General features: G+C 72.5%; 44 protein-coding genes, 1 tRNA gene and 1 pseudogene. 15 read left to right on the top strand and 31 right to left on the bottom strand.

What is annotated here, in order from left to right:
* The first annotated feature begins 297 nt into the window (after nt 1-297).
* Entirely contained in the window at nt 298-1,680 is a 1,383-nt protein-coding gene (locus AVW11_RS22825; protein ID WP_076045635.1) for an NAD(P)/FAD-dependent oxidoreductase, read from the top strand.
* A 54-nt stretch (nt 1,681-1,734) separates the two neighbouring features.
* Here AVW11_RS22825 and AVW11_RS22830 read toward each other — a convergent pair.
* A tRNA-Thr gene (locus AVW11_RS22830) sits at nt 1,735-1,812 on the bottom strand.
* A 266-nt stretch (nt 1,813-2,078) separates the two neighbouring features.
* Between AVW11_RS22830 and AVW11_RS22835 the strand changes: the two genes are divergently transcribed.
* The 3 genes from AVW11_RS22835 (at nt 2,079) to AVW11_RS22845 (ending at nt 4,573) form a co-directional block, all read left to right on the top strand.
* A complete protein-coding gene (locus AVW11_RS22835) occupies nt 2,079-3,167 on the top strand; it encodes an ABC transporter ATP-binding protein (RefSeq protein ID WP_030855385.1) in 1,089 nt (362 codons plus the stop codon).
* A gap of 205 nt (nt 3,168-3,372) precedes the next feature.
* Nucleotides 3,373-3,786 (top strand): hypothetical protein, encoded by a 414-nt coding sequence (locus AVW11_RS22840; RefSeq protein WP_030855386.1) that lies wholly within the window; start codon nt 3,373-3,375, stop codon nt 3,784-3,786.
* Between the two features lie 28 nt (nt 3,787-3,814).
* Nucleotides 3,815-4,573: a nucleotidyltransferase family protein gene (locus tag AVW11_RS22845; protein WP_030855387.1), complete on the top strand. Its 759-nt coding sequence runs from the start codon at nt 3,815-3,817 to the stop codon at nt 4,571-4,573.
* Nucleotides 4,574-4,748: 175 nt separating this feature from the next.
* On the opposite strand, the gene AVW11_RS22850 is transcribed toward AVW11_RS22845, so the two are convergent.
* From AVW11_RS22850 to AVW11_RS22875, 6 genes are all read right to left on the bottom strand, one after another.
* Nucleotides 4,749-6,260 (bottom strand): DoxX family protein, encoded by a 1,512-nt coding sequence (locus tag AVW11_RS22850; RefSeq protein WP_060181062.1) that lies wholly within the window; start codon nt 6,258-6,260, stop codon nt 4,749-4,751.
* 142 nt (nt 6,261-6,402) lie between these two features.
* Nucleotides 6,403-7,374 carry a 23S rRNA (guanosine(2251)-2'-O)-methyltransferase RlmB gene (rlmB, locus tag AVW11_RS22855; protein ID WP_030855389.1) on the bottom strand — a complete coding sequence of 324 codons (972 nt, stop codon included), beginning with the start codon at nt 7,372-7,374 and terminating at the stop codon, nt 6,403-6,405.
* Nucleotides 7,375-7,475: 101 nt separating this feature from the next.
* Nucleotides 7,476-8,876: a cysteine--tRNA ligase gene (gene cysS / locus AVW11_RS22860; RefSeq protein ID WP_060181061.1), complete on the bottom strand. Its 1,401-nt coding sequence runs from the start codon at nt 8,874-8,876 to the stop codon at nt 7,476-7,478.
* Between the two features lie 93 nt (nt 8,877-8,969).
* Nucleotides 8,970-9,476, bottom strand: a complete 507-nt coding sequence (ispF, locus tag AVW11_RS22865) for a 2-C-methyl-D-erythritol 2,4-cyclodiphosphate synthase (protein ID WP_060181060.1) — start codon at nt 9,474-9,476, stop codon at nt 8,970-8,972.
* Nucleotides 9,466-10,212: a 2-C-methyl-D-erythritol 4-phosphate cytidylyltransferase gene (gene ispD / locus AVW11_RS22870; protein ID WP_030855393.1), complete on the bottom strand. Its 747-nt coding sequence runs from the start codon at nt 10,210-10,212 to the stop codon at nt 9,466-9,468. Before ispD ends, ispF begins: the two co-directional genes overlap by 11 nt.
* Nucleotides 10,213-10,510: 298 nt before the next feature.
* Nucleotides 10,511-10,993: a CarD family transcriptional regulator gene (locus AVW11_RS22875; RefSeq protein ID WP_003953493.1), complete on the bottom strand. Its 483-nt coding sequence runs from the start codon at nt 10,991-10,993 to the stop codon at nt 10,511-10,513.
* A gap of 626 nt (nt 10,994-11,619) precedes the next feature.
* Here AVW11_RS22875 and AVW11_RS22885 point away from each other — a divergent pair.
* Nucleotides 11,620-12,300, top strand: a complete 681-nt coding sequence (locus AVW11_RS22885) for a hypothetical protein (RefSeq protein WP_030855394.1) — start codon at nt 11,620-11,622, stop codon at nt 12,298-12,300.
* Between the two features lie 109 nt (nt 12,301-12,409).
* Here AVW11_RS22885 and phoP read toward each other — a convergent pair whose 3' ends face one another.
* Together phoP and phoR are read right to left on the bottom strand one after the other, a co-directional pair.
* Nucleotides 12,410-13,081: a two-component system response regulator PhoP gene (phoP, locus tag AVW11_RS22890; RefSeq protein ID WP_465270294.1), complete on the bottom strand. Its 672-nt coding sequence runs from the start codon at nt 13,079-13,081 to the stop codon at nt 12,410-12,412.
* A 104-nt stretch (nt 13,082-13,185) separates the two neighbouring features.
* Nucleotides 13,186-14,331, bottom strand: a pseudogene (phoR, locus tag AVW11_RS22895) (two-component system sensor histidine kinase PhoR); the annotation flags it as partial.
* 223 nt (nt 14,332-14,554) lie between these two features.
* On the opposite strand from phoR, the gene phoU reads away from it, so the two are divergent.
* Together phoU and AVW11_RS37790 are read left to right on the top strand one after the other, a co-directional pair.
* The gene (gene phoU, locus AVW11_RS22900) at nt 14,555-15,232 is read left to right on the top strand and encodes a phosphate signaling complex protein PhoU (protein WP_030009600.1); all 678 of its coding nucleotides are present in this window, start codon (nt 14,555-14,557) and stop codon (nt 15,230-15,232) included.
* Nucleotides 15,233-15,383: 151 nt separating this feature from the next.
* A complete protein-coding gene (locus AVW11_RS37790; protein WP_167389241.1) occupies nt 15,384-15,533 on the top strand; it encodes a hypothetical protein in 150 nt (49 codons plus the stop codon).
* Between the two features lie 159 nt (nt 15,534-15,692).
* On the opposite strand, the gene AVW11_RS22905 is transcribed toward AVW11_RS37790, so the two are convergent.
* Nucleotides 15,693-16,253, bottom strand: coding sequence for a TetR/AcrR family transcriptional regulator (locus tag AVW11_RS22905; RefSeq protein WP_030855397.1), 561 nt, complete (start codon nt 16,251-16,253; stop codon nt 15,693-15,695).
* A 98-nt stretch (nt 16,254-16,351) separates the two neighbouring features.
* Between AVW11_RS22905 and AVW11_RS22910 the strand changes: the two genes are divergently transcribed.
* Nucleotides 16,352-16,948: a DUF2867 domain-containing protein gene (locus AVW11_RS22910; RefSeq protein ID WP_030855399.1), complete on the top strand. Its 597-nt coding sequence runs from the start codon at nt 16,352-16,354 to the stop codon at nt 16,946-16,948.
* Between the two features lie 79 nt (nt 16,949-17,027).
* Here the strand turns inward: AVW11_RS22910 and AVW11_RS22915 are convergent, their stop codons facing one another.
* Nucleotides 17,028-17,537: an allene oxide cyclase barrel-like domain-containing protein gene (locus AVW11_RS22915; protein ID WP_037834628.1), complete on the bottom strand. Its 510-nt coding sequence runs from the start codon at nt 17,535-17,537 to the stop codon at nt 17,028-17,030.
* A 225-nt stretch (nt 17,538-17,762) separates the two neighbouring features.
* Nucleotides 17,763-18,521, bottom strand: coding sequence for a phosphoglyceromutase (locus AVW11_RS22920; protein WP_030855401.1), 759 nt, complete (start codon nt 18,519-18,521; stop codon nt 17,763-17,765).
* 152 nt (nt 18,522-18,673) lie between these two features.
* On the opposite strand from AVW11_RS22920, the gene AVW11_RS22925 reads away from it, so the two are divergent.
* Complete coding sequence (locus tag AVW11_RS22925; RefSeq protein ID WP_030855402.1) at nt 18,674-20,044, top strand: MDR family MFS transporter; 1,371 nt, start codon at nt 18,674-18,676, stop codon at nt 20,042-20,044.
* A gap of 95 nt (nt 20,045-20,139) precedes the next feature.
* Here AVW11_RS22925 and AVW11_RS22930 read toward each other — a convergent pair whose 3' ends face one another.
* From AVW11_RS22930 to mshA, 3 genes are all read right to left on the bottom strand, one after another.
* On the bottom strand, nt 20,140-20,973 hold the full coding sequence (locus AVW11_RS22930; protein WP_060181058.1) for a DUF4396 domain-containing protein: 834 nt from the start codon (nt 20,971-20,973) through the stop codon (nt 20,140-20,142).
* Nucleotides 20,974-21,046: 73 nt separating this feature from the next.
* Nucleotides 21,047-21,574, bottom strand: a complete 528-nt coding sequence (locus tag AVW11_RS22935) for a type III secretion system chaperone family protein (protein ID WP_076045637.1) — start codon at nt 21,572-21,574, stop codon at nt 21,047-21,049.
* The gene (gene mshA / locus AVW11_RS22940; RefSeq protein WP_060181056.1) at nt 21,567-22,952 is read right to left on the bottom strand and encodes a D-inositol-3-phosphate glycosyltransferase; all 1,386 of its coding nucleotides are present in this window, start codon (nt 22,950-22,952) and stop codon (nt 21,567-21,569) included. The genes AVW11_RS22935 and mshA overlap by 8 nt, the downstream gene beginning before the upstream one ends.
* Nucleotides 22,953-23,181: 229 nt before the next feature.
* Between mshA and AVW11_RS22945 the strand changes: the two genes are divergently transcribed.
* Both AVW11_RS22945 and AVW11_RS22950 read left to right on the top strand, forming a co-directional pair.
* A complete protein-coding gene (locus tag AVW11_RS22945) occupies nt 23,182-24,003 on the top strand; it encodes a class I SAM-dependent methyltransferase (RefSeq protein ID WP_107277772.1) in 822 nt (273 codons plus the stop codon).
* Between the two features lie 263 nt (nt 24,004-24,266).
* Nucleotides 24,267-25,328, top strand: coding sequence for a C40 family peptidase (locus AVW11_RS22950; protein WP_240528237.1), 1,062 nt, complete (start codon nt 24,267-24,269; stop codon nt 25,326-25,328).
* Between the two features lie 1,069 nt (nt 25,329-26,397).
* Here AVW11_RS22950 and AVW11_RS22955 read toward each other — a convergent pair.
* The 16 genes from AVW11_RS22955 to rsmH all read right to left on the bottom strand — a co-directional run bounded on the left by AVW11_RS22955 (nt 26,398) and on the right by rsmH (nt 44,820).
* Complete coding sequence (locus AVW11_RS22955; protein WP_060178152.1) at nt 26,398-27,591, bottom strand: DivIVA domain-containing protein; 1,194 nt, start codon at nt 27,589-27,591, stop codon at nt 26,398-26,400.
* Between the two features lie 82 nt (nt 27,592-27,673).
* Entirely contained in the window at nt 27,674-27,970 is a 297-nt protein-coding gene (locus AVW11_RS22960; RefSeq protein WP_030664053.1) for a YggT family protein, read from the bottom strand.
* A gap of 60 nt (nt 27,971-28,030) precedes the next feature.
* Nucleotides 28,031-28,648, bottom strand: a complete 618-nt coding sequence (locus AVW11_RS22965; RefSeq protein ID WP_030774792.1) for a cell division protein SepF — start codon at nt 28,646-28,648, stop codon at nt 28,031-28,033.
* A 149-nt stretch (nt 28,649-28,797) separates the two neighbouring features.
* Nucleotides 28,798-29,517, bottom strand: coding sequence for a YggS family pyridoxal phosphate-dependent enzyme (locus AVW11_RS22970; protein WP_060178153.1), 720 nt, complete (start codon nt 29,515-29,517; stop codon nt 28,798-28,800).
* Nucleotides 29,504-30,289, bottom strand: coding sequence for a peptidoglycan editing factor PgeF (pgeF, locus tag AVW11_RS22975; RefSeq protein WP_234331066.1), 786 nt, complete (start codon nt 30,287-30,289; stop codon nt 29,504-29,506). Before pgeF ends, AVW11_RS22970 begins: the two co-directional genes overlap by 14 nt.
* On the bottom strand, nt 30,286-31,491 hold the full coding sequence (gene ftsZ / locus AVW11_RS22980) for a cell division protein FtsZ (protein WP_030850251.1): 1,206 nt from the start codon (nt 31,489-31,491) through the stop codon (nt 30,286-30,288). The genes pgeF and ftsZ overlap by 4 nt, the downstream gene beginning before the upstream one ends.
* A 279-nt stretch (nt 31,492-31,770) precedes the next feature.
* Nucleotides 31,771-32,652, bottom strand: coding sequence for a cell division protein FtsQ/DivIB (locus AVW11_RS22985; RefSeq protein ID WP_060178154.1), 882 nt, complete (start codon nt 32,650-32,652; stop codon nt 31,771-31,773).
* A gap of 30 nt (nt 32,653-32,682) precedes the next feature.
* Nucleotides 32,683-33,777, bottom strand: coding sequence for an undecaprenyldiphospho-muramoylpentapeptide beta-N-acetylglucosaminyltransferase (gene murG, locus AVW11_RS22990; RefSeq protein WP_030850245.1), 1,095 nt, complete (start codon nt 33,775-33,777; stop codon nt 32,683-32,685).
* Between the two features lie 6 nt (nt 33,778-33,783).
* A complete protein-coding gene (ftsW, locus tag AVW11_RS22995; RefSeq protein WP_030850242.1) occupies nt 33,784-35,154 on the bottom strand; it encodes a putative lipid II flippase FtsW in 1,371 nt (456 codons plus the stop codon).
* 70 nt (nt 35,155-35,224) lie between these two features.
* Nucleotides 35,225-36,802 carry a UDP-N-acetylmuramoyl-L-alanine--D-glutamate ligase gene (murD, locus tag AVW11_RS23000; protein WP_225884700.1) on the bottom strand — a complete coding sequence of 526 codons (1,578 nt, stop codon included), beginning with the start codon at nt 36,800-36,802 and terminating at the stop codon, nt 35,225-35,227.
* A complete protein-coding gene (gene mraY, locus AVW11_RS23005; protein ID WP_030850236.1) occupies nt 36,784-37,854 on the bottom strand; it encodes a phospho-N-acetylmuramoyl-pentapeptide-transferase in 1,071 nt (356 codons plus the stop codon). The genes murD and mraY overlap by 19 nt, the downstream gene beginning before the upstream one ends.
* Nucleotides 37,851-39,281, bottom strand: coding sequence for a UDP-N-acetylmuramoyl-tripeptide--D-alanyl-D-alanine ligase (locus AVW11_RS23010; RefSeq protein ID WP_076045639.1), 1,431 nt, complete (start codon nt 39,279-39,281; stop codon nt 37,851-37,853). The genes mraY and AVW11_RS23010 overlap by 4 nt, the downstream gene beginning before the upstream one ends.
* On the bottom strand, nt 39,278-40,987 hold the full coding sequence (locus AVW11_RS23015) for a UDP-N-acetylmuramoyl-L-alanyl-D-glutamate--2,6-diaminopimelate ligase (RefSeq protein ID WP_030850230.1): 1,710 nt from the start codon (nt 40,985-40,987) through the stop codon (nt 39,278-39,280). The genes AVW11_RS23010 and AVW11_RS23015 overlap by 4 nt, the downstream gene beginning before the upstream one ends.
* Before the next feature lie 45 nt (nt 40,988-41,032).
* Nucleotides 41,033-43,054: a peptidoglycan D,D-transpeptidase FtsI family protein gene (locus AVW11_RS23020; RefSeq protein WP_107423316.1), complete on the bottom strand. Its 2,022-nt coding sequence runs from the start codon at nt 43,052-43,054 to the stop codon at nt 41,033-41,035.
* A 261-nt stretch (nt 43,055-43,315) separates the two neighbouring features.
* Nucleotides 43,316-43,864, bottom strand: a complete 549-nt coding sequence (gene ftsL / locus AVW11_RS23025; RefSeq protein WP_234331065.1) for a cell division protein FtsL — start codon at nt 43,862-43,864, stop codon at nt 43,316-43,318.
* On the bottom strand, nt 43,861-44,820 hold the full coding sequence (rsmH, locus tag AVW11_RS23030) for a 16S rRNA (cytosine(1402)-N(4))-methyltransferase RsmH (RefSeq protein ID WP_076045643.1): 960 nt from the start codon (nt 44,818-44,820) through the stop codon (nt 43,861-43,863). Before rsmH ends, ftsL begins: the two co-directional genes overlap by 4 nt.
* A 361-nt stretch (nt 44,821-45,181) precedes the next feature.
* Between rsmH and AVW11_RS23035 the strand changes: the two genes are divergently transcribed.
* The 4 genes from AVW11_RS23035 to AVW11_RS23050 all read left to right on the top strand — a co-directional run bounded on the left by AVW11_RS23035 (nt 45,182) and on the right by AVW11_RS23050 (nt 50,658).
* The gene (locus tag AVW11_RS23035) at nt 45,182-45,733 is read left to right on the top strand and encodes a beta-class carbonic anhydrase (RefSeq protein WP_030850219.1); all 552 of its coding nucleotides are present in this window, start codon (nt 45,182-45,184) and stop codon (nt 45,731-45,733) included.
* A gap of 136 nt (nt 45,734-45,869) precedes the next feature.
* Nucleotides 45,870-46,880 (top strand): AAA family ATPase, encoded by a 1,011-nt coding sequence (locus AVW11_RS23040; RefSeq protein ID WP_060178159.1) that lies wholly within the window; start codon nt 45,870-45,872, stop codon nt 46,878-46,880.
* Nucleotides 46,880-48,247: a DUF58 domain-containing protein gene (locus AVW11_RS23045; RefSeq protein WP_076045647.1), complete on the top strand. Its 1,368-nt coding sequence runs from the start codon at nt 46,880-46,882 to the stop codon at nt 48,245-48,247. The genes AVW11_RS23040 and AVW11_RS23045 overlap by 1 nt, the downstream gene beginning before the upstream one ends.
* A complete protein-coding gene (locus AVW11_RS23050; protein WP_076045649.1) occupies nt 48,244-50,658 on the top strand; it encodes a transglutaminase TgpA family protein in 2,415 nt (804 codons plus the stop codon). The genes AVW11_RS23045 and AVW11_RS23050 overlap by 4 nt, the downstream gene beginning before the upstream one ends.
* Nucleotides 50,659-50,759 lie beyond the last annotated feature (101 nt).

A 50,759-nucleotide genomic window follows, 5' to 3' on the forward strand; every position in this document is an offset into this window, starting at 1 on the left:
GCCCCCCCACACCCCCGAGCAACCCCGCCCGGGCCACGCCCAACCCGCACCACGCTCACCCCGCCCGGGCCGCGCCCCCGCACCGCCGAGCAACCCCGCAGGCAGGCCCCGCCCAACCCGCACGGCACTGCGCCCCCGCCAGGGAAAACCGCCCCGGCCGCCGCCAACCCCCGCCGGAGCGACCCCCACACCGCCGAGCCGCCCGCAGGGCAACCGGCAGGGGGCCGCGCATCCGCCCGCGCCGCGCGACACCCCGTCCCTGGCACCCCGTGAGGAAAACGGGGTACCAACTCCCCCATGACGATCAACGGCGGCATTTCCTTCTGGTACGCGACCGACCACAGCGCCCCGGCCGCTCCGCCCCGCGCGCCCCTCACCGCCCACACCACGGCCGACGTCGTCATCGTCGGCGGCGGCTACACCGGCCTGTGGACCGCCTACTACCTCAAGCAGGCCGCGCCCGACCTGCGCGTCACCGTCCTGGAGCAGAGGTTCTGCGGCTACGGCGCCTCCGGGCGCAACGGGGGCTGGCTCTACAACGGCATCGCCGGCCGCGACCGCTACGCCGCCCTCCACGGCCCGCAGGCCGCCCGGCACCTCCAGCAGGCCATGAACGCGACCGTCGCCGAGGTCGTCGACGTCGCCGCCAAGGAGGGCATCGACGCCGACATCCACCGCGGCGGCGTCCTCGAAGTCGCCCGCACCCCCGCACAGCTCGGCCGCCTCAGGGCCTTCCACGCCGCCGAGCTCGCCTTCGGCGAGACCGACCGCGAGCTCCACGACGCCGCCGCCACCCGCGCACGCATCGACATCGCCGACGCCGTCGGCTCCAGCTGGAGCCCGCACGGCGCCCGCATCAACCCCCTCAAGCTGGTCAGAGGTCTGGCAGGGGCCTGTGAACGCCTCGGCGTGGTGATCCACGAATCCACCCCGGTCACGCAGATCTCCGCGGGGAAGGCGGTCACCCCCTACGGGACGGCCCGCGCCCCGTACGTCCTGCGCTGCACCGAGGGCTTCACCGCCGCCCTGAGGGGCCAGAAGCGGTCGTGGCTGCCGATGAACTCCTCGATGATCGCGACCGCCCCGCTGCCCGCGGAGACATGGGCGCAGCTCGGCTGGTCGGGCCGGGAGGTCCTGGGCGACATGGCCCACGCGTACATGTACGCGCAGCGGACCGCCGACGACCGGATCGCGATCGGCGGGCGCGGGGTCCCGTACCGCTTCGGCTCGCGGACCGACCACGACGGCCGCACCGGGCAGGCCACCGTGGATTCCCTCCGCGACCTCCTCTTCTCCTTCTTCCCGGTCCTCGCCGGTACGGAGATCACCCACGCCTGGTCGGGGGTCCTCGGCGTGCCGCGCGACTGGTGCGCCACCGTCACCCTGGACCGCGCCACGGGCGTGGGCTGGGCCGGCGGGTACGTCGGCTCGGGCGTCGCCACCTCCAACCTCGCCGGCCGCACCCTGCGCGACCTGGTCCTCGGCGAGTCCACCGCGCTGACCGGCCTGCCGTGGGTGAACCACCGCGTCCGCCGCTGGGAGCCGGAGCCCTTGCGCTGGCTCGGCGTGCAGGCCCTCTACGCCGCCTACCGTGCGGCGGACCGCCGGGAGGCGGCCACCCGCACCCCGAGGACGGCTCCCCTGGCCCGCCTGGCCGACCGCGTCTCGGGCCGCCACTGACGGAGCACGAAAACGGCGGAAGGCCCCGGGCGCTCGCCCGGGGCCTTCCGCCACTGGAGCCCCCTGTCGGATTCGAACCGACGACCTACGCATTACAAGTGCGTTGCTCTGGCCGGACTGAGCTAAGGAGGCACGGCGCACCCGCCGTGTACTGCGAGCGAAGCCGCCATCACTCTACACAGCGCGCGAATCCCCCTGCCATCGCATTGGCGGGCCCGCCGGACGGCGGCCACGGCCGGCCGGCGGGTCCGACAGATCGCACAGAGTTCGAAGTCACGGCGGCGCGGTGCTGACAGGAGCGGGTACGGCGGGTAGCGTCGGGCGGAGTCCGCATTCTGGACTAGACCTTCCACTCGGATCGTCCGGCACGTTCCTGCCGGTAGAAGGGATACACCACCATGGCTTCTGTCACTTTCGACAAGGCGACCCGCCTGTACCCGGGCGGCGACAAGCCCGCCGTCGACCAGCTGGAGCTGGAGATCGAAGACGGCGAGTTCCTCGTCCTCGTCGGCCCGTCCGGCTGCGGCAAGTCCACCTCGCTGCGCATGCTCGCCGGCCTGGAGGACGTCAACGGCGGCGCCATCCGCATCGGTGACCGCGACGTCACGCACCTGCCGCCGAAGGACCGGGACATCGCGATGGTGTTCCAGAACTACGCGCTCTACCCGCACATGTCCGTCGCCGACAACATGGGCTTCGCGCTCAAGATCGCCGGCGAGGACAAGGCCACCATTCGCAAGAAGGTGGAGGACGCGGCGAAGATGCTCGACCTCACGCAGTACCTGGACCGCAAGCCCAAGGCGCTCTCCGGCGGTCAGCGCCAGCGTGTCGCCATGGGCCGCGCGATCGTGCGCAAGCCGCAGGTGTTCCTGATGGACGAGCCGCTGTCGAACCTCGACGCCAAGCTCCGCGTGTCGACGCGTACGCAGATCGCCGCGCTCCAGCGCGACCTCGGCATCACGACCGTCTACGTCACGCACGACCAGGTCGAGGCCATGACCATGGGCGACCGGGTGGCTGTGCTCAAGGACGGTCTGCTCCAGCAGGTCGACACCCCGCGCAACATGTACGACCGCCCCGCGAACCTCTTCGTCGCCGGCTTCATCGGCTCTCCCGCCATGAACCTGGTCGAGGTCCCGATCACGGACGGCGGCGTGAAGTTCGGTGACAGCGTCGTCCCGGTGTCGCGCGCCGCGCTGTCCGCCGCGGCCGACGCGGGCGACCGCACCGTCACGGTCGGCGTCCGCCCGGAGCACTTCGACGTCGCCGAGAGCGGCGGTCTGACCGTCACCGTGAACGTCGTCGAGGAGCTCGGCGCCGACGGCTACGTCTACGGCTCCACCTCGGCCGCCGAGGGCTCGCAGGACCTCGTGGTCCGCGTGGGCGGCCGCCAGGTCCCGGAGAAGGGCTCCAGCCTGCACATCGTGCCGCGGGCCGACGAGATCCACGTCTTCTCGACGTCTTCCGGGCAGCGACTGTCCGACTAGTCGTACCGGCAAGGGGTTTGGAGGGGCGTCCCGCCAAGGGGCGCCCCTCCGCCGTTCGTTGCCGGCGGGCATCCCCCAGGAACCCCGACAGACCGGGCCATTCGGGCGGAGTCGTCAACCCGGAATTCGAAAAGCCACGTCGAGCCATCCCCCGACAGGGTGACTAAATGTCGCCAAATCCTCACCGAGCGCTACTCTCGCCCTCGTGACCCACACTGCCCGCCGAATCGGCCGTTCCCTCGCCCTGGTCCTGCCCGTCGTCCTGGTCCTGTCCGGGACCCTCGCGGTCACCATGGTTCCCTGGGCGGACACGTCCTCCTCCCAGCTCGTGACCGCGTCCGCCGAGGGCGTCTCCACGCCCGCGAAGCCGCGCGCCGCCCACGAGGTGCTGCGCACCCGGCTCGTCGGCGAACTGCAGCAGGGCCAGGCGCCGGACGACGTCCTGACCCACCTCCAGCAGGAGGTCAACCGCCGGCCGTCGCTCGCCGAGCACTGCGTGGGGATCGCCCGGGCGCTCGGACGCGCCGCCGTCGAGGCGTACGGCCCGACGAAGGCCCAGTCGTTCGCCCGCCCCGTCTGCGACACCTCGTACGCCTCCGGCGTCGCCTCCATGGGCTGACACGCGCCTCGTCCCTACGCTGGCCGCCATGACCGACGCCCCCCGATCCGCCTCCTCCGCAGCCGCGTTCCCCGCCGCACCCACCCAGGCAGTCGTCCTGGCGGGCGGCCAGGGTTCGCGGCTGCGTCCGTACACCGACGACCGCCCCAAGCCCATGGTCGAGATCCCGGGGACCGGGCTGCCGATCATCGGGCACCAGCTGGCCTGGCTCGCGGCCGAGGGCGTCACCGACGCCGTCGTCTCGTGCGGGCATCTCGCCGGCGTGCTCCAGGAGTGGCTGGCCGGGGCGCCGTTGCCGCTGCGCGTGACCACGGTCGTCGAGGAGGAGCCGCTGGGGCGCGGCGGCGGCCTGAAGCACGCCGCACGGCACCTCCCCGACCCCGGCGGGGCCTGGTACGCCACGAACGGCGACGTCTGGACCCGTTTCTCGCTCCGCGAGATGGCCGCCTTCCACGACGAGCGGGGGGCGGTCGCGACGCTCGCGCTGGCCCGGCCGCGGATCCCCTGGGGGGTGGTGGAGACCAACGAGTTCGGGCACGTACTGGACTTCATCGAGGCCCCGCTGTCGCCCTACCCGGTGAACGCCGGCGTGTACGTCTTCGGGCCCGAATTCGCCGCTCTGCTCCCCGACTTGGGGGACCACGAGCGCACCACCTTCCCGCGTCTGGCGCGGCAGCGGCGGCTGGCGGGCTTCCCGCTGCCGCAGGGCGCCTACTGGCGGGCGATCGACACGGCCAAGGACCTCATCGAGGCCGCACGGGAGTTGGCGGCGCAGACGGGCACCTGAGGGCCCTCACGGCCCCCGCCGCGCCCCATCCCACCCCGCCCACACCCACAGGGGACCACCACACCGCCGCACAGGGCCCCGCGCGCAGGGACCCGGCAACACCCCCGTACACGCCGCAGGGGCCCGGCACGCTCGCGCGTACCGGGCCCCTGCGTGCCGGCCCCTGGCGGAGGGCTCAGCCGATGAGCCCGCCGATCAGGCCGGGCTGCTTGGTCGGGGCGGTGCCGCCCCCGCTGATGCTGCTGCCCGACGAGGACGACGGCGACTTCGGCGCCGTCGACTGCCGCGGGGTGCTGCGCGGGGTCTGCTGCTTGCCGGTCGTGCTGCCCCGGGTCGCGGTGGGCGACTGCGAACCCGTCCCGGCCGTCTCCCGGGACGGCGCGCCCGACGCGGTCTTGCCCGCCTTGGCGGAGGGCTCGGACGGCGAGGGCGTCGGCGACGCGGGCCGGGTCGGCTGCTGCGCGGGCTGCTGCCTGGCAGGTGTCTGCGGCAGCGGACGGCCCGGCAGGTAGTTGCTGGGGGCCTCGCCGGGACCGGGGACGGTGACCACGGTGGTGGAGCGGACGGCGCCGCCCAGGAGCGAGCCGACGAGCAGGGTGAGCCCGCACACCACGCTCGCCATGACGGCACCGCGCCGCAGCACGCGGCGGCGCAGCCGCCAGATCTCCGAGCGCGGCCCGAGGGTGCGCCAGGCCTCGCCGGCGAGCCGGCCGTCGAGGGAGTAGACCGGCGCGCCCGCGATGATCAGCGGGCTCCACGCGGCGAGGTAGATGATGTCGGGCGCGTCGTAGGCCGGGACGGTCTTCCAGCTCACCGTCATCAGCAGCGCGGCGGACAGCAGCGCCCCGAAGCAGGCCGCGAACCGCTGCCACAGGCCGAAGACCGTCAGCACGCCGACGATGACCTGGAGGAAGGCCACGCTGAGGCCCGCGCCCACCGGGTGGGCGAGGGCGAAGTCGCGCAGCGGCTCGGCCAGCGCCCACGGGGTCAGGGTGTGCAGCCAGGTGACCATGGAGCCGCGCTCGCCGCCGTCGAAGTAGACGGGGTCGCACAGCTTGCCCATGCCGGCGTAGATGGAGATGAAGCCGAGGAAGACGCGCAGCGGGAGCAGCACGACACCGAGGTTCATCCGGCGGCCGGGGTAGTAGGAGGCCTGGCCGCGGTTGTCGGCGGCGGGGCGCCGCGACTCCGGCCCGGCGCCGGCCCCGGGGCCGTGCGGCTGCTCGTACGGGAGGTCCCGTACGGCGGCCAGGGGGCGGGTCTCGGCGGGGTCCCCGTAGCTGCGCTGGCCGATGACGGTCGGCGTGGCCAGGGTGTCCTCGGCGAGGTCGTGGTCCAGGTCGATGCGCGGGATGACCTGGGTGGCGCCGCCGTCGTACTCGTCGTGGCCGCGTACGGCCTGGAGCAGTCCGCCCATGGCCGCGGCGGCGTCCCCGGTGTCGGACTTGCCGCTCCAGACCACGGGGGCCCGGCGGCGGGCGGCCCCGGCGGCGGCGACCGCGGCACCGCCCAGGACGGGCGCGCGGCCGGGGGCCTTCGCGGGCTTGGAACGCGCGCTCGGGCTCGGTGCGAGCCGCACGCGGAAGCTGGCGTGGTTGACGATGACCTGTGCGGGGTCGCACGGCACCTTGACCATGCTCAGCGCGGGCTGGTCGTCGAACCCTGACGTTCTGGTGTCCACACTCATCTAACCGAGTGATCAGTGTTTAGGACACTGCCTTGACATCAGGGATCTGTCCGAGACCCGTCAAGATCAAGCCACCCCGCCCGGAACGGGCGGGGTGACACGCTCACGGGTCATATTCAGTGAGCCAAGTGGATCAAAGCGATCAGGTGCGCGGCCGTGCGGCGCGCCGGCGGGCCGCCTCGTACAGCACGACGCCCGCGGCGACACCGGCGTTGAGGGACTCGGCGCCGCCCGGCATCGGGATGCGCACCAGGTAGTCGCAGTTCTCGCCGACGAGGCGGCCGAGGCCCTTGCCCTCGGAGCCGACGACGATGACGACCGGGCCGCCGAGCGCCTCCAGGTCCTGCACCTCGTGCGTGCCCTCGGCCGCGAGGCCGACGATCGCGATGCCGGCCTTCTTGTAGTCCTGCAGGGCGCGGGTGAGGTTGGTGACGCGGGAGACCGGCGTGCGGGCGGCGGTGCCGGCCGAGGTCTTCCAGGCGCCGGCGGTCATGCCGGCGGCGCGCCGCTCGGGGATGACCACGCCGTGGCCGCCGAAGGCGGAGACGGAGCGGACGATCGCGCCGAGGTTGCGCGGGTCGGTGACGCCGTCGAGGGCGACGATGAGCGGGTCCTCGCCGTTGTCGTATGCGGCGTCGGTGAGGTCCTCGGGGTGCGCGTACTCGTACGGCGGGACCTGGAGGACGAGGCCCTGGTGGTTGAGCCCGTTGGTCATGCGGTCGAGCTCGGGGCGCGGGGCTTCCATCAGGTTGATGTTGCCGCGCTCGCCCGCGAGCTGGAGTGCCTCGCGGACGCGCTCGTCGTTGTCGATGAACTGCTGCACGTAGAGGGTCGTGGCCGGGACGCCGTCGCGCAGCGCCTCGAAGACCGGGTTGCGGCCGACGACCATCTCGCTGGTGCCCTTGGGCCCGCCCCGGCGGGGGGCCGGGCGGCGCTTGGCGGCCTGGCGGGCCATGGCGTTGGCGATGCGGTTCGCCTTGTGCTTCTTGCGGTCCTCGGCCTTGGGCGTGGGGCCCTTGCCCTCCAGGCCCTTGCGTCGCTGGCCACCGCTGCCGACCGTGGCGCCCTTCTTGTTGGACGTGCGGCGGTTCCTGCGCTGGCTGTTCCCGGCCATGACCTCTACCTGTTTTCGTTGGTGCTGCGATATGTACGTATGAAGAGTGTGCCGCCCGGGAGGCCGGGCGGCACAGTCGGACTGCTCCGGGTGCCGGGGGCTCAGCGGGGGCCGAGCGTCCAGCGCGGACCCGTCGGGCTGTCCTCGATGACCAGGCCGGACTGCTGGAGCTGGTCGCGGATGGCGTCGGCGGTCGCCCAGTCCTTGCGGGCGCGGGCGGACTCGCGCTGCTCCAGGACGAGGCGTACGAGGGTGTCGACGGCGCCGTGGAGGTCCTCGCCGCGGTCGGCCTCGCCGGCCCAGTGCGGGTCGAGCGGGTCCAGACCGAGGACGCCCAGCATGGCCCGCACCTCGGACAGGCGCGCGATGGCCGCGTCCTTGTCGTCGGCGGCGAGCGCGCTGTTGCCCTGGCGGACGGTGGTGTGGACGATGGCGAGCGCCTGCGGGACGCCGAGGTCGTCGTCCATGGCCTCGGCGAAGGCGGGCGGGACCTCCTTCGCGGCCTCGACGGGGCCGCCGGCCTTCTCCACGACGCGCTGGATGAATCCCTCGATGCGCGCGAAGGCCGACTCGGCCTCGCGCAGCGCCTCCTCGCTGTACTCGATCATCGACCGGTAGTGCGGGGTGCCGAGGTAGTAGCGCAGGACGATCGGGCGCCACTGCTTGACCATCTCGGAGACGAGGACCGAGTTCCCGAGGGACTTCGACATCTTCTCGCCCGACATGGTCACCCAGGCGTTGTGGACCCAGTAGTTCGCGAACGCGTCGCCGAACGCCTTGGCCTGGGCGATCTCGTTCTCGTGGTGCGGGAAGATCAGGTCGAGGCCGCCGCCGTGGATGTCGAAGGCCTCGCCGAGGTACTTGTGCGCCATGGCGGAGCATTCGAGGTGCCAGCCCGGACGGCCGCGGCCCCACGGCGTCTCCCAGGAGGGCTCGCCCGGCTTGGCGGACTTCCACATGGCGAAGTCGCGCGGGTCGCGCTTGCCCGTCTCGCCCTCGCCGGAGGGCTGGAGCAGGTTGTCGAGCTCCTGGTTGGACAGGCTCAGGTAGCCGGGGAAGGAGCGCACGTCGAAGTAGACGTTGCCGTCGGCCTCGTAGGCGTGGCCGCGCTCGATCAGGCCGCGCATCATCTCGATCATCTCGGGGACGTGGCCCGTGGCGCGGGGCTCGTAGGTGGGCCGCAGGCAGCCGAGGGCGTCATAGCCGTTGTTGAAGGCCTGCTCGTTGTCGTAGCCGATGGACCACCAGGGGCGGCCCTGCTCGGCCGACTTCGTGATGATCTTGTCGTCGATGTCGGTGACGTTGCGGATGAAGGTGACGTCGTAGCCGCGGTACGCGAACCAGCGGCGCATGACGTCGAAGTTCAGGTAGGACCTGATGTGCCCGATGTGCGGGGCCGCCTGGACGGTGGCGCCACAGAGGTAGATCGAGACGCAGCCCGGAACGAGCGGGGTGAAGTCGCGGATCTGCCGGGCGCTGGTGTCGTACAGGCGAATAGTCACGGCATCCAGGGTAGTGCGCCTGTAGCAGTGCCCCGCGACCTTTGGGGGCGCGGGGCCGCTTTGTTGCCGAAGATGTGCCGTCTCCGCGGGCGTTCAGGCCCGGTTCGTCCGGTACACGAGGGCGGTGGCGATCGCCGCGAGGCCCTCGGCCCGGCCGGTGAGGCCCAGTCCGTCGGTGGTGGTGCCCGATACGGAGACGGGGGCGCCCGCGGCGGCCGCGAGCGCCTTCTGCGCCTCTTCGCGCCGCTTGCCGATCTTCGGGCGCACACCGATCACCTGGATGGCGATGTTGCCGATCTCGAAGCCCTCCGCGCGCACGATCCGGGCGGCCTCCGCCAGGAGGGTGACGCCGGCGGCGCCGGACCACTGCGGGCGGGAGGTGCCGAAGTGCGCGCCGAGGTCGCCGACTCCGGCGGCCGAGAAGAGGGCGTCGCAGGCGGCGTGCGCGGCGACGTCGCCGTCGGAGTGCCCGGCGAGGCCGTCCTCGCCCTCCCACAGCAGGCCGGCGCACCACAGCTCGCGGCCGGTCTCGAAGGCGTGCACGTCGGTGCCGATCCCGACGAGCGGGATCAGGGGGGCGTCGTCGGAGCTAGAACCCATCGGTGGCCCTCCTGCGGGCGAGTACGGCCTCTGCGAGGACCAGGTCGAGCGGGCGGGTGACCTTGAAGGCCTCTTCGTGTCCCGGGATCACCACGACGGGGACGCCGAGGCGTTCCACCATGCCGGCGTCGTCGGTGGCGCCCTCGCCGTCGACGGCGATCGCGGCGTGCGCCTGGAGGAGCGTGGCGAGGTCGAAGCCCTGCGGGGTCTGCACGGCGCGCAGCCGGGCCCGTTCGGGCGTGGCGACGACCGGCTCGGGCTCGCCCGGCTTGCCGGGCTCGACCTCCTTGACGGTGTCGGCCAGCGGGAGTGCGGGCACCACGGCGCGGGCGCCGTCGCGCACGGCCTCGACGACGGCGTCCACGGTGTCCACGGGGACGAGCGGGCGGGCCGCGTCGTGGATGAGTACGGAGGTGACGTCCTGCGGGAGCGCCTCCAGGCCGGCCCGTACGGACTCCTGGCGGGTCTCCCCGCCCGGGACGACGAGGACCTCGGTGCGCTCGGGCAGCGCGTGCTCGCCCAGCAGGAGGCGCACCTCGGCCGCTTCTGCGGCCGGGGCGACGACGACCACGACGGACACCGCGCGGGAGCGGGCCATCGCGCGGACGGCGTGCACGAGCATCGGGGTGCCGCCGAGGGCCCGCAGGGCCTTGGGGGCACCGGGGCCGAGGCGTACCCCGCGGCCGGCGGCCGGGATCACCGCGGCGGTGCGGTGGGGGCGCGTTACGTCAGACATCAGTAGCTCCGAGCCAGGTTTCCGAGCCAGGTTTGTGACTTCGGCCGACATGGGTATGGCCTGAAGGGTGCCGGGTGCGACGCCCCTCGCCCCTTCCGTGACGACCGGTCGAGCGGGCTGCCCGGACCCGGCATGCCAGTGAGGAGTCAGCCGTACGCGTACGGCAGTACGGGTACGGGTGGGTCAAGAGGTACGGACACAGACATGCCGCAGCGCCCGGCAACAGGTCTCTCGTGGAGGAGGGACCTTGTCATCGGGCACCGCGGCAAGCTGTGCACACCGTGCACGGGGCCTCGCGTCAGGACGCGAGCACCTCGTCGAGGAGGGCCTCGGCCTTGTCCTCGTTCGTGTTCTCAGCGAGCGCGAGCTCGCTGACCAGGATCTGGCGCGCCTTCGCGAGCATGCGCTTCTCGCCCGCGGAGAGCCCGCGCTCGCGCTCACGACGCCACAGGTCACGCACCACTTCGGCGACCTTGATGACATCGCCAGAAGCGAGCTTCTCCAGATTTGCCTTGTAGCGCCGGGACCAGTTCGTCGGCTCTTCTGCATACGGTGCACGAAGCACCTCGAAGACCCGGTCCAGCCCGTCCTGGCCGACTACGTCGCGAACGCCGACGAACTCCGCATTGTCCGCAGGCACACGAACCGTCAGGTCGCCCTGGGCGACCTTGAGCACCAAGTAGGTCTTGTCCACGCCTTTGATCTGGCGAGTCTCAATGGCCTCGATCAGCGCGGCCCCGTGATGGGGATAGACCACGGTGTCGCCAACCTTGAACGTCATGTGACAGGTACCCCTTCCGTGGCTATCCAGGGTAACACGAGAACTGACTGTTATGAATGGCGTTTTCGCAGGTCAGGGCACATCTCGGGGCTTGACAACAGCAACAGGAACGTGCTGCGGAAGGCTTCCGGAAGGGGGTATTCGCAGGTCGGGGGCGCTGCGCGGACCAGGCGAAAGGGCCACGCTACACCTGCTCCGCACCTCCACCAGTGTGACGTACGTCCCGTTTTGCCGGGTTGAGAGTCGCGAAACCCAACTGCTCCGTTCGGCTGGCGAGCGCCCGTACGAGAGCGGGTTCCGGCCCAATCCGGAATTGATCACCGAGTGGCGTTCGGGGAATCCGGTAATTGATCAACGGGCGGCGGTCGCACGATATGCGAGCGCCACATGATCGGCGAGGGGAACGGCGGGGTGAACCCCGGACGGAATGCAAGATCGAGGACCGCCCCGAGGGCGGGGGCCACCCTGCGGAGGGTCGGGTGCGGGGGCGGGGCGGCGGCTCGGTAACCTAAGCGCGCTGACACACCCTTAGAGCGGCTTTACCTCGGCCGTTCCGGGGGTACCTCCCAGCGGTTGCCGGGAGGGCCCACCCTTCCGTTCCGTTCGTCCAAGGAGTTGCCGCCGCCGTGAGCCGCAGCCTTCGACGCGGCGCCCTCGCCGCCACCGCCGTCGTGTTCTCGATCGCCTCGCTGGCCGCATGCGGTGCGGGCAACGACGCGCAGACTCTCCAGATCAAGCCGGACAACGCCGCCGCCACCAAGGGCGACATCGAGATCCAGAACGCTCTGGTGATCACCCAGGGCGAGAAGGACAAGAAGGGCCCGGCCGTCGTCTCGGCGACCGTCTTCAACAACGGCACCAAGGCGCAGACGCTTGACGGCATCACCCTTGCGGATGGCAAGGGCAAGGTCGTGCTGAAGCCCGCCGGGGGCGCCGGCAAGATCACCGTGCCGGCCGGCGGCTCCGTGGTGCTCGGCGGCAAGGACAACGCCTCCGCCGTGATCGAGAACGGCTCCGAGGCCGCCAAGAACGGCGACGTGCAGAAGGTCGTCTTCCAGCTGAGCAGCACGGGCGGCGTCGAGCTCCAGGCCTTCGTGGTGCCGGCCACCGGCATGTACGCGGGCTTCGGCCCGTCCGCTGCCCCGGCCCCGGCCGGCAGCCCGTCCGGCAGCCCCTCGGGCACGCCGTCGGGCTCCCCGTCCGGCTCCCCGTCGGGCGCGGGCGCCTCCGGCAGCCCGTCCGGGGCCCCCTCGGGCGCCGCGGGCGCGTCGCCGTCGGGCTCCGCCTCGCACGCCGCGGGCCACTGACGCACGCCGTAGCGCGTACGCACATGGGAAGGGCCCCCGTCCGCTTCGGCGGACGGGGGCCCTTCCCTTTGCGGGCGCGGCCCGCGGAACGGGTGTACGGGGTGCCGGCCTACGGCTCGAACTTGTAGCCCAGGCCGCGGACGGTGACCAGGTAGCGCGGCGCGCCCGGGTCGGGTTCGATCTTGGCGCGCAGTCGCTTCACGTGGACGTCGAGGGTCTTGGTGTCGCCGACGTAGTCGGCGCCCCAGACCCGGTCGATCAGCTGCATGCGGGTCAGTACGCGGCCCGCGTTGCGCAGCAGCATCTCCAGCAGGTCGAACTCCTTGAGCGGGAGGTCGACCTTGCCGCCGGCGACGGTGACCACGTGGCGGTCGACGTCCATGCGTACGGGGCCCGCCTCCAGGGCGGCCGGGGTGACCTCCTCCGGCTCACCGCGGCGGCGCAGGACCGCGCGGATGCGGGCGACCAGCTCCCGCGAGGAGAAGGGCTTGGTGACGTAGTCGTCGGCTCCTATCTCCAGCCCGACGACCTTGTCGATCTCGCTGTCCTTGGCGGTCACCATGATCACGGGCACGTTGGAGCGGCCGCGCAGCTGCCGGCAGACCTCGGTGCCGGGCAGGCCGGGGAGCATCAGGTCGAGGAGGACGAGGTCGGCGCCGTTGCGCTCGAACTCGTCGAGCCCGTCGGGGCCGGTCGCCGCGATGGCGACCTCGAAGCCCTCTTTGCGGAGCATGTACGACAGGGCGTCGCTGAAGGATTCCTCATCCTCGACGACGAGCACTCGGGTCACGGAAGGACCTCCGGGGCAGGGATGGCTGGAGCGGTTCTGGTTCAGGCTGGGGTCGGGTGGGTGCGGGGGGCGGCCGCCGGGGACGACGCGGCCGCTTCGGGGAGCCGCAGGGTGAAGGTGGAGCCCTGGCCCTCCGAGCTCCACACCGACACCTCGCCGCCGTGCGAGGCCGCCACGTGCTTCACGATCGCAAGGCCGAGGCCGGTGCCTCCCGTGGCGCGGGAGCGGGCCGGGTCCACGCGGTAGAAGCGCTCGAAGATGCGCTCGCGGTCCTTCTCCGGGATGCCGATGCCCTGGTCGGTCACGGCGATCTCGATCAGGTCTCCCCCGGGTGCCGTGACCCGGCGCCCGGCTATGCCGACGCGGGTACGGGCGGGACTGTAGTTGACGGCGTTCTCGACCAGATTTCCGAGGGCGGCGGCGAGCTGCCCGCGGTTGCCCCAGACGCGCAGGTCGGCGGTGCCGCCCGCGGCCATGGTGATCTGCTTGGAGGACGCCGTGTGCCGGCACCGGTCGATGGCCTCGGCGACCAGCGTGTCCACGCGGACGGGCTCGGCGTCCTCCAGCGGGTCGTCGTTCTGCACCCGGGAGAGGTCGATGAGCTCCTGCACGAGGTTGATCAGCCGGGTCGACTCGATCTGCATGCGGCCGGCGAAGCGGCTGACCGCCTCGGGGTCGTCCGCGGCGTCCATGACGGCCTCGGACAGCAGGGAGATCGCCCCGACCGGGGTCTTCAGCTCGTGGGACACGTTGGCCACGAAGTCACGGCGCACGGCCTCGATGCGGCGGGCCTCGGTGAGGTCCTCGACCAGCAGCAGCACCAGGCGGGAGCCGAGCGGGGCGACGCGCGCGGACACCGCGAGGGCCTCGCCCCGACCGGTACCGCGGCGGGGCAGGTCCAGCTCGACCTGGCGTATCTCCCCGTCGCGGCGGGTGTCGCGGGCCATGTGGAGCATGGGCTCCACGGCCAGCTTGCCGCCGCGTACGAGCCCGAGGGCGTAGGCGGCGGACGAGGCCTTGACGACGGCGTCGCCCTCGTCGAGGACCACGGCGGAGGAGCGGAGCACGGACAGGACGGTGTCCACGCCGGGCGGCAGCACCGCGTTGATGTCGGGGCGCATGGAGCTCCGGGTGGGGCGGGCCTGGTCGCGCTCGCTCCAGCGGAACGCCAGCATCGCGATGACGCCGGTGCACAGACCGGCGATCGCTGCAGCTGCGGCGACCGCCGCGTTCACGTCCATGGATCCAGGTTAAGCAGGCACGACGACACTTCCACAGCCGTTCGGGTGGCACCTCGAACAGTCGTCGCCCAGAGTTCACCCTGGCGACGGGGTTGATTCACTTGTGGTGCCGGAGTCGGACGCGTTCGCGTCTCACCGTGTCACCGTGGGGCAGAAGGCCGCCCCGGCCCGCCCCGGGCAGCACCGCAGTAGGCAGTAAAAGGTCGAGAGAGGGACACGAGACATGCGCGACGCGTACCACGAGGAACTGGACTCGATCGGAGAAGGCCTGGTCGAGATGGCCCGGCTCGTCGGTTCCGCGATCGGGCGGGCCACGACGTCCATGCTCGATGCCGACCTGAAGCTCGCCGAGAGCGTCATCGCCGCCGACCAGAAGGTCGACGACCTCCAGCACGACCTGGAGGCCCGCGCCATCGCGCTGCTGGCCCGCCAGCAGCCCGTCGCCACCGACCTGCGGATCGTCGTGACCTCGCTGCGGATGAGCGCCGACCTGGAACGCAGCGGCGACCTGGCCCAGCACGTCGCGAAGCTCGCCCGGCTGCGCTTCCCGGACCGCGCCGTCCCGCGGGACCTGCACGCCACGATCCTGGAGATGGGACAGCTCGCGCAGCGCCTGATGGCGAAGGCGGCCGAGGTCATCATCACCAAGGACGTCGACCTCGCGCTCCAGCTGGAGCAGGACGACGACGAGATGGACCAGCTGCACCGCACGCTGTTCCAGCACCTGATGGACGACCGGTGGAAGCACGGCATCGAGACGGCGGTCGACGTGACGCTGCTCGGCCGCTACTACGAGCGCTTCGCGGACCACGCGGTGTCGGTGGCCAAGCGCGTGGTCTACCTGGTGACGGGCGAGCACGCCGACGACCTCCAGCAGCCGACCCAGGTCGAGGGCGTCTGACGCCGCGCGAAGGCGCGCTACGGCGCCGAGCCACTCCGCGCTCCCGTGCGCCGTTGACGCGCTGGTGCAGCCGGGCATGAATGAGGGGCGAGGGCGGTCAGTCGTACGAAGTCCCGTATGCCGCGGGGCACCGCCCCGCCGAGGAGGAACCATGCCCGATTCCCCCGTCCCCATCACCCCGGAGCAGGAGCAGCCGCCGAAGCCCGAGCCCATGCGGCTCCCGCTGCTCGCGGCCTGCGGCTGCGGCTCCGGCTGCGGCTGCGGCTGCCAGTCCGGTGCCCCCTGCCAGTGCGGTGGCTGACCGGGCCCACCCGGTCCGGCACCCCGCCGCACGTCACCGCACCCGGTGCGACGAGAGGCCCCCTGCCCGCGGACGTCCCGCAGGCGGAGGGCCTTTCCGCGTACGGAACCGCAGGACCCCGTCCGGCGGACCGGCAACGGGAAGGGGAAGGGGAAGGGCCTAGCGCAGGAGCCACTTCCGGGTCAGCTCCATGACCTCCGCGCGGCTGCGGCCGCCGTGGTCGGCGGCGATGAAGTGGGAGCCGATCCGGAGGGAGAAGGTGATCAGGGAGCGGACCTCGACGTCGTCCTCGTCGGCGCAGAAGGCGCGGAACAACGAGCGCAGGTACTCCATGCGCCGGCTGTCCGCACGGCGCAGCCGCTCGGCGACGGCCTCGTCGCGCCGGGCCCAGTCGCGGATCGCCAGGTCGGCGTCGACGCCGACCACCGGCCCCTCCTCGTAGGAGGCGACGATCGTGAACAGCCGGTCCAGCCGTGTCCTGGCGTCTCCCCCGCCGCTCTCGACCAGCTCGATCACGGCCTCGGTGACCTCCCGCTCCCAGGTGTCGAGCATCTCGGTGAGCAGCGCGCCCCTGCTGCCGAAGTAGCCGTAGAAGCCGCCCTTGCTGACGCCGAGCGCCTGCGCGAGCACCTCGACGCGGACGGCCTCCGGGCCGCCGGCGGCCAGCGCCCGCAACCCCTCCTCGATCCACTTGCCGCGCGGTGTGCGGGTCGCGCCCATGGTGTGCCCCCTCCTCACGCACCCCCTGTCTATACGGTGCCGTATAGATGAGTGCTAGCCTCGATCTATACGGCATCGTATAGACAGGGGCTTGGCTCATGAGACTCCCCAGCACCGCGCACACCTCCCGTCCCTGGCGGATCCACGAGATCGCCGGCGACTTCCGGGTCGAGGACGTGTGGGCACTCCCGACCCCGGGCGGTCCGGACGACCTCGCGCGACTGGTACGCCAGTTCTCGCGGGACACGGGCGACCCCGTCCCCTCCCGCGTGGGGCGCGCGCTCTTCGCGATCCGCTGGAAGCTGGGCGCCCTGCTCGGCTGGGACGCGCCCGCCGGCGGCCTCAGCTCCCGGGTGCCGACGCTCCGCGACCGGCTGCCCGCGGACCTCCGCGAGGGCGACCGCGGCCCCGACGTCCCGTCGCTGCCCTTCACGTCCGTCTACCAGACGCACGACGAGTGGGCGGCGGAGACGGCGAACAAGACGATGCACGGCGTGCTGCACATCGGCTGGGTCGAGGACGGAAACGGCGGCCACCACGGCCAGATGACGGTCCTGGTGAAGCCCAACGGCCTGCTGGGCGCGGCCTACATGCTGGCCATCAAGCCCTTCCGCTACCTGGGCGTCTACCCGGCCCTCCTCCGCTCGATCGGCGCGGAGTGGCGCAGGACCACGCCGACCGCCGCGCCGAACTGAGCCCGGGAGCGGCCTGTTGCCCCCGCCCCCGGCGAGCCGGGGGGGCGGGGGCTGGGACGGAGGGACGGAGCAGGGGTGGTCAGCGCTGGAGGTCGATCGTGAAGCGCCTGGTGCCCGGGGCGATCGTGTCGGCGTGGACCGAGCCGCGAGCCCGGTCGAACTCACCGGTGCCGCCGGTGATCGCGTTGTCGAACGAAGGGGGAGGCCCCGGGAGGAGATGGCCGAAGACCATCCCCTGCACGGAGAGCTGACCGCCCGGGAGGGTGTAGGTCACCACGCAGTGCTCGGCTCCGCCGTCGGCGACCCGGGTGGTGGTGCAGGTGCCGCCGGTCTCGCCGACCTGTCTGTCGTCCTTGTCGAAGAGGATCGAGCGGAAGACGGTCCGGTCGCCCTGGGCGGCCGCGCCACCGGGATTGACGGGGAAGCGTGTCTGCTCCGCGAGCCGGCCGATGAGTGTGATCACCCGGCCCTTGCCCTTGTCGTGGGCGGAATCGGTGTCCGCCGCGGCGGCGGCCGCGGCAGGGGCACAGGCGAGAAGGGTGACCAGCGCAGCGGCCGTGCCGAGACGGGCGGCTCTGATGGGGCGCATCGTGCGGCTCCTGGGGTTCGTGCTCACGGATGGTCGGATGACGAGCCCGTCATCCGATGTCCTTGATAACCCCGTCTCGGCCGCCGCCCGGAGCTTCCCGGCGCGACCCTCCGTCAGGTCCGACCGATCAGAGTAGAAGGAGACCCCGAACGGACCGGCCCGGACGGACGACAGCCCCCCACCCGCCGGGAAATGGCAGGTGGGGGGCTGTTTCGTGCGTCAGGGTTACTTCTTGCCCTGGTTCTTGACGGCCTCGATGGCGGCCGCGGCCGCGGCCGGGTCCAGGTAGGTGCCGCCCGGGTTGAGGGGCTTGAAGTCCGCGTCCAGCTCGTAGACGAGCGGGATGCCGGTCGGGATGTTCAGGCCCGTGATGTCCTCGTCCGAGATGCTGTCGAGGTGCTTGACCAGACCGCGCAGCGAGTTGCCGTGCGCGGCCACCAGGACCGTACGGCCCGCGAGCAGGTCCGGGACGATGCCGTCGTACCAGTACGGCAGCATGCGCTCGACGACGTCCTTGAGGCACTCGGTGCGCGGACGCAGCTCGTTCGGGATCGACGCGTAGCGCGGGTCCTCGGACTGCGAGAACTCCGTACCGTCCTCGAGCACCGGCGGCGGGGTGTCGTAGGAGCGGCGCCACAGCATGAACTGCTCCTCGCCGAACTCCGCGAGGGTCTGCGCCTTGTCCTTGCCCTGCAGCGCGCCGTAGTGGCGCTCGTTCAGGCGCCAGGAGCGGTGCACCGGGATCCAGTGGCGGTCCGCGGACTCGAGCGCGAGCTGCGCGGTGCGGATGGCGCGCTTCTGGAGGGAGGTGTGCAGAACGTCGGGCAGCAGGCCGGCGTCCTTGAGCAGCTCACCGCCGCGGACCGCCTCCTTCTCGCCCTTCTCGGTGAGGTTGACGTCCACCCAGCCGGTGAACAGGTTCTTCGCGTTCCATTCGCTCTCGCCGTGGCGGAGGAGGATCAGCTTGTACGGTGCGTCGGCCATGCGTACGAGCCTAATGGACGCGCGGGCGCGCTCGCGCGCGGTGTGCGGCGGCGCCGATTGACGGTCCGGGTCAATTGACTGGCGCCCCGCACCCACCCCCTCGTAATGTGCACCTCGCCAGAGAGGCACTTACACCCTCGGGGGGATTCCGTATGTCCGCTGCCAGTCTGAGACGGGCCGCCCGGGAGAGCGTCTCGGGTCTGCCCCGGGCGTTCTGGTGGCTCTGGACGAGCACCCTCGTGAACCGGCTCGGGGCCTTCGTCGCGACCTTCATGACCTTGTACCTGACCCTGGACCGGGGCTACTCGGCCTCCTTCGCGGGACTGGTGGTCGCCCTCCACGGTCTGGGCGGCGTGATCTCCTCGCTCGTCGCGGGCGTGATGACCGACCGGCTGGGGCGGCGCCCCACACTGCTGGCGGCCCAGGCCTCGACCGCCGTCTCGGTGGCGCTGCTGGGCTTCATGGAGCACCCGGCGGCGATCGCCGCCGTGGCCCTGCTGGTCGGTATGACCTCGAACGCCTCCCGCCCGGCGGTCGCGGCGATGATGGCGGACATCGTCCGCCCCGAGGACCGCGTACGGGCCTTCGCGCTCAACTACTGGGCCATCAACCTCGGCTTCGCCATCAGCGCGACCGCGGCCGGCCTGATCGCCGAGTACAGCTACCTGGCCGGCTTCCTCGGCGAGGCCGCCCTCACGCTGGCCTGCGCGGTGCTGGTGTACGTGAAGCTGCCCGAGTCCCGGCCGGAGCGCGGCGGGTCCGGCGCGGCCGGCACGGCCGGGGGCCCCGGCGGCGGGTCCTCGGACGCGAGCGGTGCGGAGCCGGAGATCGGGCTCAAGGCGGTGCTGCGGGACGGGCGGTTCATGGGCGTGGTCGGCCTGTCGTTCCTGATCTCGCTGATCTTCACGCAAGGGTCGGTCGGCCTGCCGGTCGCGATGGGCTCCGCCGGGTTCTCGCCCGGGGACTACGGGCTTGTGATCGCCGTCAACGGCTTCCTGATCGTCGCCCTGCAGATCCCCGTCACCCACTTCATCGAACACCGCGACCCGCAGAAGCTGCTGGTGGTCTCGGCGCTGCTGGCCGGCTACGGCTTCGCGCTGACGGCCTTCGCCGGACCGGTGTGGGCGTACGCGCTGACGGTGTGCGTGTGGACGCTCGCCGAGATCGTCAACTCGCCGACCCAGATGGGCCTGGTCGTACGGCTCTCGCCGGTGCACGGGCGGGGGCGCTACCAGGGCGTCTACACCATGTCCTGGGCGGTGGCCGCGCTGGTGGCGCCGCTGATGGCCGGCTTCATGATCGACCGGTGGGGTGCGGACCTGTTGTGGGCGACCACCGGTGTGCTCGGCACGGTGGCGGCGGTCGGCTACTGGCTGCTGATGCGGGGGCTCTCCGAGGGTGACGGGGCGCCGGCCCCGGCCACGGCCGGCAACACCCCCGCCGCCCCACCGAAGCCCCCGCTCCCCGCCGAACCGACCCCGCCCGCCCCGCTCCCCACCCCGGACCCGGCCCGGACGAACTGACCCCCGCAGAAGCCGGCAGATCCGGCGGGCCGCACGCAGGCCGCACGCAAGCCGCACGCAGGCCGTACGCAGGGCGGTTGCCGCAGGGGCGGGGGTCAGGTCAGGGTGCCGAAGATCGCGGACAGGAGGGTGCCCGCTGCGAGGAAGAGGACCGTCAGCACCGCCATGGCGGTTCTCTGCTCCGCCGTCACCTCGGCCTCCGCCATGGCCGCGCCGGAGTGGGCGGCCGGCATCGGCGGCGGCAGGGGCTCGCCGCCCTCCCCCAGGGCCCGTACCGTGCCCATCCCGTGCTTGAGGTGGTTGGCGACCAGCCACACGTTGACCGGGTACGCGAAGAGCAGGCCGGCCAGCACCGCCAGTGAGAACGTCGCCCAGAAGCGCACGTCGGCGACGTCCCGCGCGCCCGGCACCTGGCTGCGCACGATCACGTTCACCGCGACCATGGCGCCCATCACGCAGTTCATCGACAGCCATTCCGCGTAGACCGTCGACCGGACGGCCCGCGCGTAGCTGCCGCCGAGCATGTCGCGCATGAACAGGGCCTGGAAGACCAGCAGCCCGAAGCCGAAGCCCACCGCGTACTCCAGCAGCGCGTCCGCCCACGGCGCAAGGCCGAGCAGCGAGGCGACGACGGCCGCGACCATGATGCCGGTCGCGTCGCCGGCCACGCAGTGGATGGTCGAGCCGAGCGCCTGCTTCCACAGCGGCGCCACGAACCGCTCGTGGGTGCCCGGCCGCGACTCCTTGCAGGACAGCACGTAGAGCGCGGCCCCCACCGGGCCGATGTACAAGGTCACCAGCACCCAGCCCCACTTCATCACCGTGAGCTCGGGGTTCTTGGTGAACGCGTCGTGGGCGACGTAGCCGGCGGACAGGAGCGCCAGGGCGAACCATGCGTACATGAGTGCTTCGGCTGTGCTCCCGCTCATCCCGCCACGGTGCGTCTGCCCGGCCGCGGCAGGGTGCGGCGACACGCCCTCCCGCACCGTTCGGGGCGGTACGTCAGCCGATCGGAGTGCCGGGTCCGGCCGCTTCGCCCTGCGGCCGCGTGAGGTGCTTGAAGGCGTCGAGGTTGAAGGTCGGCTCGCCGCGCGAGACCCGCCACTCGTACTCGCGCCGGATCGCGCTCGCGAAGCCGAGCTCCAGCAGCGTGTTGAACGAACCGTCCGCGGCCTCCAGCACGGTGCCGAGCAGCCGGTCCAGTTCCTCCGGGGTGACGACCGCCAGCGGCAGGCGGGCCGTCAGGTAGATGTCGCCGAGCCGGTCGACCGCGTACGCCATCCCGTACAGCTTGAGGTTGCGCTCCAGCAGCCAGCGGTGGACGCCCGCCTCGTTCTCGTCGGGGTGGCGGATCACGAAGGCGTTGACCGACAGCGAGTGCCGGCCGACCCGGATCGAGCAGGTGGTGCTCAGCTTGCGCGTGCCGGGGAGCGTGACGACGTAGGAGCCCGGCGTCGGGCTCTCCCAGCTCAGCTCCGCGCCGGTCAGCGCGCTCTCGATGATCTCGGCGATCTCGGCGGTGTCAGCCATGGTGGGAGCGTACGCGACGGCGGTGATCGTGCATCGCCGCCGTGTAGACGTCGGCCGTGCCGCTCGCCGCGGTGTCCCAGCCGAAGAACTGCGCGTGCCGCGCCGCCTGTGCCCCCATCCGGTCCGCGAGCCCGGGCTCGTCGACGAACCGGCGCAACTGCCGTGCGTAGTCCGCCGGGTCGTGCCCGGCCACGAGGATCCCCGTGACACCGTCGTTGACGGCGACGGGCAGCCCGCCGACCTCGGCGGCCAGCACCGGGGTGCCGGCGGCCTGGGCCTCTATGGCGACGAGCCCGAAGGACTCGCTGTAGGAGGGCATGACCAGGACGGACGCCGCGCGGAACCAGTCCGCGAGCCCGTCCTGGGCGACCGGCGGGTGGAAGTGCACGAGGTCGGCGATGCCCAGCCTCGCGGCGAGCTTCTGCAGGCCCTCGGGCTTGGCGAGGCCGCTGCCGCTGGGGCCGCCGACAACGGGGACGAACAGGCGGCGGCGCAGCGAGGGGTCCCGGTCGACGAGGACGGCGACGGCGCGCAGCAGGATGTCGGGGGCCTTCAGCGGCTGGATCCGCCCGGCGAACAGCGGGATGACGGCGTCCTGCGGGAGGCCGAGGCGGGCGCGGGCGGCGGCGCGGCCGTCGCCGACGGTGAAGCGTTCGAGGTTCACGCCGGGGTGGACGACGGCCACCTTGGCGGGGTCGGCCTCGTAGTACCGGACGAGCTCGTCGGCCTCTTCGGCGGTGTTGGCGATGAGCCGGTCGGCGGCGGAGACGATCTGCGTCTCGCCTATGACGCGGGCGGCGGGCTCGGGCGTGTCGCCCTCGGCCAGCGCCGCGTTCTTGACCTTGGCCATGGTGTGCATGGCGTGCACGAGGGGGACGCCCCAGCGCTGGGCGGCGAGCCAGCCCACGTGCCCGGAGAGCCAGTAGTGGGAGTGGACGAGGTCGTAGTAGCCGGGGCGGTGGCCGGCCCAGGCCTGCATCACGCCGTGCGTGAAGGCGCACAGCTGGGCCGGGAGCTCCTCCTTGGCGAGGCCCTCGTAGGGGCCCGCGTCCACGTGCCGTACGAGGACGCCGGGGGCCAGCTCGACCGCGGGCGGCAGCCCGCCCGTGGTGGCCCGGGTGAAGATCTCGACCTCGATGTTGATCGCGGCGAGCCGCCTGGCCAGCTCCACGATGTAGACGTTCATCCCGCCGGCGTCGCCGGTCCCGGGCTGGTGCAGCGGCGAGGTGTGCACGCTGAGCATGGCCACGCGGCGCGGCTTGCGGTGGTGGCCGACGGCCGGCAGGCGCAGCCGGGGCGGCTCGTGGCGGGTGGCGGCACGGGCGGCGGCGAGGCGCCCGCTGAGGCTGCCGCCGAGGCGGGACACGTACTGGCTCAAGGAAGCTGATCCTCTCGGCTCGGACGGTGCGCGCGCGACGCTCGGACGACATGACGGACGGCATGGCTGCGGGGGCGCGTAGGGCGCCCTGCAAGGAGTGCAACCCGGATGGCCGTCCCCCGCATTCCGGGAGGACCGCATTTCCTGCGGGTTCCTCGTGTTTCTTCGGGCCTCCCCGGGACGCCGTGCGCTTTTCACGGTGTGCAGGCGCTCCGCTTACCCTCGGCTCATGGCCTCCCGCACCACCCCGTCACCCAGCCGCGCCGCCGGCCGTCCTGTGGGCTCGGTGACGCGCGGGACGACGAACCCGAACCGGTTGCGCCGGATGGACCGCTGGATCGCCGCCGCCCACGGGGCCGCACTGCGGCGCGCGGGGGATCCGGTGGCGGTGGACCTCGGCTACGGGGCGGCCCCCTGGACCGCGGTCGAGCTGCTGGCGCGGCTGCGGGACGTGGCGCCGCGCGTGCGGGTGGTCGGCATCGAGATCGAGCCGGCGCGGGTGGCGGGGGCGAAGCCGTACGAGCGGGAGGGGCTCAGCTTCCGGCACGGCGGCTTCGAGGTCCCGCTGGAGGGCGGGGAGCGGCCGATGCTGATCCGCGCCGCGAACGTCCTGCGCCAGTACGAGGAGGAGCAGGTCGCGGAGGTCTGGGCGCGGCTGTGTGCGCGGCTGGCTCCGGGCGGGCTGCTGGTGGAGGGGACCTGCGACGAGATCGGGCGGCGGCACGTGTGGGTCGCGCTGGGGCCGGAGGGCCCGCGCACGGTGACGTTCGCGACCCGGCTGGGCTCGCTGGAGCGTCCCTCCGATCTGGCGGAGCGGCTGCCGAAGGCGCTGATCCACCGGAACGTGCCGGGCGAGCCGGTGCACGCGTTCCTGCGCGACTTCGACCGGGCCTGGGCGGCGGCGGCCCCGTACGCCTCGTACGGGGCGCGGCAGCGCTGGATCCGGACGGCGCGGGCGCTGTCGGCCGACTGGCCGCTGGCGGACGGGCCGGTGCGGTGGCGGCAGGGGGAACTGACGCTGCGCTGGGAGGCGTTGCGCCCGGCGGGGTGAATGCGGCGCGGCGGGGAACCGGGGTCTGGGGTGGCCCGTTGATCCGTGAGGGGCAGGGCTCGGGGTCCGTTGGGGCAGACAAGATCGAAACGGCATCCGCAAGGGTGTCGGAATTCATCGACTCGTGGCACCATCCCGATGGCAGTGCGAAGTTACTGATGAATAGTCAGATCTGATGTCAGGTCTGACTCGGGTGCCTTGGGGGGACCATGGGGTCGGTAAGGCGACGGCGGGGCGCAAGCTCTCTCGTACTGCTGTGCGCGATGGCGGTGGCGCTGACGGCGCCGGGCCTCGCGACGGGCACGGCGTACGCGGCCCCGGCCGTACCGGGGGCTCCGACCGCTCCGGCCGCTCCGGGCGCTCCGGGCGCGCCTCTGCCCGGGCCGGGCGGCAAGTCCCTGGAGCAGGTCCGCAAGGACATCGAGGAGCTCTACCGGCAGGCGGGCACCGCGACGGACGCCTACAACCTCGCCGAGGCCGAGACCAAGGCCCAGTCCGACAAGATCGTCGAGATCGCCAACCTGGTCGTCGCCGGCAAGGAGCGGATCGCCACGCTGAAGAGCCGCGCGGGCGCCGCGGCCCGCGCGCAGTACCGCTCGGGCGGCCTGCCGCCGGGCGCACGACTGGCGTTGAGCGAGGACCCGAACCAGTTCCTGGACGGGGCCGACCGGTTGCGCCAGGGCGAGAAGGCCGCCTCGGACCTGCTGACCGAACTGGACCGCACCCAGACCGACTTGCAGCGCTACGCGGAGGAGGCGAGCGAGCGCTGGCAGAAGCTGGAGGCGAACCGGGTCAAGCAGGAGGAGGCCAAGAAGCAGATCGAGGAGAAGATCAAGGCCGCGGAGGAGCTGGAGAGCAAGCTCGAGGCCGAGGAGAGGGCCCGGCTGATCCAGCTGGAACAGGAAGCCCAGTACCGCGCGCAGACGGCGTGGCTGTCCACGGGCGCGATGAAGGACGTCAACGGCAAGGCGACGGACGCCGGCAAGCAGGCCGTCCACTTCGCCACGGCGCAGATAGGGAAGCCGTACAAGTGGGGCGCCGTCGGCCCCGACTCCTTCGACTGCTCCGGGCTGACCTCGCAGGCCTGGCGCGCGGCGGGCCGGGGCATCCCGCGCACCTCGCAGGAACAGCTGAGGCTGCTGCCGAAGATCGCCCTCAAGGACATGCGGCCGGGCGACCTGATCATCTACTTCGACGACGCCAGCCACGTCGGCATGTACGTGGGCGACGGCGCGATGGTCCACGCCCCGCGCCCGGGCCGCAACGTGACGATGGCGGGCGCGGGCTCCATGCCGATCAAGGCGGTGGTCCGCCCGGACGCGTAACCCCTCCCCCGCCGGCCGGCGGCCGCGCCTCAACCGCCGGCGAGGCGGGGTGCGTGCCGCCCGGCCGGGACCGGACCGGGGGGCGCGGTGCCGCCGCCCGTCCCGGTGGCGGCTGAGCGTGTGCCGCCCGTCCCGAACGGAGCCGTGGCGGCTGGGCGTGGCTGGGTACGTGCCGCCTGGGCGGAATCGTCCCGAACGAGCCGTGGCGGCTGGGTACGTGCCGCCTGGGCGGGATGGATACGGGGGGTGGGGGCGCGGTGCCGCCGGGGGGTGTCTCCTCGGCTCGGCGCGTGCGGCCGTGTCGCGGCCAGACGGCGTGGTCGCGCGCTCGTCCTGCGGGGACACCCCCCACCGTCCCCACACCCCCACCTGGCACATCCCGCCCCCCGGCAGCAGCGGGGGCATGAAAGCCTCCCGCCCCGGACCGGGCAGCACATCGATCCACCCCAGCCGAAGCAGGACGGGAAAGTCACCCCCGGACCGAGCGGCACAGCCCGGCCCGCCAGGCCGAAGCAGGGCGCGAAGGCCCCCGCCAGGCCGAGCGGTCGCTGCACCCCGGCCGAAGCGGAGCAGGAAGCCCTCCGCCCGAGCGGCACGTCCCGGTCCCGGCAGGTGGGCAAACGGCCCGCCGCGGACGAAGCGGGGGATCAGAAACCCCACCGGCCGTGTCGGCCCGTCTCGGGGGCGGGGGCCGTGGGGTGGGGACACGCCGGGGGCTCCCCGCAGGACGAGCGCGCAACCCAGGCCGCCTCACCGCGACACGGCCGCACGCGCCGAGCCGAGGAGAGCCCCCGGAGGGGCACCACCCCACCCGAAGCCACCACCCCACCCCACCCGAACCCCACACCACCGCCCCAGCCGGACCAACCCAGCCCCGCCGGCGCTTGAGGCGCGGCCACCGGCCCGCAGACCACCACACCCCCGGCCAAAGCCACCGCACCGCCCGGCCAGGGCAACCGCACCGCCCGGCCAAGGCCACCGACCCGCAGGCGGTACGGGAACGGGCCGGGCCCGGTGCCCCCGTGGGGGAACCGGGCCCGGCCCGTGACTGCCGACTGCGCGGCGGCGCTTAGTTGTCGTCCTCGTCGATCAGGAAGCCCCGCATCGGCGACGGCGCCTGCATCGGCTGCGGCGCAGCCGGCCGGACCGGAGCCATCGGCTGGGTCATCGCCGGGGACATCTGCTGCTGGCCGCCGTAGGACGGACCGGCACCCATCGGGGAGGGGCCGCCCATGGACGGACCGCCCATGGAGTGACCCATCGCACCGGCCGGAGCCATCGAGGGCGACGGCGACGGGGGCAGCGCGGGACCGGCCGGGTTGCGCGGCGGGGCCAGGGAGTCGTCCGCCTGGGTCTCCAGCTGGCGCAGCTGCGACTCCAGGTAGGACTTCAGACGCGTACGGTACTCACGCTCGAAGCCCCGCAGGTCCTCGACCTTGCGCTCCAGCGTGGCGCGGGCGGACTCCAGGGAGCCCATCGCGACGCGGTGCTTCTCCTGCGCGTCCCGCTCCAGCGCGTCGGCCTTGGCGCGGGCGTCCCGCTCCAGGCCCTCGGCGCGCGACCGGGCCTCTCCGACGATCTTGTTGGCCTCGGAGCGGGCCTCCGCGATCGCCTGGTCGGCGGTCTGCTGCGCGAGCGACAGGACGCGGGCGGCGCTGTCGCCGCCGGGGCCCTGCTGCGGGAGCTGCGGCTGCTGCATCTGCTGCATGGGCTGACCCATGGGCTGCATCTGCTGCCCCATCGGCTGCATCTGCTGGCCCATGGGCTGCATCTGCTGGCCGAGCGGGTTCTGGCCGCCCATCGACTGCTGCTGGCCCATGGGCTGCTGGCCCATGCCCTGCGGTCCGCCCATGGGGTGCTGCTGCATGGGGCCGCCCATGGGGCCGCCCATCGGGCCGGGGCCCTGCTGGCCCTGGCCGCCGGGGCCCGGCGGGAGCTGCGGCGCGCCGCCCGGCAACTGGGGCGGGCCCATCTGCGGGTTCTGCTGCTGCGGCGGGCCGGATATGGCCGCGGGCACGGGGGCGCCGGGGCCGCGCTGGTCCTGGGGCTCGGGCTTGCGCATGCCCTGCTGCTGCTGGTTCTGCGCGGCGGCGCGCGTGGCGGCGGCCAGCTTGGCGCGCAGGTCCTCGTTCTCGCGCAGCAGGCGCGTCAGTTCGGACTCGACCTCGTCGAGGAAGGCATCGACCTCGTCCTCGTCATAGCCTTCTCGGAGGCGGACGGTCGTGAACTGCTTGTTCCGCACGTCCTCGGGAGTCAGCGGCATGTCTTCTTCACCTCTACGTAGTCGTCGGCAGTCGGCAAGACCGTATCGGGACCGTCCCCGCGCGTACGGGGAAGCTCATCGTTCACACGCTTCTCGCAGCGGTGCTCACGAAGCTGATGAGGATGTAAACGATGATCATCAGAACGAAGAAGGACAGGTCGAGTGCCACGCCGCCGAGACGCAACGGCGGGATGAACCGCCGAAGGAGCTTGAGCGGTGGATCGGTGACAGTGTAGGTGGCCTCCAGAACGACCACCATCGCCTTGCCGGGTGTCCATGAACGTGCGAACTGGAACACATAGTCCATGACCAGTCGGAAGATCAGCACGATCAGGAAGCACATCAGCACGACGTAGACCACCTGTAGCGCGATGCCCATCCCGTGCTTCCCTCTCCCCGTTTTCCGATCTGTTCCCGGTCCCGTATCTGACGGATCGGTCTAGCTTTGGTTGAAGAACCCGCCCTCCGCGATGCGGGCCTTGTCCTCCGCCGTGACATCGACGTTAGCAGGCGACAGCAGGAACACCTTCTGTGTCACGCGTTCAATGCTGCCGTGCAGACCGAACACGAGTCCGGCGGCGAAGTCCACGAGACGCTTCGCGTCCGTGTCGTCCATCTCCGTGAGATTCATGATCACCGGAGTGCCCTCACGGAAGTGTTCCCCGATGGTACGGGCCTCGTTGTAGGTCCGGGGGTGCAGTGTCGTGATGCGGTACGGCTCCCGCTCGGAGACGACCTTGGGCATGATCACGGGGGCGTTCTTCTCCAGGTTCGTGCGATCAGGTGTGATGGATGCCACGGGGGCAATTCGCGCAGGACGTCCGTTTTCCACCGGAATTGGGATGGGTTCCCGCTGCGCCGGAGGCTGTACGACTCGTACCGGTTCGTCCGATACAGGCGATTGGTGCACGGGCTGCTGTCGGCGATCCCGCTCCCGAGCCCGCTCCATCTCCGGCTCGGGCTCGAACTCGTCGTCGGGGTCGTACCCCGGGTTGTCGTACCGGTCGTCCTCCACGAGGCCGAGGTAGACCGCCATCTTGCGCATCGCGCCGGCCATTCTCCGAGTCCTCCGCTCTGTGGTGGATCGCCCTGTCGCAGGTGCCGCCGTGTCACGAATGTCACCAACTGCCCGCGATCCACGTGGTCTGCCCGCTCATCGGCGGGAATGACCATATTTTCTGCTGTGGTCCGACTTTCTTCGCGACGTTACCCGAGCCGGGGTCTCGCGCCGAGTACCGCAGTGCCGACGCGTACATGTGTCGCACCGGCCGCAACGGCCTGTTCCAGGTCTGCGCTCATCCCGGCCGACACCATCGTGGCAGTCGGATGGTCTGCGCGCAGGCGGGATGACAATTCCACCAACCGCTCGAAGGCCGCCTGTTCGCGTCCCGCGTAGTGGCCGGACAGCGGTGCGACGGTCATCACTCCGTCGATGCGCAGTCCGGGCGCCCCGGCGACGAGATCCGCCAACTCCGCGAGCTGCTCCGGCGCGGCACCGCCCCGGGTCCCGCGCTCGCCCGACTCCGCGTCGAGGGCGATCTGGACGAGGCAGCCGATCTCGCGGCCGGCACCCGTCGCGGCCGCCGAGAGGGCGGTCACGAGCCGGGGCCGGTCGACCGACTGCACCACGTGCGCGTATCCCGCCACGGAACGGACTTTGTTGGTCTGCAACTGGCCGACGAAGTGCCAGGTGAGCGGCAGATCCGCGCAAGCCGCAGCTTTGGGGGCGGCGTCCTGGTCGCGGTTCTCGGCAACATGACGGACGCCCAGCTCCGCCAGCAGTCGTACGTCGCTCGCGGGGTAGGTCTTGGTGACCACGATGAGGGTCACCTCCTCCCGCCCGCGGCCCGCCGCCGCGCACGCGGACGCGATGCGTTCCTCCACCCGCGCCAGGTTCTCGGCGAGCTCCGACTTACGATCCGTCATTCTTCTTTTCCCCCGGGGATCCGGGGGTCTCCCCCCGGGAAAGCTCCGTCAACCAGACATATCCGGCAAGCCGTCCGGTCACCCGGTCGCGGCGGTACGAGAAGTGGTCCCGTGACTCCAGTGTGCAGACCGGGGAACGGCCGCCGTTCACCACCCCCGCCTCCGCGAGCTGGGCGTGCACCCCCGCGACCACGTCCACCGCCGGTGTCCCCCAGCTGGTCTCGGCCCGGGCGGCGGGCACCGCTTCGGCCACCGCCTCCCGCATCTGCGCCGGCACCTCGTAGCAGCGCCCGCAGACCGCGGGCCCGGTACGGGCGACGATCCGCCCCGGTTCGGCGCCGAGGGAGACCATCGCCTCCACCGCCGCCGGCACCACCCCGGCGACCAGCCCGGGCCGTCCGGCGTGGGCGGCCCCGACGACTCCGGCGACGGGGTCCGCCAGCAGGACCGGTGTGCAGTCGGCGGTGAGCACGGCGAGGGCGAGCCCTCGACGGGCGGTCACCACGGCGTCCACCGCCGGGATCTCCGCGTCCCCCCAGGGGCCGTCGACCACCGCCACGTCCCGGCCGTGCACCTGGTTCATCCAGACCACCTGGTCCGGATCGAGTCCCAGGGACCGTGCGGCCAGGGCCCGGTTCGCGAGAACGGCGGCCGGGTCGTCTCCGACCGCGCCGCCGAGGTTGAGCTCTTCGTACGGAACGGCGCTCACTCCGCCCCACCGGTCGGTGAAGGCGAAGTGGGCGCCGCCCACGTGGTGCTGCTCCGGTGTCACTTCAAGAAGTCCGGGACATCCAGTTCCTCGGCCGGGCTGTCCTGGTACGGCCGGGCCGTGGGGACCTGCGGCGCGGGGGCCTGGACCTCGACCGGGGCCGGCTCGACGGGGGCCGGGGGCTCTTCGCGCGGGGGGACCGTGCCGAGTCCGCCGAAGGCCGGGCGGACCGGTTCGGCGGCGCGGACCGGAGCCGGGGCGGGCTCCTCGCGCTTCGTGGACGCGGCGCCGATGACGTTGTCCCGGCGGGCCGGGGGCTGTCCGCCGTCGAACCCGGCCGCGATGACGGTGACCCGCACCTCGTCGCCGAGCGCGTCGTCGATGACGGCGCCGAAGATGATGTTCGCCTCGGGGTGCGCCGCCTCGCTCACCAGCTGCGCGGCCTCGTTGATCTCGAAGAGACCGAGGTCGGAGCCGCCGGAGATGGAGAGCAGCACGCCGCGGGCGCCGTCGATGGAGGCCTCCAGGAGCGGCGAGGAGATCGCCATCTCGGCGGCGGCCACCGCACGGTCGTCGCCGCGGGCGGAGCCGATGCCCATCAGGGCCGAGCCGGCCTCGGACATCACGGACTTGACGTCGGCGAAGTCGAGGTTGATCAGACCCGGGGTGGTGATGAGGTCGGTGATGCCCTGGACGCCGGAGAGCAGGACCTGGTCCGCGGACTTGAAGGCGTCCAGGACGCTGACCTGGCGGTCCGAGATGGACAGCAGGCGGTCGTTGGGGATGACGATGAGGGTGTCGACCTCTTCGCGGAGCTCGGCGATGCCGTCCTCCGCCTGGTTCGCGCGGCGCCGGCCCTCGAAGGTGAACGGCCGGGTGACCACGCCGATCGTCAGGGCGCCCAGCGAGCGCGCGATGTTGGCGACGACGGGTGCGCCGCCGGTGCCGGTGCCGCCGCCCTCACCGGCGGTGACGAAGACCATGTCGGCCCCCTTGAGGACCTCCTCGATCTCCTCGCGGTGGTCCTCTGCCGCCTTGCGACCGACGGCCGGGTTGGCTCCGGCGCCGAGGCCCCGGGTGAGTTCACGGCCGACGTCGAGCTTGACGTCGGCGTCGCTCATCAACAGCGCCTGGGCGTCGGTGTTGATGGCGATGAACTCGACGCCCTTGAGACCGACCTCGATCATTCGGTTGATGGCATTGACACCACCGCCGCCGACACCGATGACCTTGATGACTGCGAGGTAGTTCTGCGGTGCTGCCACGTCGAAGGCCTCTCGCCTCGAGTTACGTGTCGCCGCCTCGCGGGCCTGCGTTGCGACGACTGATGCCGAAATAGGGACGGTCCGAACGCGCCGACCCGAACCCTCACCCTGAAGTTTAGGGTTAGGGGTGTGTCTGTTCCTTGGACTCTTCCGAACAGGACACTAAGTCGACAAGTAGCGCGTGTTCAACGAACACGCCGAACCTCCCGTTTTTCTTTTCACCCTATGTGATCACCCGTATCGCTGGCCAACCAGGGTGCGTCGCTGTTCGACCTGACGTCAACTCCCGGCCGCCGCAGGGGCGGTGGGAACGCTCACGTCGAAGTGTCCGGCCTTCGGTGCGGCTTTCAGCAAAGCGGTCAGCGCGCGCCCCTTGGCGTCGCTCTGTTCGCCGCTGCCCCACCGCACGGACCGGCCTCCGGTCAGCTCCAGCACGATCGAATCGTAGGAACCCACCTTGACCTGCACGGTTTCCTTGGCGATCGGCGCCGGGAGGGATCCGGCGACGAGCACGGCCTCGTGCAGCAGCCGCTCTTCGTCGAAGCGGCGGGCGCTCGGGGAGCCTCCCGCGTTCAATTCGAGGACCGGAACCCCCGCGGGGGCTTTCGGAACCGTGTCGAATCGCACACCCGATGCGTCCACTTCCACGAAGTTGGCGTCCTTTTTGATGAGCAGGACGGGTTTGCGTTCTGTCACCTTCAGTCCGATTCCGTGCGGCCAGGCCCGCACCGCATCGACCGAATCGATGCGGGGCAGACGGCCGCGGACACGGCTCTCGATCTCGTCCGTGTCGACGCTCACGAGGGGTGAGCCGACCGGCACGGCCGCCGCGGCGAGCACCTGTTCGGGGGTGAGCACGTCCGTGCCGGTGGCGGTGACCTTCTCGACGCGGAGCCAGGAGGACCCGTAGAGGACCCAGGTGCCGCCGGAGGCGAGGAGCACCGCGGCGGCCAGGGACGCCAGCACAGGGCCCCGGCGCAGGTGCTTGCCGGGGCCCCGCGGGGCGCTCCTCTTCGCGGCCTTCACGGCCTTCGCGGACTTCGCGGACTTCGCGGGCTTCTGGCTCTTGGGTGGCTTGGGAGAGCCGGCGCCCTTGCGGGGCGACCGGCCGGGCCCGTCGGAAGACGGTGTTCCGCGCTGTGCGGTCGTCGCTCCGGCCACTCCTGTGCCTCCTGCGTCCGTGCTCCCGCGTCAGCGGGCTCGGTGGGCTGCGATCGCCTCGTACACCATGCCGACCAGCAGCTCGTCGGCGTCCCGGCGGCCGAACTCACCGGCGGCGCGGGACATCTCGTACAGGCGGTGCGGGTCGGACAGCACCGGGAGGACCTGGCCGAGCACCCACTCGGGCGTCAGTTCCGCGTCGTCCACGAGCAGGCCGCCGCCGGCCTTGACCACCGGCTGGGCGTTGAGCCGCTGTTCGCCGTTGCCGATCGGCAGCGGGACGTAGGCGGCGGGCAGCCCGACGGCGGACAGTTCGGCGACGGTCATCGCTCCCGCGCGGCACAGCATCATGTCGGCGGCGGCGTACGCGAGATCCATCCGGTCCACGTACGGTACCGGCACATAGGGCGGCATCCCGGGCATGTTGTCGACACGCGGCAGTTCGTTCTTCGGCCCGACGGCGTGCAGGATCTGTACGCCGGAGCGCTGGAGGGTCGGAGCGACCTGCTGGATCGTCTCGTTGAGGCGCCGGGCGCCCTGCGAGCCGCCGGAGACCAGCAGCGTGGGCAGGTTGGGGTCCAGGCCGAACGCGGCGCGCGCCTCGGGGCGTACGGCGGCCCGGTCGAGGGTGGAGATGGAGCGGCGCAGCGGGATGCCCACGTAGCGGGCGCCCCGCAGCTTGCTGTCGGGCGTGGAGACCGCGACGGCGTGCGCGTACCGGGAGCCGATCTTGTTGGCCAGTCCGGGCCGGGCGTTGGCCTCGTGGACGATGATCGGCACGCCGAGCCGCTTGGCCGCGAGGTAGCCGGGCAGGGCCACGTAGCCGCCGAATCCGACGACGCAGTCGGCCTTGGTGCGCAGGAGGATCTCCTCCGCGGCCTTGATGGTGCCGCGCAGCCGCCCGGGGACGGTGATCAGCTCCGGCGTGGGCTTGCGGGGCAGCGGTACGGCGGGGATCAGCCCCAGTTCGTAGCCGCGCTCCGGCACCAGGCGGGTTTCGAGTCCGCGCTCGGTGCCCAGGGCGGTGATGCCCACTGAAGGGTCCTGCCTGCGCAGGGCGTCCGCGAGGGCGAGCGCCGGCTCGATGTGGCCGGCGGTCCCCCCACCGGCGAGTACGACATGCACCGAAATTCACCGCTCTCCGGACGGACGCTTCTTGACGCGCCGTCTCATCGACTTCCATCTCACCCCGGTCCGCCTCCAGCCGGTCTTCGGCTGTCGCATCGCGAGTGCCGCGCGCGCGGCGGGCTCCTCCCGCGCGAAGGCGATGAGCAGTCCGACCGCGAACATGGTCGGCAGCAGGGCGGACCCTCCGTAGGAGAACAGCGGGAGCGGGACACCGGCGATCGGCAGCAGGCCGAGCACCGCACCGATGTTGATCACGGCCTGGGCCGTGATCCAGGTGGTCACGCCTCCCGCGGCAAACCGTACGAAGGAGTCCTCCGTGCGTCCGGCCACGCGGATACCCGCATAGCCTAGAGCCGCGAACAGGGCGAGCACCGACAGCGTCCCCGCCAGTCCCAGTTCCTCCCCCGTGATGGCGAAGATGAAGTCGGTGTGGGCTTCGGGTAGTTGACCCCATTTTTCCACACTTGCGCCCAGTCCGGAACCGAACCAGCCGCCTGATGCGAGGGCGTAGATCCCGTGCACGGCCTGCCAGCAAAGGTCGTTCTTGCCCGGTTCTGTCGCACCGATGCACTCCAGCCGGTCCATCCGGTGCGGGCTGGTCTTGATGAGCAGGGCGACGATCGCACCCGCGAAGGCGAGCACGGCGACGAACATCCGCGTCGGGGCGCCCGCGAGCCAGAGCAGGCCGAACAGGATGGCCCCGAGGATCATCGCGGTGCCCATGTCCCCGCCCAGCATGATGAGCCCGAGCAGCAGGAAGGCGACGGGCACCAGCGGCACCAGCAGGTGCTTCCACTGGCTCAGCAGCCCCTTGTCGCCCTTGCGGGCCAGCAGGTCGGCACCCCACAGGATCAGGGCGAGTTTGCCGAACTCGCTGGGCTGCAGCATGAACGGGCCGCCGAGGGAGATCCAGTTCTGGTTGCCGTTGATCGAGACCCCTATCCCGGGGACCTGGACCAGGACCATCAGGAAGAGCGTGCCGGCGAGTACCGGATAGGACAGCGCCCGGTGCAGCTTCACCGGCATCCGGGAGGCGGCCAGCAGGAGCACCGTGCCGATGAGGGCGGCCAGGAACTGCTTCTTGAAGAAGTACGCGTCGCCCAGGCCCAGCTGGAGGGCCTTGATCATGGAAGCGGAGTACACCATCACCAGACCGAGCACGGTGATGAGCAGGGAACTGCCGAAAATCAGGTAATAGGCCGTGAGCGGGCGGTCCCACGCCCTGCGCAACTGCTGCTGCGTACGCCGGAGACCGGCCAGCGGCCCGCGCCCGGGGGGCCGCCCCGGGCGCTTCACACTCACCCCGGGGCGCTTGCGGCCCTGCGCCTTCACGGCGGACGGCCGCCGCCCCGGCAGCATCTGCTTGGCCGGCATCTGTGATCTTCCCCTCCACTCGTACGAGGCGAGCATCCGGCCGGAGGGAACCAGTCCCGGCGCCCCCGGCCTAGGCCGTGTCCGCGGCGTTCTCGGCGGCCAGTTCGCGCACCGCGTCGGCGAACGCGTCCCCGCGCTTGTTGTAGTTCGCGAACATGTCCATCGAGGCGCAGGCCGGTGCCAGCAGGACCGTGTCGCCGGGCTCGGCGAGCGCGGCCGCCTCCCGGACCGCTGCGAGCATCGCCCCAGTGTCGGTCCGGTCGAGGTCGACGACCGGGACCTCGGGGGCGTGTCGCGCCAGCGCCTCGGCGATCAACGCCCGGTCGGCGCCGATCAGGACGGCGCCGCGCATCCGCTCGGCCGACTTCTGCACGAGCTCGTCGAAGGTCGCGCCCTTGGCGAGACCGCCGGCGATCCAGACGACCTTGTCGAAGGAGGCGAGGGAGGCCTCCGCCGCGTGGGTGTTCGTGGCCTTGGAGTCGTCGACGTAAGTGACCGAGGCGACCTCGTCCACCCGGGCGACCCGGTGGGCGTCCGGACGGAAGTCGCGCAGCCCGTCGCGGACCGCGCGCGGCTCCACGCCGAAGGCGCGGGCCAGGGCCGCGGCGGCGAGCGCGTTGGCGATGTTGTGCGGGGCGGGCGGGTTGACGTCCGTGACCTCGGCGAGCTCCTGGGCGTTCTTGTGCCGGTTCTCCACGAAGGCCCGGTCGACGAGGATGCCGTCGACGACGCCGAGCATGGAGGGGCCGGGGGCCCCGAGGGTGAAGCCGATCGCGCGGCAGCCCTCTTCGACGTCGGCCTCGACGACGAGGTCCTCGGTGGCCTTGTCGGCCACGTTGTAGACGCAGGCCACCGTGTTGCCCTCGTAGATCCGGCCCTTGTCGGCGGCGTACGCCTCCATCGAGCCGTGCCAGTCGAGGTGGTCGGGGGCCAGGTTGAGGACGGCTGCCGAGTGGACGCGCAGCGAGGGCGCCCAGTGCAGCTGGTAGCTGGAGAGTTCGACGGCGAGGACGTCGTAGTGCTGCTCGCCGAGCACGACGTCGATGATCGGGGTCCCGATGTTGCCGACGGCGGCGGTGCGCAGCCCGGCGGCCTTCAGGATCGACGCGAGCATCTGCGTGGTGGTGGTCTTGCCGTTGGTCCCGGTGATCGCCAGCCATTCGGCGGGCCCGGCCGGGGCCGCGTCGGCCCCTTCGCCGGCGCCCTCGGCCTCGGCCCGGCGGGCGGCGCGGAGTTCCGCGCCGGCTCCGCGCAGCCGCCAGGCGACCTCGACGTCGCCGACGACGTCGACGCCCGCCTCGGCGGCGGCCAGGAAGAGCGGGCTCTGCGGCGGCCAGCCGGGCGAGGTGACGACCAGTTCGGTGCCCTCGGGCAGGCTCTCGCCGGCCCGGGCGCCGTCGGGCAGGTGGCCGAGGCGCACCTCGATGCCCAGTTCGGCGAGTTCGGCCGCCCTGGCCCGGTGCGCGTCACCGTCGCCGTTGTCGACGACGGTCACGCGGGCGCCCAGCCCGGCCAGGGCGCGGGCGGCGCTGATGCCGCTGACGCCGAGGCCGGCGACGGTGATCCGGCCCGGCAGGCCGAACCGGCCCAGGGCGTCGGGGCCGAGCAGGCCGGCCAGGTCGGAGGCGCTCACTTGTCGGCTGCCCATCCCGCGTAGAAGAGACCGAGGCCCACGATCACGCACATGCCCTGGATGATCCAGAAGCGGACCACGACGAGGACCTCGGACCAGCCCTTGAGTTCGAAGTGGTGCTGGAGCGGTGCCATCCGGAAGACGCGCTTGCCGGTCAGCTTGAAGGAGCCGACCTGGATGACGACCGACATCGTGATGAGCACGAAGAGGCCGCCGAGGAGCGCCACCAGGAGCTCCGTGCGGGAGCAGATGGCCAGACCGGCGAGCGCGCCGCCGAGGGCCAGCGAGCCGGTGTCGCCCATGAAGATCTTGGCGGGCGAGGTGTTCCACCACAGGAAGCCGAAGCAGGCGCCCATGAGGGCGGAGGCGACGACGGCCAGGTCGAGTGGGTCTCGCACCTCGAAGCAGGCGTTGGGGTTGGTGAGGTCGGCGGCCATCGCGCACGACTCCTGGAACTGCCAGACGCCGATGAAGGTGTAGGCGCCGAAGACCATCACGGCGGCGCCGGTGGCGAGACCGTCCAGACCGTCGGTGAGGTTCACGCCGTTGGACAGCGCCAGGATCATGAACAGCGCCCAGACCACGAAGAGCACCGGGCCGATCGACCAGCCGAAGTCCGTGACGAACGACAGCTTGGTGGAGGCCGGGGTGAGGTCGCGCGAGTCCTTGAACTGCAGTGCGAGCACGGCGAAGGCGATGCCGACGATCAGCTGGCCGGCCATCTTGGCCTTGGCCCGCAGACCCAGCGAACGCCGCTTGACGATCTTGATGTAGTCGTCGAGGTAGCCGACCAGGCCCATGCCGGCCATCAGGAAGAGCACGAGCAGACCGGAGAAGCTCGGCTCCTCACCGGTGATGACCTTCGTCAGGGCGTACGCGACGAGCGTGGCCAGGATGAAGGAGACACCGCCCATGGTGGGCGTGCCCTTCTTCCCGGCGTGGCCGCGCGGACCGTCGTCGCGGATGAACTGGCCGTAGCCCTTGCGGGCCAGCAGCTTGATCAGCAGCGGCGTACCGACGACGGTCAGGAACATGCCGATGACACCGGCGAACAGGATCTGCCTCATCGGCCGGCGACCTCGCCCTCGACAGTGCCCTCGAGCAGGGCCTGCGCCACCCGCTCCAGACCGGCCGACCTGGAAGCCTTCACCAGCACGACGTCACCCGGGCGCAGTTCACTGCGCAACAGGTCGACCGCCGCCTGCGCGTCGGACACGAGCACCGACTCCTCACCCCACGAACCCTCGTTATATGCGCCCAGTTGCAGCCAGGAGGCTTCCCTGCCCCCGACCGCGACGAGCTTGCTCACGTTGAGCCGGACGACAAGTCGTCCGACCGCGTCGTGCTCGGCGAGAGCGTCGTCTCCGAGCTCGGCCATCGGGCCGAGCACCGCCCACGTGCGCCCCCCGTTCGCCCTGCCGCCACCGCCCATCGCGGCGAGCGCGCGCAGTGCGGCCCGCATGGACTCCGGGTTCGCGTTGTAGGCGTCGTTGACGATCGTCACACCGTCCGCCCGCTCGGTGACCTCCATCCGCCACCGAGACAGCGTGCCCGCTCCGGAGAGCGCGGTGGCGATCTCCGAGGCGGACATGCCCAGGACGTGGGCGACGGCGGCCGCGGCGAGCGCGTTCGACACGTGGTGCTCACCGTACAGCCGCAAGGTCACGTCGCTGCACCCGGTCGGTGTGTGCAGTGTGAAGGAAGGCTGTCCCTTGTCCGTCATGCGGACGTCCGTGGCCCGGATGTCGGCGTCGTCGGCCTCGCCGAACAGCACCGTACGCGCCTTCGTGCGCGCGGCCATGGAACGGACGAGCAGGTCATCGGCGTTGAGGACGGCGACGCCGCCCTCCGCCTCGGCCGGCAGCGCCTCGACGAGCTCGCCCTTGGCCTGCGCGATCTGCTCGCGGCCGCCGAACTCGCCGATGTGCGCGGTGCCGACGTTGAGCACCAGACCGATCCGAGGGGGTGTCAGTCCGGTGAGGTAGCGGATGTGGCCGATGCCGCGGGCGCCCATCTCCAGGACGAGGTGCTGGGTTTCCTCGGTGACGCGCAGCGTCGTGATCGGCAGGCCGATCTCGTTGTTGAGGTTGCCGGGGGTCCACACGGTGGGCGCGTGGTGCTGGAGCACCTGCGCGATGAGGTCCTTGGTGGAGGTCTTGCCGGCGGACCCGGTGAGGGCCACGACGTCGGTGCCGAGGCGGGCGACGACGGCCCGGGCCAGCGCCCCGAGCGCGGCCACCACGTCGGGGACGACGATCGCCGGGACTCCGACGGGCCGGGTCGCGAGGATGCCCACGGCGCCGGCGGCGAGTGCGCGCTCGGCGTAGTCGTGGCCGTCGACCCGCTCGCCGACGAAGGCGGCGAACAGGCTGCCCGGCCGGACCTCGCGGGAGTCGTAGACCACGGGGCCGGTGACCTGTACGGACGGATCCGGTATGTCGTGGGGCCGCCCGCCGGTGATGTCGGCGATCTCGGCGAGGGAAAGGGCGATCACTGGTTCACCTCGGCCTGTCGGACCTGGGTCGTTCGATCGAGCACGAGTTGGCGTTCGATCGCGGCGCGGAGCACCGTGCGGTCGTCGAAGGGCCGGACCACCCCTGCGGTGTCCTGGCCCTGTTCGTGGCCCTTGCCGGCCACGAGCACGGTGTCGCCGGGCTCGGCGCGCGCGACGGCGGCGGCGATGGCCGCCGCCCGGTCGGCGTCGACGAGGACGGTGCCGCGCTCGGCGGGCGGTACGGACACGGCGCCGCCGAACATCGCGGCGAGGATCGCGAGCGGGTCCTCGGAGCGCGGGTTGTCGGAGGTCAGGACGGCCACGTCGGCGAACCGGGCGGCCGCGGCGCCCATCGGGGCGCGCTTGGTGGTGTCGCGGTCGCCGCCGCAGCCGAGGACGATGTGCAGCTTGCCGGCGGTGACTTCGCGCAGGGCGCGCAGCACCGACTCCACGGCGTCGGTCTTGTGCGCGTAGTCGACGACGGCGAGGTACGGCTGGCCCGCGTCCACCCGCTCCAGCCGGCCGGGGACTCCGGGGACCGCGGCGACGCCGTCGGCGGCGGTCTGCGGGTCGAGGCCGGCCGCGGCGAGCGTGACGATCGCGGCGACGGTGTTGGCGACGTTGAACGGGCCGGGCAGCGGGGCCTTGGCGCGCACGCGCTGTCCCTCGGGGCCGACCAGCGTGAGTGTGGAGTCCATGTGGCCGGTGACGACGTCCTCGGCGCGCCAGTCGGCGGCCGGGTCGCCCGCGACGGAGAAGGTGACGACGGGGACGGTCGCCTCCTTGGCCAGGCGGCGGCCGTACTCGTCGTCGAGGTTGACCACGCCCAGGCGGGAGCGGCGGGGGGTGAAGAGCCCCGCCTTCGCCTGGAAGTAGTCCTCCATGTCGGTGTGGAACTCCATGTGCTCGGGGCTCAGGTTGTTGAAGACGGCGACGTCGAAGACGCAGCCGTCGACGCGGCCGAGCACCAGGGCGTGGCTGGAGACCTCCATGGCCACCGCCTCGACGCCGCGTTCGCGCATGACGGCGAAGAGGGCCTGGAGGTCGGTTGCCTCGGGGGTGGTGCGCTCGGACTTGATGCGCTCGTCGCCGATGCGCATCTCGACGGTGCCGACCAGTCCGGTGCTGCGGTCCGCCGCGCGCAGGCCGCCTTCGACGAGGTACGCCGTGGTGGTCTTGCCGGAGGTTCCGGTGATGCCGATCTGGAGCAGGTCCTCGCCGGGGTGGCCGTAGATCGCGGCGGCGAGCTCGCCCATCCGGCCGCGCGGGTCGGCGACGACCAGGACCGGCAGGCCGGTCGCCGCGGCGCGCTCGGCGCCGGCGGGGTCGGTCAGCACGGCGGCGGCGCCGAGGCCTGCGGCCTGGGCGGCGAAGTCGGCGCCGTGGGTCCTGGCTCCCCGCAGGGCCGCGTACAGGTCTCCGGGGCGGACCGCACGGGAGTCGTGCGTGATCCCGGTGATCTGCGCATCGCCTGGCGACGGGACGCCCAGCAGCGCGGCCAGCTCGCCCAGCGGGCTCGGAGCGGCGGACGCGGGCCTGGGCGGTCCCGGCGGCGCTGCCGGGGCGTCTTGCTGGGTGGTTCTGGGCTGATCAGCGTGGGGCACGGCGGTGAGCGTACCGGGCGCGGCGGCCGGGCCGCGAAGTGAGGGGCCGGGCTCGGCTCCGGCGGCCGGTCGGTTCCCGGGTTTCGGGGTGATCGTTGTCACTGGTGGTGCCTCACGCTTTTCTGGCGGGCAGGCCGGGGCCGTGGGTCACTGGCCGGGCTGCGGAGTGGGCTGCGGGGCGGGCTGCTGGGCGGGCTGCGGGCCGGGCTCGTAGGTGACGGGGAGCCCGGCGGGGGCGGTGCCGGTGGGGGCGACCTGGAGGGTCTTGAGGGCGAACTCCATGACCTTCTTGTAGATGGGGCCGCAGATCTGGCCGCCGAAGTAGCTGCCCTTGGTGGGGTTCTGGATGGCGCAGTAGACGGTGATACGCGGGTTGTCCGCCGGGGCGAACCCGGCGAAGGAGGCGGTGTAGCCCTTGTAGCGGCCGGTGGCCGGATCCACCCGGTTGGAGGTGCCGGTCTTGCCGCCGACCCGGTAGCCGGGGATCTTCGCCTTCGTTCCGGTGCCCTCCTGGTCGTCGACGACGGATTCGAGCATCTCGGCGAGGGTCTTGGCGGTCTCCTGGCTGATCACGCGGTTCTGCTCGGGCGCCGGGGCCGGGGTGAAGCGGCCGTCGGGGCCCTTGGTGCCGCGCACCAGCGTGGGTTCGATGCGGACCCCGCCGTTGGCGATCGTCGAGTACACGGAGGCCGCCTGCATGGCGTTGACGGAGAGTCCCTGGCCGAAAGGGATCGTGTACTGCTGGGAGGTGGACCAGGCCTGGGGGTCGGCGAGGATGCCGCGGGACTCGCCCGGGTAGTTCAGGCCGGTGGGCCGGCCGATGCCGAACTTGGTCAGGTAGGAGTGCAGGACCCTGTTGGCCTCGGGCTGGGTCGGACCGAGCTGTCCGGTGGCCAGGATGGTGCCGATGTTGGAGGACTTGGCGAGGACCCCGTTGAGGGTCAGGTACCAGGTCGGGTGGTCGATGTCGTCCTTGAACAGCCGGTCGCCGCGGTGCAGGCGGTTGGGCACCTCGACGCGGGTGTCGGGGGTCGCCTTCTTCTCCTCCAGGACGGCCGCCATCGACATCACCTTGGCGGTGGAGCCGGGCTCGTAGACGTCCTGGAGCGCGGCGTTGCCCATGGCGGCGGAGCTGGCCCGGGTCAGGTCGTTGGGGTCGAAGCCGGGGGCGTTGGCCATGGCCAGCACCTCGCCGGTGCGGGTGTCCTGGACGATGACGTAGCCGCGGTCGGCCTCGGACTTCTGCACCTGTTCGGCGATGGCGCTCTGCGCCGCCCACTGGATGTCCCGGTCGATGGTCAGCTCGATGTCGTCGCCGGGGACGGCGGGCTTCTCGCTGGAGCCGGCGGTGGGGACCTTGCGGCCGCCGGACTGGGCGTAGGTGATCTCGCCGTCCTTGCCGGCCAGCTTCTTGTCGAGGGCGGACTCCAGCCCGCCGGCGCCCTTGCCCTCGGCGTTGACGTAGCCCAGTATCCCGGCGGCGAGGTCCCCGCCGGGGTACACGCGCTTGCTGCTGTCCTCCTTGAACACGCCGGCCAGGACGTTGGCACCGGGGGCGTTGTTCTTCTTGTCGGCGCTCGCCTTCTCCGCGAAGACCCGCTTGAGGTCCTTGATCTGGTTCCACACCTGCGGGGTCTGGCGCTGCGCGAGGACCACGTACCGGCTGTTCTTGGTCCTGAGCTTCGCCGCGAGCTCCCCGGCGTCCTTGCCGAGGATGGGTGCGAGGAGTGCCGCGGCCTGCTCGGGGGCGTCGGGGGCCTTGCTGTCCTGCGGGGTGAACATCTTCGGGTCGGCGGTGATGTCGTACGCGTCGACGCTGGTGGCGAGGGCCACGCCCCTGCGGTCGGTGATCTCCCCGCGTTCCGCGGCCAGTTTGACGTTGGTGTAGCGGTTCTTGGACGCCGCGGCGGAGAAGGACTCGGCGTCGACGGCCTGTACCTGGAGCAGCCGTACGACGAAGGCCAGCATGACGAGGGTCAGGCCGACGCCGACCAGGCGCAGCCGGGGCCGGGGGCTGCCGAGCCGGATGGTGTGCGGTGTGCGGGGGCCGGCGGGGCGGCGGGTCGCCGGGCGCGAGGCCGGGCGGCCGGTGGCCCGGGTACGGTCGCCGGGCCGGGAGGACCTGGCCGGCCCGGGCACGCGCCGCCGCGGCGGCTCCTGCGGGCTCACCCGGCCACCGTCCGCGGCGCGGCGGTACGGGTTCCCCCGGCGGCGCGGTGGCCTTCGGCCGGGGCCGGGGCGCGGCCGGGCCGCGGCGCCGCGTGCGCCGGTGCCCCGTGGAGCCGGGCGTACGGGCCCGGGCTGCCGGGGGCGGGGCACGCGCGGGGAGCGCGGGCCCGGGCAGGGCCCCGGGAGGCGGGGGCACCTCCGCGCGGTGGCCGGGGGAACGGCGGGGTGGGGTGGACCCCCGCGGGAATCCGCGTCACGACGTCACCTTCCGGCAGGCTGGTGGGGCTGCGGTGTCGGGCCGGGCGCCGCCGGGGCACCCGGGGGGACGGACTGGTTCGGTGCGGCCGGGGCCGGGGACTGGCCCGGTCCGGCCTGCGCCGGCGGCGGGGCCGGGGTCGGGGTCGGCGACGGCGGTGCCTCGGCCACCGAGACGCTGCCGGAGACCTTGCCGTCCGGGCCGATGAAGACGGGGCTGCCGCCCGGGACCAGGCCCAGCTCCCGGGCGCGGCGCTGGAGGGCGTCGGGGGCCGAGTAGGCGTCCACGTCGCGCTGGAGGGCCTGCTCCTCGTCGGTGAGGGCGGTGGTCTCCTTCTTCAGCCGGGTCAGCTGGAAGGAGCCCTCGTTGAGGGCCGAGTTCAGCAGCAGCAGGCTGATCAGGCCGCCGGCGAGCAGGGCCACGACCAGCAGGACGAACGGCATCCGCGCCGCCTGCCCGCCGGGCCGCGGCCGGGCGGGGCCGGAGCCGAGGGCCCGCCCGATGCGGGCCGCCTGCCCGCGGGTCAGCGTGGCGACCTTCCCGGCCTTGGTCACAGGTGCGCCTCCCGGATGCGTTCGACCCCCCGGAACCTCGCCGGGGCGGCCCGCCGGTTCTCGGCGATCTCCTCCTCGGTCGGCAGCTCCGCGCCGCGCGTGAGCAGTTTGAGCTTCGGCTGGTACTTCTCGGGCACCACCGGCAGCCCGGGCGGGGCGGTGGAGGTCGCTCCCGCCGAGAAGACCTGCTTGACCAGGCGGTCCTCCAGCGAGTGGTAGGAGAGCACCGCGATCCGGCCGCCGACCGCGATGCGGTCGACCGCCGCCGGGATGGCCCGCTCCAGGCCGGAGAGCTCGCCGTTGACCTCGATCCGCAGCGCCTGGAAGGTGCGCTTCGCCGGGTTGCCGCCGGTCCGCTTGGCGGCCTGGGGCAGTGCGTCGCGGATGAGCTCGACCAGTCGGGCGCTGTTGCTGAAGGGGGCCTTCTCGCGCTCGCGGACGATCGCGGACACGATCCGCTTGGCCTGCTTCTCCTCGCCGTACTGGCGCAGGATCCGCACGAGCTCGCCCGGCGCGTAGGTGTTGAGGACCTCGGCGGCGCTGATGCCGGTCGTCTGGTCCATGCGCATGTCCAGCGGCGCGTCCTGCGCGTACGCGAACCCGCGGTCGGCCTCGTCCAGCTGCATGGAGGAGACGCCCAGGTCGAAGAGGATGCCCTGGACCGTCGCCAGGCCCAGGCCGTCCAGCACCTCGGCGAGGTCCGCGTAGATCGCGTGGACGAGGGTGGCCCGGTCGCCGAAGGGGGCGAGCCGTTCGCCGGAGAGCCGCAGGGCCTCCTTGTCGCGGTCGAGGCCGATCAGGCGCACCTCGGGGAACCGGGTCAGCAGGGCCTCGCTGTGGCCGCCGAGGCCGAGGGTGCAGTCGACGACGACGGCCCCGGGCCTCTCCAGCGCCGGGGCCAACAGGTCCAGGCACCGCTGGAGCATCACCGGGACATGTCGGGACTCGCTAGTCAAAGCGCCCTCTCAGATAACGGCGCGGCAGGCGTACGCACCGCCCGCTCCCCCGGCCGGTGAGCGGAAGAGGGCCGGGCCGTACGTACGCGCCGCGCACGCGGAGTCTTCATCGGTGGCCGGTCGGCCGGTCAGGGCCGGGCTCCGGCCGGTTCGCGTCACTTTAGTGCAACGGTCGCCGCGGTCAACGAACCGGCCCGCGCGCCGTACGCGCCTCTCGGACCGAAGCCGCGAATGATGCCGAACCACCCGGTCGGCCGCCCCCCGCCCACCCCTGTGGGTTAGCTCACAACAAGCCCCGTTGACGTTCTTTGTCCAACCTCACGCCCGGCCGGCGCCGCCTGTGACCACTAACGTCGTACCCATGACGACTTCCGCATCCCTGCCTGCAGACTCCGCACCCGAGGCATCCGTCGGCGGATCCGTCACCGACCGGCTGGTCGAGGCGAATCAGCGCTACGCCGCCAAGTTCGCCGACCCCGGCATGGACGCCCGCCCGGTCCTCCACGTGGCCATCGTGGCCTGCATGGACGCCCGCCTCGACCTGCACGCCGCCCTCGGCCTGGAGCTCGGCGACTGCCACACCATCCGCAACGCGGGCGGTGTGGTCACCGACGACACCATCCGCTCCCTCACCATCAGCCAGCGCGCCCTCGGCACCCGCACGGTGATACTCATCCACCACACCGGCTGCGGCCTGGAACGTCTGACGGAGGACTTCCGCCACGAGCTGGAGGACGAGGTCGGCCAGCGCCCCGCATGGGCCGTGGAGGCCTTCCGCGACGTCGACCAGGACGTCCGCCAGTCCATGCAGCGCGTGCGCACCAACCCGTTCCTGCCCCACAAGGACGATGTGCGAGGCTTCGTCTTCGACGTGCACACCGGGCTCCTCCGGGAGATCGATCCCAGCTCCTGAGTGACACAAGGCCCGGGCGCCGTCAAGAATGCGGGAAGACACCCCCCGGGAAACCCCGGGTCCGGTGTCCGTGTTTCGGGGTGGGCCGGTCATGCGCCAAGGCGTCGGCCCTGAGAAATGGGCCGAGGAGAACCAGGTGACGACGTATGACGACCGAGCGAGCCTCGCAGATCTGACCAGCACGGCGGAGCGGGTCCGCCAGTCGGTCGAGAGCGTGATCGAGGGCAAGCCCGAGGTCGTCCGCCTCGCGCTGACGGTGCTCCTCGCCGAGGGCCACCTGCTGATCGAGGACGTTCCCGGCGTGGGCAAGACCATGCTGGCGAAGACGCTCGCCAAGTCCATCGACTGCTCGGTGCAGCGCATCCAGTTCACGCCGGACCTGCTGCCCTCCGACATCACGGGCGTCAGCATCTACGACCAGCAGCGCCGCGAGTTCGAGTTCAAGCCGGGCGCGATCTTCGCGCAGATCGTCATCGGCGACGAGATCAACCGCGCCTCGCCGAAGACCCAGTCGGCGCTGCTGGAGTCGATGGAGGAGCGCCAGGTCACCATCGACGGCACCACCTACACCCTGCCGAGCCCCTTCATGGTCGTCGCCACCCAGAACCCGGTGGAGATGGAGGGCACCTACCCGCTGCCCGAAGCCCAGCGCGACCGGTTCATGGCCCGCGTCTCCGTCGGCTACCCCAGCCCGGAGGCCGAGCTGCAGATGCTCGACGTACACGGCGCGGTCAACCCGCTCGACGACCTCCAGTCCGTCGCGCACGCCCACGACATCGTCAAGCTGATAGAGGCCGTGCGCGAGGTGTACGTCGCCGAGCCCGTCCGGCGCTACGTCGTCGACCTGGTCTCCGCCACCCGCAGCCACCCCGACCTGCGGCTCGGCGCCTCGCCCCGGGCCACCCTGCACCTCCTGCGCGCCGTGAAGGCCTCCGCCGCACTCGCCGGCCGGGACTACGTCCTGCCCGACGACGTCCAGTCGCTGGCCGCACCGGTCCTCGCCCACCGGCTGCTGCCCACCGCCCAGGCCCAGCTGAACCGGCGCACCTCCGAGCAGGTCGTCGGCGAGATCCTCCAGCGCACCCCCGTCCCGGCCGCGCACGCCCGCGGCGAGATGCCGCCCGGCGCCGCCGCCCGGAGCTTCTGATGGGCGCCGGTGCCCCACGCGGCGCCGGCGGCCCGGGAGACGGCGGCGGACTGCGCGCCTCGCTGTCCGGGCTGACCACCCGCGGCCGCTCGTTCGTCGCCGCCGGCATCGCCGCGTCCGCCTGCGCCTACGTCCTCGGCCAGGGCGCGCTGCTGCGCGTCGGCCTGCTCCTCGCCCTGCTGCCGCTGATCTGCGTCTACGCCCTGCACCGCACCCGCCACCGGGTGTCCGGCAGCCGCCGGCTGACCCCCGGGCGGGTGTCCGCGGGAGCCGAGGCCCGGGTGCAGCTGCGCATGGACAACGTCTCCCGGCTGCCCACCGGCCTGCTGATGCTCCAGGACCGGGTGCCCTACGTCCTGGGCCCGCGCCCGCGGTTCGTCCTGGACCGGGTCGAGCCCGGGGGCCGCCGCGAGGTGTCCTACCGGGTCCGCTCCGACCTGCGCGGCCGCTACCCGCTGGGCCCGCTCCAGCTGCGGCTGACCGACCCCTTCGGGCTGGTCGAGCTGACCCGCTCCTTCAGCGCCTACGACACCCTCACCGTCATACCGCGCACCGAGCCCCTGCCCCCGGTCCGGCTGACCGGCGAGTCCAACGGCTACGGCGACGGCAGCCGCCGCTCCCTGGCCCTGGCCGGCGACGACGACGTGATCCCGCGCGGCTACCGGCGCGGCGACGACCTGCGCCGCGTGCACTGGCGCTCCACCGCCCGCTACGGCGAGCTGATGGTCCGCCGCGAGGAGCAGCCCCAGCGCAGCAGGGCCACCGTACTGCTCGACACCCGCCGCCTCGCCTTCGACGGCGCGGGCCCCGACTCCGCCTTCGAATGGGCCGTCTCCGCGGCCGCCTCCAGCCTCCTGCACGTCCTGGAACAGGGCTTCTCCGCACGGCTGCTCACCGACACCGGCAACGCGGTGCCCGGCGAGGGCGGCGGCGGGTTCTCCACCGGCGGGCAGGACTCCGCGGAGGCCGCCGGGCTGATGATGGACACCCTCGCCGTGGTCGGGCACTCCGACGGCGCCGGGCTCTCCCGGGCCTACGACGCGGTACGCGGCGGCGGCTACGGCGAAGGCGGCGGCGACGGGCTCCTCATCGCCTTCTTCGGCGACCTGGACGACGTACAGACCGAGCTGGCGGCCAAGATGCGCCAGCGCACCTCCGGCGCGGTGGCCTTCGTCCTGGACACCGGGGCCTGGGGCGGACGGCCCGAGCCCGGGCACGACGTGGTCCCGCTCCAGGAGCGGCTGCGCAGACTGCGCGACGCGGGCTGGACGGCGCTGCCCGCGACCCCGGGCGTCGCCTTCGGCGAGCTGTGGCGACAGGCCGGGACCGCGCGCGTCGGTACGGGAACGAGCGGAGGCCGGGAATGAGCGGACGGGCGAAACTGACGGTGTTCGCGGCACTCGCGACCCTGCTCACCTCGTGGTCGCTGAGCCCGCTGGTGGAATCGCAGGCCTGGCTGCTCCAGGCCGCGCTGCTGCTCACCGTGCAGAGCGCGGTGGGGGCGGGGGCCCGGCGGGTGCCGCTGGCGCGGTCGCTGACCGTGGCCGCGCAGCTGCTGGTGTCGTTGCTGCTGCTCGCGCTGCTCTTCGCCGGCAAGGTCGAGTCCACCGGCAGCGGCCCGCTGGCCTACTTCGTGACGGACTTCGGCTCGCTGTTCGCACAGGGCGTCCACGACGTGGGCGAATACGCGATACCGGCCCCGCTGACGGACGGCATCCAGCTGCTGCTGGTGTCCGGGGTCCTGCTGATCGGGCTGCTGGTGGACCTGCTGGCGGTGACGGCGCGCACGGCGGCCGCGGCCGGACTGCCGCTGCTCGCGCTGTACTCGGTCGCCGCGGGCCTGTCGGGCGGCGGGGAGGCCTCCTGGTTGTCCTTCCTGCTGGCGGGCTGCGGGTACCTGGTGCTGCTGCTCTCCGAGGGCCGCGACCGGCTCGCCCAGTGGGGGCGGGTCTTCGGCTCGGCGCCCCGCGGACGTGGAGCGGCCGACTCCGGCATCAGCGGCAGTGTCCAGGCGACGGCCCCGGTGCGGTTCGGCCGGCGGATCGGCGCCATGGCCCTGGGCCTCGCGCTGGTGGTGCCGGCGGCGCTGCCCGCCCTCGACGACGGCCTGCTGGGCAGTCCGAAGGACGGTGAGGGCGCCGGCGGATCCGGCGGCACGATCTCGGCCGTCAACCCGCTGGTCTCCCTGCAGAGCAACCTGAACGCGCAGGACAACCGTGTGGTGCTGAGGTACCGGACGGACAACCCCCAGCAGAGCGAGCAGTACCTGCGCATCCTGGCCCTGGACGAGTTCAACGGCGTCAAGTGGGAGGCGTCCGGCCGGGCCCTGACCGACGTGCCCCAGCAGATGCCGGTCCCGCCGGGTCTCGGCGACCAGGTCCGCGAGGCCGCGGCCGAGGTGACGACGAACATCACGGCGTCGGACGGCTACACCCAGCGCTACCTCCCCATGCCGTACCCCGCGACCGCGGTGGAGATCGGCGGGAAGTGGCGCTTCGAGCCGGTCGGCCGGACCCTGGTCGGCGACCAGCTGGCCCGGGACAGGTACCAGACCGTCCAGGGCGCCGAGTACAAGGTGCGCAGCCTGCTGCTGAAGCCGACCGCGCAGCAGCTCCAGAAGGCCCCGGCGCCGGATCCGGCTATCCGGGAGGAGTACACGAAGGTCCCGGACAACCTGCCGCCGGTGGTCGCCGACACGGCCCGCCAGGTGACGCAGGGGGCGAAGGACGACTACTCGCGCGCGGTGAGGCTCCAGGACTTCTTCGCCGTGAGCGGTGGGTTCCGCTACGACACGCAGACCGCCTCGGGCACGGGGCCGCAGGCCGTCGCACGGTTCCTCGCCGACAAGGAGGGCTTCTGCATCCACTTCGCCTTCTCGATGGCGGCGATGTCCCGCACGCTGGGCATCCCCGCCCGGGTCGCGGTCGGCTTCACCCCCGGCGAGAAGCAGGCGGACGGCGTCGTGAACGTGTCGATGCGGGATGCGCACGCCTGGCCCGAGCTGTACTTCCAGGGCGTGGGCTGGACCCGGTTCGAGCCGACGCCCCGGTCCGGCCTGAACGTGCCGGACTACTCCCGGACGCAGGCCCCGGCGGCCCAGCCGTCCGCGCCCGCGCCGCTGCCCTCGCAGGGCGCGGTGCAGCCGGCGCCGGTGCCCTCGGCGTCCGCCGAGTGCCCGCCGGAGATGAAGAAGCTCGGCGAGTGCGGGCCGACCGCCCCGCAGCAGAGCGCGGCCCGCGACGAGGGGCCGTCGCCTGCGACGGTCCTCGGCTGGGCGGCGGTCGTGGTCGCGGCGCTGGGCCTGCCCCTGCTCCCGCTGCTGTGGCGCAGCCGGCTGCGGGCCCGCCGTCTGGGGACCGGGGAGGTCCTGGCGGCGTGGCGCGAACTGGGCGACGCGGCCTGGGACGTGGGCGTGGCTCCGGACGAGGCGCTCTCGCCGCGCCGGGCGGCGAGCCGGGTCGTGGACCTGGGCCGCCTGGAGCCGGACGCCGCGGCGGCGGTGCACCGGGTGGCGGGTGCGGTGGAGCGGTCGCTGTACGCGCCGCCGGGCGCGGAGGCCTCGTACGCGGGCCTCGCGGACGACGTGCGGGCGGCCCGGGCGGGACTGCTGGCCGCGGCGGGCCGCGCGGCCAGGCTGCGCGCCCTGCTGCTGCCGCGCTCGGCGGCCCGGATCTCCTGGGCGGCAGCGGCCCGCTGGTCGGCGCTGGCCTCGGCGGCCTCGGCCCGCCTGACGTCCCTCCGCCTCCGCCTCCGCCTCCCCCTCCGCAACCGCGGCTGAAGCCCCCTGCACCAGCCCCGGCGGCGCTGGACGCGCGGGGTCGGGGCCGGAGCCCGCCCTTTCCGCCCCGCCAGCGCTTGAGGCGCGGGCTCGGCCCCGAG

Origin of the sequence: Streptomyces amritsarensis, assembly GCF_001953875.1 — a bacterium.
Classification (GTDB): Bacteria; Actinomycetota; Actinomycetes; order Streptomycetales; family Streptomycetaceae; genus Streptomyces; species Streptomyces amritsarensis.

What these genes read in the sequence shown, in the direction of transcription:
- rlmB (WP_030855389.1), bottom strand. Translation starts at nt 7,374, where the DNA reads ATGGCCGGGAACAGCCAGCGCAGGAACCGCCGCACGTCCAACAAGAAG.
- AVW11_RS22845 (WP_030855387.1), top strand. Translation starts at nt 3,815, where the DNA reads ATGACCGACGCCCCCCGATCCGCCTCCTCCGCAGCCGCGTTCCCCGCC.
- AVW11_RS23050 (WP_076045649.1), top strand. Translation starts at nt 48,244, where the DNA reads ATGAGCGGACGGGCGAAACTGACGGTGTTCGCGGCACTCGCGACCCTG.
- AVW11_RS22960 (WP_030664053.1), bottom strand. Translation starts at nt 27,970, where the DNA reads ATGGGCATCGCGCTACAGGTGGTCTACGTCGTGCTGATGTGCTTCCTG.
- AVW11_RS22970 (WP_060178153.1), bottom strand. Translation starts at nt 29,517, where the DNA reads ATGACGGATCGTAAGTCGGAGCTCGCCGAGAACCTGGCGCGGGTGGAG.
- AVW11_RS22950 (WP_240528237.1), top strand. Translation starts at nt 24,267, where the DNA reads ATGGCGGTGGCGCTGACGGCGCCGGGCCTCGCGACGGGCACGGCGTAC.
- AVW11_RS22825 (WP_076045635.1), top strand. Translation starts at nt 298, where the DNA reads ATGACGATCAACGGCGGCATTTCCTTCTGGTACGCGACCGACCACAGC.
- AVW11_RS22930 (WP_060181058.1), bottom strand. Translation starts at nt 20,973, where the DNA reads ATGAGCGGGAGCACAGCCGAAGCACTCATGTACGCATGGTTCGCCCTG.
- AVW11_RS37790 (WP_167389241.1), top strand. Translation starts at nt 15,384, where the DNA reads ATGCCCGATTCCCCCGTCCCCATCACCCCGGAGCAGGAGCAGCCGCCG.
- AVW11_RS23035 (WP_030850219.1), top strand. Translation starts at nt 45,182, where the DNA reads ATGACGACTTCCGCATCCCTGCCTGCAGACTCCGCACCCGAGGCATCC.
- ispF (WP_060181060.1), bottom strand. Translation starts at nt 9,476, where the DNA reads ATGGGTTCTAGCTCCGACGACGCCCCCCTGATCCCGCTCGTCGGGATC.
- AVW11_RS22915 (WP_037834628.1), bottom strand. Translation starts at nt 17,537, where the DNA reads ATGCGCCCCATCAGAGCCGCCCGTCTCGGCACGGCCGCTGCGCTGGTC.
- AVW11_RS22945 (WP_107277772.1), top strand. Translation starts at nt 23,182, where the DNA reads ATGGCCTCCCGCACCACCCCGTCACCCAGCCGCGCCGCCGGCCGTCCT.
- ftsW (WP_030850242.1), bottom strand. Translation starts at nt 35,154, where the DNA reads ATGCCGGCCAAGCAGATGCTGCCGGGGCGGCGGCCGTCCGCCGTGAAG.
- AVW11_RS22935 (WP_076045637.1), bottom strand. Translation starts at nt 21,574, where the DNA reads ATGGCTGACACCGCCGAGATCGCCGAGATCATCGAGAGCGCGCTGACC.
- murD (WP_225884700.1), bottom strand. Translation starts at nt 36,802, where the DNA reads ATGGGCAGCCGACAAGTGAGCGCCTCCGACCTGGCCGGCCTGCTCGGC.
- AVW11_RS22925 (WP_030855402.1), top strand. Translation starts at nt 18,674, where the DNA reads ATGTCCGCTGCCAGTCTGAGACGGGCCGCCCGGGAGAGCGTCTCGGGT.
- AVW11_RS22920 (WP_030855401.1), bottom strand. Translation starts at nt 18,521, where the DNA reads ATGGCCGACGCACCGTACAAGCTGATCCTCCTCCGCCACGGCGAGAGC.
- AVW11_RS22955 (WP_060178152.1), bottom strand. Translation starts at nt 27,591, where the DNA reads ATGCCGCTGACTCCCGAGGACGTGCGGAACAAGCAGTTCACGACCGTC.
- ispD (WP_030855393.1), bottom strand. Translation starts at nt 10,212, where the DNA reads ATGTCTGACGTAACGCGCCCCCACCGCACCGCCGCGGTGATCCCGGCC.
- AVW11_RS22850 (WP_060181062.1), bottom strand. Translation starts at nt 6,260, where the DNA reads ATGAGTGTGGACACCAGAACGTCAGGGTTCGACGACCAGCCCGCGCTG.
- phoU (WP_030009600.1), top strand. Translation starts at nt 14,555, where the DNA reads ATGCGCGACGCGTACCACGAGGAACTGGACTCGATCGGAGAAGGCCTG.
- AVW11_RS22875 (WP_003953493.1), bottom strand. Translation starts at nt 10,993, where the DNA reads ATGACGTTCAAGGTTGGCGACACCGTGGTCTATCCCCATCACGGGGCC.
- AVW11_RS22965 (WP_030774792.1), bottom strand. Translation starts at nt 28,648, where the DNA reads ATGGCCGGCGCGATGCGCAAGATGGCGGTCTACCTCGGCCTCGTGGAG.
- AVW11_RS22835 (WP_030855385.1), top strand. Translation starts at nt 2,079, where the DNA reads ATGGCTTCTGTCACTTTCGACAAGGCGACCCGCCTGTACCCGGGCGGC.
- AVW11_RS22905 (WP_030855397.1), bottom strand. Translation starts at nt 16,253, where the DNA reads ATGGGCGCGACCCGCACACCGCGCGGCAAGTGGATCGAGGAGGGGTTG.
- mraY (WP_030850236.1), bottom strand. Translation starts at nt 37,854, where the DNA reads ATGAGGCAGATCCTGTTCGCCGGTGTCATCGGCATGTTCCTGACCGTC.
- AVW11_RS22910 (WP_030855399.1), top strand. Translation starts at nt 16,352, where the DNA reads ATGAGACTCCCCAGCACCGCGCACACCTCCCGTCCCTGGCGGATCCAC.
- AVW11_RS23045 (WP_076045647.1), top strand. Translation starts at nt 46,880, where the DNA reads ATGGGCGCCGGTGCCCCACGCGGCGCCGGCGGCCCGGGAGACGGCGGC.